General features: G+C 54.2%; 47 protein-coding genes, 1 tRNA gene and 1 pseudogene (1 of these 49 running past the window's edge). 18 read left to right on the top strand and 31 right to left on the bottom strand.

The features are described from left to right. Positions 1-909 carry the 5' portion of a DUF2333 family protein gene (locus RBR41_RS02950; protein ID WP_320350914.1) on the bottom strand. It extends 12 nt beyond the left edge of the window, so only the first 909 of its 921 coding nucleotides appear in the window; it begins with the start codon at positions 907-909; its stop codon lies beyond the left edge, outside the window. Positions 910-1655: 746 nt separating this feature from the next. Between RBR41_RS02950 and RBR41_RS02945 the strand changes: the two genes are divergently transcribed. Next, the gene (locus RBR41_RS02945; RefSeq protein WP_320350913.1) at positions 1656-2579 is read left to right on the top strand and encodes a diaminopimelate dehydrogenase; all 924 of its coding nucleotides are present in this window, start codon (positions 1656-1658) and stop codon (positions 2577-2579) included. Between the two features lie 190 nt (positions 2580-2769). On the opposite strand, the gene RBR41_RS02940 is transcribed toward RBR41_RS02945, so the two are convergent. Beyond that, positions 2770-4347, bottom strand: a complete 1578-nt coding sequence (locus RBR41_RS02940) for a LuxR C-terminal-related transcriptional regulator (RefSeq protein ID WP_320350911.1) — start codon at positions 4345-4347, stop codon at positions 2770-2772. A 251-nt stretch (positions 4348-4598) separates the two neighbouring features. Between RBR41_RS02940 and RBR41_RS02935 the strand changes: the two genes are divergently transcribed. The 3 genes from RBR41_RS02935 (at position 4599) to RBR41_RS02925 (ending at position 6901) form a co-directional block, all read left to right on the top strand. Further along, on the top strand, positions 4599-5075 hold the full coding sequence (locus tag RBR41_RS02935; RefSeq protein WP_320350910.1) for a hypothetical protein: 477 nt from the start codon (positions 4599-4601) through the stop codon (positions 5073-5075). Between the two features lie 142 nt (positions 5076-5217). Continuing rightward, complete coding sequence (locus tag RBR41_RS02930; RefSeq protein ID WP_320350908.1) at positions 5218-6069, top strand: acetoacetate decarboxylase family protein; 852 nt, start codon at positions 5218-5220, stop codon at positions 6067-6069. A gap of 19 nt (positions 6070-6088) precedes the next feature. Next, positions 6089-6901 (top strand): SDR family oxidoreductase, encoded by an 813-nt coding sequence (locus RBR41_RS02925; RefSeq protein WP_320350906.1) that lies wholly within the window; start codon positions 6089-6091, stop codon positions 6899-6901. A gap of 184 nt (positions 6902-7085) precedes the next feature. Here the strand turns inward: RBR41_RS02925 and RBR41_RS02920 are convergent, their stop codons facing one another. The 11 genes from RBR41_RS02920 to RBR41_RS02870 form a co-directional block, all read right to left on the bottom strand. Then, entirely contained in the window at positions 7086-8393 is a 1308-nt protein-coding gene (locus RBR41_RS02920) for an amidase (protein ID WP_320350905.1), read from the bottom strand. A gap of 125 nt (positions 8394-8518) precedes the next feature. Beyond that, positions 8519-9643: a M20 family metallopeptidase gene (locus tag RBR41_RS02915; protein WP_320350904.1), complete on the bottom strand. Its 1125-nt coding sequence runs from the start codon at positions 9641-9643 to the stop codon at positions 8519-8521. 49 nt (positions 9644-9692) lie between these two features. Further along, positions 9693-10409, bottom strand: coding sequence for an ABC transporter ATP-binding protein (locus RBR41_RS02910; protein ID WP_320350903.1), 717 nt, complete (start codon positions 10407-10409; stop codon positions 9693-9695). Continuing rightward, the gene (locus tag RBR41_RS02905) at positions 10396-11193 is read right to left on the bottom strand and encodes an ABC transporter ATP-binding protein (protein WP_320350901.1); all 798 of its coding nucleotides are present in this window, start codon (positions 11191-11193) and stop codon (positions 10396-10398) included. Before RBR41_RS02905 ends, RBR41_RS02910 begins: the two co-directional genes overlap by 14 nt. Continuing rightward, positions 11193-12350, bottom strand: coding sequence for a branched-chain amino acid ABC transporter permease (locus RBR41_RS02900; RefSeq protein WP_320350899.1), 1158 nt, complete (start codon positions 12348-12350; stop codon positions 11193-11195). Before RBR41_RS02900 ends, RBR41_RS02905 begins: the two co-directional genes overlap by 1 nt. A gap of 2 nt (positions 12351-12352) precedes the next feature. Further along, entirely contained in the window at positions 12353-13276 is a 924-nt protein-coding gene (locus RBR41_RS02895) for a branched-chain amino acid ABC transporter permease (protein ID WP_320350897.1), read from the bottom strand. An 80-nt stretch (positions 13277-13356) separates the two neighbouring features. After that, the gene (locus RBR41_RS02890; protein ID WP_320350895.1) at positions 13357-14535 is read right to left on the bottom strand and encodes a branched-chain amino acid ABC transporter substrate-binding protein; all 1179 of its coding nucleotides are present in this window, start codon (positions 14533-14535) and stop codon (positions 13357-13359) included. Positions 14536-15025: 490 nt separating this feature from the next. Continuing rightward, positions 15026-15874, bottom strand: a complete 849-nt coding sequence (locus RBR41_RS02885) for a nitroreductase family protein (RefSeq protein WP_320350893.1) — start codon at positions 15872-15874, stop codon at positions 15026-15028. 206 nt (positions 15875-16080) lie between these two features. After that, entirely contained in the window at positions 16081-17475 is a 1395-nt protein-coding gene (locus RBR41_RS02880; RefSeq protein ID WP_320350891.1) for an NAD-dependent succinate-semialdehyde dehydrogenase, read from the bottom strand. A gap of 61 nt (positions 17476-17536) precedes the next feature. Further along, positions 17537-18694 carry an iron-containing alcohol dehydrogenase gene (locus RBR41_RS02875; protein ID WP_320350890.1) on the bottom strand — a complete coding sequence of 386 codons (1158 nt, stop codon included), beginning with the start codon at positions 18692-18694 and terminating at the stop codon, positions 17537-17539. Positions 18695-18805: 111 nt separating this feature from the next. After that, complete coding sequence (locus tag RBR41_RS02870) at positions 18806-19411, bottom strand: TetR/AcrR family transcriptional regulator (protein WP_320350888.1); 606 nt, start codon at positions 19409-19411, stop codon at positions 18806-18808. A gap of 526 nt (positions 19412-19937) precedes the next feature. Between RBR41_RS02870 and RBR41_RS02865 the strand changes: the two genes are divergently transcribed. Both RBR41_RS02865 and RBR41_RS02860 read left to right on the top strand, forming a co-directional pair. After that, positions 19938-20723, top strand: a complete 786-nt coding sequence (locus tag RBR41_RS02865) for a hypothetical protein (protein WP_320350887.1) — start codon at positions 19938-19940, stop codon at positions 20721-20723. Then, positions 20720-22588, top strand: coding sequence for a hypothetical protein (locus RBR41_RS02860; protein WP_320350885.1), 1869 nt, complete (start codon positions 20720-20722; stop codon positions 22586-22588). The genes RBR41_RS02865 and RBR41_RS02860 overlap by 4 nt, the downstream gene beginning before the upstream one ends. A gap of 71 nt (positions 22589-22659) precedes the next feature. Here RBR41_RS02860 and RBR41_RS02855 read toward each other — a convergent pair whose 3' ends face one another. Next, complete coding sequence (locus RBR41_RS02855) at positions 22660-23019, bottom strand: hypothetical protein (RefSeq protein ID WP_320350884.1); 360 nt, start codon at positions 23017-23019, stop codon at positions 22660-22662. 69 nt (positions 23020-23088) lie between these two features. On the opposite strand from RBR41_RS02855, the pseudogene RBR41_RS02850 reads away from it, so the two are divergent. Further along, a pseudogene (locus tag RBR41_RS02850) lies at positions 23089-24220 on the top strand (IS3 family transposase). Between the two features lie 11 nt (positions 24221-24231). Here the strand turns inward: RBR41_RS02850 and RBR41_RS02845 are convergent. From RBR41_RS02845 to RBR41_RS02835, 3 genes are all read right to left on the bottom strand, one after another. Next, complete coding sequence (locus tag RBR41_RS02845; protein WP_320350883.1) at positions 24232-24813, bottom strand: HD domain-containing protein; 582 nt, start codon at positions 24811-24813, stop codon at positions 24232-24234. Between the two features lie 89 nt (positions 24814-24902). Beyond that, positions 24903-25904, bottom strand: coding sequence for a hypothetical protein (locus tag RBR41_RS02840; protein WP_320350881.1), 1002 nt, complete (start codon positions 25902-25904; stop codon positions 24903-24905). A gap of 175 nt (positions 25905-26079) precedes the next feature. After that, positions 26080-26574: a VOC family protein gene (locus RBR41_RS02835; RefSeq protein WP_320350879.1), complete on the bottom strand. Its 495-nt coding sequence runs from the start codon at positions 26572-26574 to the stop codon at positions 26080-26082. A 325-nt stretch (positions 26575-26899) separates the two neighbouring features. On the opposite strand from RBR41_RS02835, the gene RBR41_RS02830 reads away from it, so the two are divergent. The 11 genes from RBR41_RS02830 (at position 26900) to proC (ending at position 38536) form a co-directional block, all read left to right on the top strand. Next, positions 26900-28255 carry an MFS transporter gene (locus RBR41_RS02830; RefSeq protein WP_320350877.1) on the top strand — a complete coding sequence of 452 codons (1356 nt, stop codon included), beginning with the start codon at positions 26900-26902 and terminating at the stop codon, positions 28253-28255. Between the two features lie 99 nt (positions 28256-28354). Then, a complete protein-coding gene (locus RBR41_RS02825) occupies positions 28355-29677 on the top strand; it encodes an FAD-binding oxidoreductase (RefSeq protein ID WP_320350875.1) in 1323 nt (440 codons plus the stop codon). 183 nt (positions 29678-29860) lie between these two features. Next, positions 29861-30931, top strand: coding sequence for a 3-methyl-2-oxobutanoate dehydrogenase subunit VorB (vorB, locus tag RBR41_RS02820; RefSeq protein WP_320350873.1), 1071 nt, complete (start codon positions 29861-29863; stop codon positions 30929-30931). Between the two features lies 1 nt (position 30932). Beyond that, on the top strand, positions 30933-31694 hold the full coding sequence (locus tag RBR41_RS02815; protein WP_320350871.1) for a thiamine pyrophosphate-dependent enzyme: 762 nt from the start codon (positions 30933-30935) through the stop codon (positions 31692-31694). Next, positions 31684-32238, top strand: coding sequence for a 2-oxoacid:acceptor oxidoreductase family protein (locus RBR41_RS02810; protein ID WP_320350869.1), 555 nt, complete (start codon positions 31684-31686; stop codon positions 32236-32238). The genes RBR41_RS02815 and RBR41_RS02810 overlap by 11 nt, the downstream gene beginning before the upstream one ends. Then, complete coding sequence (locus RBR41_RS02805) at positions 32235-32459, top strand: 4Fe-4S dicluster domain-containing protein (RefSeq protein WP_320350868.1); 225 nt, start codon at positions 32235-32237, stop codon at positions 32457-32459. Before RBR41_RS02810 ends, RBR41_RS02805 begins: the two co-directional genes overlap by 4 nt. A 20-nt stretch (positions 32460-32479) precedes the next feature. Beyond that, positions 32480-34645 carry an acetate--CoA ligase family protein gene (locus RBR41_RS02800; RefSeq protein WP_320350867.1) on the top strand — a complete coding sequence of 722 codons (2166 nt, stop codon included), beginning with the start codon at positions 32480-32482 and terminating at the stop codon, positions 34643-34645. Positions 34646-34696: 51 nt separating this feature from the next. Beyond that, entirely contained in the window at positions 34697-35071 is a 375-nt protein-coding gene (locus RBR41_RS02795) for a Rid family detoxifying hydrolase (RefSeq protein WP_320350866.1), read from the top strand. A 462-nt stretch (positions 35072-35533) separates the two neighbouring features. Then, on the top strand, positions 35534-36766 hold the full coding sequence (locus RBR41_RS02790; protein WP_320350864.1) for an MFS transporter: 1233 nt from the start codon (positions 35534-35536) through the stop codon (positions 36764-36766). Between the two features lie 119 nt (positions 36767-36885). Beyond that, positions 36886-37683 (top strand): IclR family transcriptional regulator, encoded by a 798-nt coding sequence (locus RBR41_RS02785; RefSeq protein WP_320350862.1) that lies wholly within the window; start codon positions 36886-36888, stop codon positions 37681-37683. A gap of 1 nt (position 37684) precedes the next feature. Then, on the top strand, positions 37685-38536 hold the full coding sequence (proC, locus tag RBR41_RS02780; protein WP_320350861.1) for a pyrroline-5-carboxylate reductase: 852 nt from the start codon (positions 37685-37687) through the stop codon (positions 38534-38536). A gap of 470 nt (positions 38537-39006) precedes the next feature. Here proC and RBR41_RS02775 read toward each other — a convergent pair whose 3' ends face one another. The 14 genes from RBR41_RS02775 to ispD form a co-directional block, all read right to left on the bottom strand. Further along, positions 39007-40059 (bottom strand): proline racemase family protein, encoded by a 1053-nt coding sequence (locus RBR41_RS02775; protein ID WP_320350859.1) that lies wholly within the window; start codon positions 40057-40059, stop codon positions 39007-39009. A gap of 193 nt (positions 40060-40252) precedes the next feature. Continuing rightward, entirely contained in the window at positions 40253-41557 is a 1305-nt protein-coding gene (locus RBR41_RS02770; RefSeq protein WP_320350857.1) for an MFS transporter, read from the bottom strand. Between the two features lie 755 nt (positions 41558-42312). Then, positions 42313-43200 (bottom strand): LysR family transcriptional regulator, encoded by an 888-nt coding sequence (locus RBR41_RS02765; RefSeq protein WP_320350856.1) that lies wholly within the window; start codon positions 43198-43200, stop codon positions 42313-42315. A gap of 620 nt (positions 43201-43820) precedes the next feature. Continuing rightward, a tRNA-Glu gene (locus RBR41_RS02760) sits at positions 43821-43897 on the bottom strand. Positions 43898-44359: 462 nt separating this feature from the next. Beyond that, complete coding sequence (locus tag RBR41_RS02755; protein ID WP_320350854.1) at positions 44360-46186, bottom strand: flagellar hook-basal body complex protein; 1827 nt, start codon at positions 46184-46186, stop codon at positions 44360-44362. A gap of 95 nt (positions 46187-46281) precedes the next feature. Further along, positions 46282-47232, bottom strand: coding sequence for a flagellar hook assembly protein FlgD (locus tag RBR41_RS02750; protein WP_320350852.1), 951 nt, complete (start codon positions 47230-47232; stop codon positions 46282-46284). A gap of 26 nt (positions 47233-47258) precedes the next feature. Further along, positions 47259-49124, bottom strand: a complete 1866-nt coding sequence (locus tag RBR41_RS02745; RefSeq protein ID WP_320350850.1) for a flagellar hook-length control protein FliK — start codon at positions 49122-49124, stop codon at positions 47259-47261. A gap of 171 nt (positions 49125-49295) precedes the next feature. Beyond that, a complete protein-coding gene (locus tag RBR41_RS02740) occupies positions 49296-50720 on the bottom strand; it encodes a glycosyltransferase family 9 protein (protein WP_320350848.1) in 1425 nt (474 codons plus the stop codon). Then, a complete protein-coding gene (locus RBR41_RS02735) occupies positions 50717-52498 on the bottom strand; it encodes a glycosyltransferase (protein ID WP_320350847.1) in 1782 nt (593 codons plus the stop codon). The genes RBR41_RS02740 and RBR41_RS02735 overlap by 4 nt, the downstream gene beginning before the upstream one ends. After that, on the bottom strand, positions 52495-53631 hold the full coding sequence (locus tag RBR41_RS02730) for a FapA family protein (RefSeq protein ID WP_320350845.1): 1137 nt from the start codon (positions 53629-53631) through the stop codon (positions 52495-52497). Before RBR41_RS02730 ends, RBR41_RS02735 begins: the two co-directional genes overlap by 4 nt. Before the next feature lie 38 nt (positions 53632-53669). Continuing rightward, on the bottom strand, positions 53670-54023 hold the full coding sequence (locus RBR41_RS02725) for an STAS domain-containing protein (RefSeq protein ID WP_179981489.1): 354 nt from the start codon (positions 54021-54023) through the stop codon (positions 53670-53672). A 26-nt stretch (positions 54024-54049) separates the two neighbouring features. Further along, a complete protein-coding gene (gene dtd, locus RBR41_RS02720; protein ID WP_320350843.1) occupies positions 54050-54532 on the bottom strand; it encodes a D-aminoacyl-tRNA deacylase in 483 nt (160 codons plus the stop codon). Further along, positions 54532-56295 (bottom strand): long-chain fatty acid--CoA ligase, encoded by a 1764-nt coding sequence (locus tag RBR41_RS02715; RefSeq protein ID WP_320350841.1) that lies wholly within the window; start codon positions 56293-56295, stop codon positions 54532-54534. Before RBR41_RS02715 ends, dtd begins: the two co-directional genes overlap by 1 nt. Positions 56296-56311: 16 nt before the next feature. Then, the gene (ispD, locus tag RBR41_RS02710; protein ID WP_320351454.1) at positions 56312-57535 is read right to left on the bottom strand and encodes a 2-C-methyl-D-erythritol 4-phosphate cytidylyltransferase; all 1224 of its coding nucleotides are present in this window, start codon (positions 57533-57535) and stop codon (positions 56312-56314) included. Positions 57536-57671 lie beyond the last annotated feature (136 nt).

Below are 57671 nucleotides of genomic sequence, written 5' to 3'. Positions count from 1 at the left end.
GCTGTTGCGGATGTCCTCCAGGCGGGCTTTGGCAAACAGCAGGTACGACAAAACCAGCTCCCCGGAGTTGAAAGACGACGTAATGTACAGAGGGTCGTAGTCACAGATGCGGGTCAGGTACGACATGGCGGAAGCCATGTTTTCTTCGTTGTTTTTGGCCCGTATTTCCGGGTACAGCACATACAGGGTGTGGATGAAATCACGCAGAACCAGCACAATGCCCTGTACTTCATAAATACGGTTATCCAACGTGTAGAAGGGCATGCCCTGTGCGTTTTGCAACAATCCCAACGCATATCCCAACATGTTTTCGCCAGTTACGGCCACAAAGGACGCATAGAGGTCATCCGAGCGGCAGTTGAACACGCCTGTGCCGTTGTCCAACGACTTTTTGTAATCTTCCAGTAATTTGAAGCCCTTTTTGTAGGAGCCTTCAGCGGAAGGGAGCATAAAGCTGCGCGGATCAATGGCAAAGCTGTTGATGCGCGCCTTGTATAAAAACTCGCTCTCGCGGTCGCTGCTGCCCAGTTTGGCAATCTGGCTGGAATAGAGGTCAAGAAGAAACCGTGTGGCGTGATATACGCCATACTGACGGTAGGCGCGATTGTCCATTATGAATCGGTTAAAAATGATGTCGTTGAGGCTCCAGCCAAAGGTGGAATTCAACTCGCGGCGCATCTGAAAGGTAATGGAATCCAGCAGGATTTTACCTTTTTCGGTTTCCGGCAGCTTGTCCGCCTCGGCGGGTATGGGCATCGGATCCGGAAATGTCGTGGCGTCAATGGCTGAATACGCGCGCTGCAAACCCCATAGCAGAAACAAGATGCCCAATAAGATAGCCGCTTGAATGGCCAGGGTTTTTACTACGACCTGGAATTTTACTATCGGCGGCAATGACGGCAGTTTCATAATGCTAATCTCCCAAAAACGATCTTTGTATACCTTAAATTTAACCAGCTAATCATCTTGTCAATATACAGGTGAATCAGCAAATGGGGAAGTACAGATTTTCCATTTTTATATATTGTTGTGATATTGTATATATAATAACTAATAACCATTGTATGCTATAAAACAACTTTAATAATTATATATTATTGTTCATGTTGTAGTCATCCGTGGATATTAAATCCGGAATAATTTTGACGTGAAATAATTATCGGTCTTTAAGGCAGCATATTATGGGTGTATGTTGTGCTATAATCAATCCGAACGGCACTGCCCCATGAGGCTGATCTTCTTGGGTTTGCCAGGGGCTGTCCATCGACGCCGCATCCAGTAAACAGGCAAGGTCTCGCTAATGTGAAAAAGCAATGGACACGCACCAGGTTTTAGCCGACAATTCTTCAAGTCTGTTGCTACCCTGGTGATACGTTTTTTTAAACTTTTCCGCGCGGTTCACGTTTCAAAAAGCATGTTCACCGGCTCGGCTGACAGGTATGAAAAGATTGCCCATAAGGGAACTTACGCCAGTAGGTTCCCTTTCTCGTCTGAACGTCTGTGGCCATGACTGAATGTGCCCTGCAGCCGGTGCGACAGGGCAGTCTGTTTCGGTTCTGCGTCTGTTTTGATTCTGCGCATGAACATGAATTTTTTTGGGTGTGCATCATACGCCACAAGAACGTAACTATCAGAAATATTATGGGAGGAAACACATGAATCCAATTAAAGTTGCCGTGCATGGCCTGGGCAATATCGGCAAGGGCGTCATAGACTGCCTGCTCAGCGCCAATGATTTTGACTGTCTGGGCGTGGTGCGGCGTGCCCCCTCGGTGGGCACGCAGGCATTTTCGCTGCGGGGGCTGCCAGACTATGCCTCCATTGACGCCCTTATGGCGGCCAGGGGCAAACCTGATGTTGCAGTAATATGTGGCCCTTCACGCAATGTTCCGGCCGATGTCCGTCATTACCTGGAAAAGGGCATCAATACGGTGGACAGTTTTGATATCCATTCGGAAATCCCCCAACTGGTCGCAGATCTGGATCAGGCGGCCAAGGCATCTGGCCGGACGAGCATAACAGCGGCCGGGTGGGATCCAGGGACGGATTCAGTCCTGCGCGCGCTTTTTGAAGCCATGACCCCGGTGGGAACCACCTTTACCAACTTTGGGCGCGGTCGCTCCATGGGGCACTCCGTTGCGGCGCGGTCCATCGCCGGAGTGGCAAACGCCTGCTCCATCACAATTCCTGTTGGCGGCGGCAAACATTCACGGCTGGTGTACGTCCTTCCCGCTGCCGGAGCTTCTTTTGCAGACATCAAGCAGAGAATCGCCGCTGACCCCTATTTCAGCAGTGACCCCCTGGATGTCCGCGAAGTGGGCAGCCAGCAAGAACTGGATTCTGTGGCTGACAACTCTCACGGCGTGCTTATGGAGCGCATTGGCGCTTCCGGGAGCACCTCCAACCAGCGCCTGAGCTTTGACATGCGCATAGACAACCCTGCCCTGACGGCGCAAGTGCTGGTGTCCTGCGCCAGGGCCACCACGCGCCTTGCTCCCGGTTGCCATACGCTGATTGATGTGCCGCCGGTGGCCTTGCTTGCTGGTGACCGGATGAAGCATATTGCCAGACTGGTTTAGGGCATTTTACCTTTGAAAAAGGGAGATGCGCCAACGCTGCACAAAAGTGCTGCGCGCCGCACCATAAGTGGTATTCTGCCGAAAAATATGTTTTTCGGCAGAATACCACATTGAAATGTAAGGCATTATAAAAGTAGTCCGGAACTGGTTTCTGCTTGCCGCCCGTAGCCTCAAGCGGTGTCAGGCATGCTTATTTGAGTTTTGCGCGGCGGTCGATATCCAGTTTGTGGAAGATCGTGCGCAGGTGCGCGCGCACCGTGTTTTCCGTAACCAAAAGCCGTTCCGCAATTTCACCATTGCGCAGGCCCTCGGCAGCCAGCAGCGCGACCTCGCATTCCCGCGCGGTCAAATCGGCGGGCAACACCCCCCTGGCAACGGCGTGGCGCAAGGCCTCCCAGCCGGTGCCGTATCGCGCCCTGGCCGTGATGAAAGCCTCAAGATGCGTGGGGTACCTTTTCTTGATCAGTTCTTCTGTCAGGCCCTGGAGAGTCTGTATGGAGCATACGGCCAGGGACAGCACAAAACCGTCAGGCAGGGCCTTTTCGGCGGCGCGCTCCAGAAAGTCCGCAGCCTGACCGCGCTTGCCCAGCAGGGAATACCCCAGAGCCATGAAGAGCAGGAACAGAAATTCCGAAAAAGCGGTTTTCCTGGCTACCTCCTCCGGGATGGCCTCCAGCGTCCCGATGAAGCGCGTGATTTCCCCCTGGTTGAGCAGATAGACCACATGCGCGTACAGCGCGTTGTTGCGCATGGGAGGAAAAAGCGGCAGGGAAGAAAAATCGCCGTCCTTCAGCCAGCCGGCGATGCGGATCTGCTGTTGCAACTCGGCCAAAATAGCGCCGCGAACCGTATCCAGTGCCATCCGCACCACCCAGGCCGTTTGTCCGGGGCTGGATGCGGCGCGATCCATGGCCTTGACGGCGCGCCGCCAACCTTCCGCGTCGGCTTTGAGCAGCGCGATGTCGGCCAGCACCTTGGCTGTTCCGAGCAGAATAACGCTCTGCCGACTGCTTTCGGCCAGAAATGCCGCCTTGTAGGCGTAGATCTCCGCCGTGGCCATATCCCCTCTGTGGTAGGCGACCTCGGCGCGAAAGAGCGCATCCGCGCCGCTGCCATGGCCGCCGGTCAGCCGGGAATAGAGGGGAATGAATTCCTCAAGGGCTTCGGCCTCACGATCAGCTTCACCCGGCCGGAGGTGGAACTCCGCAAGCTGGCAGTAGTCGCCGGAGCACCAGGGAGCTTCAGGCAGGATCACTTGTGAGCATGCGCCGTTAAACAGGGCCGAGGCTTCGCGAATGTTCGGGAGCATTTCGGCCGCGCGGGGAAAATGGCGGTAGGCCGACACAAGCAGCCACTCCGCCCTCAAGGGCCCGCTTTCTTCAAGCCGCTCGTCCAGGTCATCCAGCACCTTGCCAAAAGCGGCGTCCAGGCCCGCAACCTTGAGTGTCCAGGCGACGCACAGCATGGCCAGAGGATGCTCGCGCCTGATTTCTTCCGGGCAATGCTCCGCGATATCCAGGGCAATCCTGAAAAAGGGCGTGCCGCCGGTCTTTTCAAAAAGGACAGGGGAAAGATCCAGGGCGAGTATGCGGTCATACGCGCGTACTTCGGCATACAGCCCCAAAGCTTCGGCGAGCCTGCCCCGGTCGCGGCAGAGGTCGCCCGCGCGCAGAGAATCCTCGCCGCCCCTGGGGCGACCGGAAGAACGGCGTACACGGGGCGACGTCTTGCTGGGGGATGAACCCTCTGCCTTGGAGCTATCAGCCATTCCCCTTGCTCCTTTTCTCTGTCGTGGAGGATTTACTGCATGTAGCATTCATTATTTTGCAGCAAAAATCCATAGAGCAGCCGTTTTGAAGCCTGGACTCGTTGGCCCGGCACGGCCGAGATACCTGTTCGCATGCGCTATAGTCCATTCGGACGATGCGCACGGATTGATATTTTTCTATTATTATAAAAAATCAGTATTTCACGGTTAAGCAGAAGCTTCTGCACTCTCTGTCCATATGGGGGCGAAACATGGCGCAACCGGTGGAAAACTTCATTCGCAAGGCTGGCCTCATGGCGGGCAGTTGCAACATTGTGCTGAATTCCCTCTTTTCCTGGCTGGGGAACATGTCCAGGGCGGACGTACAGCAGGGTTCGGCCGCTGTGGATACGGTTATTACCAGCATAATCATGTCGCTGCTGATGACTCTCTTCATTTCCGCCGACACACGGCGCGCCCTCAAGGCCGGGACCATTGCACTGCCCATAACGGATCTCAGCGCCGGACGTCTGCTGCGCCGTCTGCCCGCACGGCCCTGGAAGCTCGGTCTTCTGCTGGGACTGGGCGTTGCGCTTGTTCTTACGTCCTGTATGATGGGGATTTTTTTCCTGTTTGGCGTGACGGCGCTTTCATTTTTCGCCTTCCTTTCCATTAAGGTCGTGTACTCAATGCTTCTCGGCTATGCCGTGGCCCGTTGGGTGATTTTGCGGCAGTTGCTCGCCGTCTGAGAATACCGGCCGCATGCACACGGAACCTGAGCCGGTGACGCCGTCAGGGCGGCATTCCGGGCCGCACTCGCTCCGGGGTCGCACAGGACGCCAGCGCCAGCACATTTGTGTTTCGGAACCTGTAAAACCAGGAGAATCATCCATGCACAGCAGCTATTTTATCCCACTGGAAAAAGTGATGAAATTTATGGCGGATGCCGCGATGAACAGTATGGAAGGAGTGTATGTCTATGGTCTCACCGACCCCAGCGTGAAACGGCTGCTGCCGCCGCCTCTCGAACCTGCCGATCCTGCCTATCCCATGTTTATGCTGTATGCCGTCAATATCCGCGAACCAACCTTCGCCCCCTGGTATATGGAGGCTGGCGTCGGCGTAATGGCGAAATGCGAGAATACCACCGGCCTCTACTTCTTCAACCTCCAGTTGAGTGGGCCTGGAGCCTTGATGGGAGCCTTTACCGGGCGCGAATTTTCGGGATTGCCAAAGAAAATCTGTGATCGGATACGGGTCGAGCGAACCGATGCGTATGCGCACTGCTTTGTGGAACGCGGCGGCGTCAAACTGGTCGAGGTGGAAATGGAAATGGGGCGCTATAACCATCCCGCGTTCCAGCTGGAGCAGGAAAACTGCCAGACGACGCCGGGCGGCAAGCTGATCGAAGGGGGAGGATGTCTTTTGCACAGATATGGAATCAGCGAGGAGGGCGGGTTCCGGAATATGGAAATCCTCTACTACGACAGCCCCATGCTATTTCACTTCTGGGAACCGGCGGCGGCGACGGTAAAGCTCGCATCCGCCATGGACGACCCGTGGGGTGATATTCCCCTGACAACCGTCCTGGGCGCAGGCTGGGCCAGGGTCGACAACAGAGTTCGGAGCCAAACCGTCATACATCGTTATAAGCCTGAAGCGGGACCCGAGGTGATGCAGTACCTCTACTCCGGCAGATATGACCGAAGCCTCCTGTGCCGCGAGCACCAGCGCTACGAGTAAACAAAAAGGAGCCTGAAGCATGGAATATAATCGCGACTATTTCGCCGGAAAAACCGCTGTTGTGACAGGGGCAGCGTCCGGCATCGGGCTGGCGCTCGTGGGGGAGCTGCTTCAGAGCAATGCGGCCGCCGTGGTGATGGCGGACATAAACTCGAACAATCTGGAACAACATGAAAAAAGACTGCAAGAACAGTACGGCAACCGGGTGAAAGGATTTTTGTGCGATGTCACCAGGGAAGAGGCGGTACAAAGCCTGATTTCCGATGCCGTGTCTTTTTTTGGAGGTCGGCTCGATCTTCTGATGAACAACGCTGGAGCCGGTTTTCCGGGGTACTTCGCCGACATGACAAATACGGACTGGAAGGCCGCGTTCGACCTGAATTTTTTCAGTGCCCTGTATGGCATGCGGGCCGCATTGCCCATCATGGTCAAACAGGGGGGCGGCCAGATCATCAACATCATCTCCGGAATAGCCTTTACGCCCATGGCGCAGCAGTCGCGCTACGCCGCCACCAAGGCGGCGCTCAATGCGCTCTCCATCGCCTTGCGTACCGAATATTGGGACGACAACATCAAGATATCCTCCGCCACGCCGGGCACGACCGTGACCGCCATATGGGGCGATCTTGAACCGCCCAAAAGCGCGCAGACGTCACAGCAGTCCGCAAGCCGAATCCTGAACGGCGTTACGAATAACGACAGGGTAATTTTTGGCGACGACAACGACGCTCTGGGTGGCGCTGCGTGCTATGACACTCGAAAGCAGGAGGAAATAGACGCGTATCTGCTGCACGTGGCGCGCGAACGCCGCAAAGGCATTACCGCCATCTGAAGGCAAATGTCCCAGCTATGGGCATGCAGTCTGTACCACGCGCATGGAGGGCCGCTGAACTATGGCAAATGGGATCGTCTATCAACAGATCGGCATGACGTGCACGTGGGGTCGCTTGCTCTGAATCTGTACGGGCCTGTGATCGGCAACCATGACCGCTGCCGATATCCATTGCCGGTATCCATTATAAGCGCATGGGAGCTGCGGCGGTTTCGAGCAGCGGCGCAAGCGCCATAAGCTCCGCATCAAGGCCAAAACGGCCAGCCGCCTGCACGCCCAGCGGCAAGCCGCTGCGCACTTTATCCATGGGCAGGCATACTACGGGCAGGCCTGCATGCGTCCACGGCACGTTCATGACCGGGTTGCCTGTGGAGGCGAATCCCTTGGGGGCCTCACCAGGCGCGGCAGGGGCCAGAAAGGCGTCTGCCTTCATGTCGGCCAGCAGATCATCCAGCTTTTTACGCTGATTGGCGCACGATGCGCGCCCTGTCTCAATGACGCCCGCGCCAAGGATTTGCCCAAATTCGATAAATTCACGCGTCTTTGGCCGGTATAGCGGGCCAAAATCCGCAAACCATTCACGGTGCATTTGCGCCAGTTCCGCTGCGGCAAGCTGCTGGTGGCGGTCGCGTATGCCCTGCCAGTCGTCAAAAACCGGCATGGTTTTGATGCGCACTCCCGACAGGCGGGCCAGGCGGTTGCAGTATTGGTCAAAGGCTCTGCGCATGCCCGGCTCGACCTCGTCCATATACGCGCCTTCAGGCACGATAAACAGGGCAGAAGCCTTGCGCCCCTCGGCTGGCGCATCACAAAAAAGCGACAGGGTGGTTGCCGCATCCTGTGATGTTGCACAGAAAAATCCCGCCTGATCCAGGCTGGGCGAAAAGTTGATGATACCCTGGCCCGGCAAAAGCCCCTGCGAAGGTTTGAACCCCGTCACGCCGCAAAAGGCTGCGGGGCGTATGACTGATCCCATGGTCTGCGTGCCGAGCGCCAGCGCAAAATACCCGGCCCGCACGCCTGCGGCAGAACCGCTGCTGGAGCCGCCCGGCGTATGCCGCCTGTTGCAGGGGTTGCGCGTGGCCGCCGGTTCGGCGTGGGTGAACTCCGTGGTGGCGGTAATGCCCATAATAATGGCCCCTGCCTCACGCAACCGCGTCACCAGAGGGGCTTCGTCTCCGGCAAAGAGGATTGACGGCAACAGCGAACCGCAGCGGATGGCATACCCGCTGGTGCGAAAAACATCCTTGATGCCCACAGGCACGCCAAACAGCGGCGGTCTGCCTGCAACTTCGGGCCAGCGCCGCAGGGCTTCCTCCAGTTCGTCCAGCACCATCTGGGGGCGAAAACCGTTCTCTGCAAAGATGAACAACTTTCCCTCGCTGGCTGCAATACGCAAAAAAAGCCCCCTGTATATGCGCAGCAGCGTGTCGGCATCGGCTTTACGAAAGAGGTCGAATCCAAGGACAGGGGGCAGTGCGAAGCGGGGCATGGTTCCTCCTCAGATGCTGGTTGAGGGAATACGCCTGCGGTGGAGCGCTGTTATGGGCACGGCGCAGATTGCAAGTCCCTGGCGTGACAATCCATGTACTTTGTCCCTGCGCCGCGCCTGGCTGTTTATGCGCACCAGTCCGCCAGCAGGGCAGAGTACATTTTTGTACCAAGCTCTATCTGCTCCACGGCGCAGTATTCGTCCACCTGGTGGGCCATGGAGGGATCTCCCGGGCCAAGTATCATCATGGGCACGTCTGGCAGCCGGGGCCGCAGTGCGGCCGCATCGGTGAAAAACTGCACCGTGGCCACATCGGGCCTGTGCCCCAGCAGAGGGGTGAGCACGTCAAAGGCGCGATTCATCCAGGGATGGGCGGGATCTGTCCATACGGCGGGCACGTCAAGGGTGGTTGTCATGCTGATGTCAGGCCCGGCCATGGCGGCCACAGCCGTGCGGATTTCGTCATGATTATGTTGGGGAGTGGTGCGGATATCGATGGTCATGGCGGCGCTGTCCGGTACGGAGTTGCTGTTGCACCCCGCGTGCAGCGTAGAGACGACGCATGTGCCGCCGCCAAGCTGCGGGTGGTCGCCCTCAAGACGGAATGCGCACATGGCGTTGGCAAAGGGCAGCAGCTTTGCCAGCGCGTTGTCGCCCTTGTGCGGCATGGATGCGTGCGCCGTAACTCCCGTGGTTTTGCAGGTAAGCCACAGAGCGCCCTTGTGCCCGCACAGTGGACGGCATGAGGTAGGCTCCGCCACCACAACCGCCGCTATATTGCGCAGAAATTGCGGCTGCGCCGCCATATGGAAGGATCCCTCGCAGCCGGTTTCTTCGCCGCCGTAGACCTGCACGACCAGATCTCCGCGTATGTGCCGGGCCATTTGCGCGGCAGCGCAAACCATGGCCGCAATGCCGCTCTTCATATCGCTGCTGCCGCGACCGTAAAGCAGGCCGTTTTGTATACGGCCCTCAAAAGGAGGCATGCGCCATTGTGCAGCGCCCAGGGGGACAGTGTCGATATGGCCGCACAGGCACAGGGCAGGCATATCGCTCTCGGGGCGCAGGCGTGCAAAAAGACTGCAACGCTGTGGGTTGGAGGGGTCGTAGGCGTCAAAAGCAACGCTAAAGCCAGCATCGGACAGTATCCGTGCAAGGGGTTCCAGAGCCTGACGCTCGTTGCCGCCAGAAATGGTGTTGTAGCCTATGAGGCTTTGGGCCAGTTCAACTGATGATGGTGCGTATGTCATATGGGTTTCGTCTGCCGGGCACTGCCCAGGCGACGCCTCCTTACCGGGTTCAGCCAAAGTAGGCTTTTTGCACTTCGGCGTTTTCTTTGAGTTCTTTGGCGGTGCCGCCAGCCACAATGCGCCCCTGCGAAAGCACGTAGCCCTGATGGGCTATGGCCAGGGTTTGTCGTACGTTTTGCTCTACCAGAAAAACGGCAATGCCGCTCTCGCAGATTGAGCGTATTACCCTGAAGTTTTCACTGACCAGCGCGGGCGAGAGGCCCAGCGACGGTTCGTCGATGATCAGCAGGCGAGGCTCGTTCATCAGTCCACGTCCAATGGAGACCATGGCCTGCTCGCCGCCCGACATGGTGCCCGCAAACTGCGCGCGTCTTTCGCGCAGACGGGGAAAGATTTCGTAAACTCGCGCCAAGCGTTTTTGTATTTTGGCGGTGGATGGCTCCTGATATGCCCCCATGAGCAGGTTTTCTTCCACATTCATCTTGGGGAACACGCGCCGCCCTTCTGGTATGCACGATATGCCCATCCGCACTATTTTGTACGGGGCCATGCCGGTAATGTCCACACCTGCAAACTGAATATTGCCCGACCTTGGGGGCGTCAGCCCCACTAAAGCGCGGATGAGGGTTGTCTTGCCCGCGCCGTTGGAGCCGAGCAGGCAGGTTGTTTTGCCGGGCTGGATGTCCAGCGATACGCCGCAGAGCACATCGGCCTTTCCGTAAGCCACATGCAGATTTTCGACCATCAGAGGTTTAAACTTGTTCATCTTCGCACACCTCCGTGCCGAGATAGGCTTCCTGCACCATGGGGTCGGCGGTTACTTTCTCGTAACTGCCTTCGCACAGTTTTTCACCAAAGTTCAACACAACACAGCGGCTGGTTATGCGGCGTATCACGTTCATTTCATGCTCGATAAGCACAATGGCGGGTTTGGCTTCGCCTGTTTCCATGCGCACAATTTCGTCCATGAGCTGCTGGGTTTCCTCGTGGGTCATGCCTGCCGAGGGTTCGTCCAAAAACAGCAGCTTGGGTTTGCCAATCAGCGCGCGGCACAATTCCACCCGCCGCCGGTCGATCATGTTCAGCTCGCTGACAGCGTGGTGCAGCTTGCCTGGCAGGTCTGGGTTCAGCGCCCGCAGCAGGGCGGCTGCGGTTTCTTCATATTCGTGATATTTCTTTATAAAGGCCTTGCGCTGCAGTATATTGTGCATAAACGACAGGTCGAGGGTCTTGTGGCTACCGATCATGATGTTGTCGAACACCGTAAGATCGAGGCACAGGCGCGAGCGCTGAAACGTGCGCGCTATGCCCGCCCGGTAAACCTCCTGCGGCGAAAGACCTGTGATGTCTTGCCCGTTGAACATGACCTTGCCCGCGCATGGGTGGTAGATGCCCGTCACAACGTTGAAAAACGTTGTTTTGCCCGAGCCGTTGGGGCCTACAAGACCCACAACCTCGTGGCTGTCCACGTGGATATCCAGGGACTGGAGCGCCATAAGCCCGCCAAAGCGCATGGACAGCCCCGTACATTCAAGAAGATGGGCGCACATTATGCCATGCCTCCCGTGTAGCTGCGGACGCGGCGGGGCAGTAGCCCGGCCGGGCGAAAGATGATCATCAAAAGTACGATGCTGGAGTAGATGAGGTACCGGTATTCCTGAATAACCTGGAATTTTTCCGGCAGGGCAACCACAAAGGCGGTGGCCACCAGCACCCCCCAGCTGTTGCCGATGCCGCCCAGCAGCAGGATGGAAAGAAAGAGCAGCGAATCGGCAAACGAAAAGTTGGCCGGGCTGATGTAGGCCAGCATCATGGCGTAAAACGCGCCCGCCATGCCCGAAATAAAGTTGCCCATGGTGAAGGCCGTTATTTTCCAGCGCGCGATGCTTACGCCAAAGCAGGCCGAGGCTACCTCGTCACCTCGCACCGCGTCCATGGAAAGCCCGAACCACGAGCGCTCCAGGCGACGGATAAAGCCAAAGGTCAGGCAGAGCATCAGCAGGGCAAAAAGGTCGTATTTGGCGTAAAACGAAAAATCCAACCCGCCTATACGCATATCATTCATAAAGCTTAGGCCGAGCACGTTCAGCCCTTCAACCGGTATGCCCTGAGGGCCGCCAAACCATGGGCAGACCTCAAGAAAGACCCTGAACAGCAGGGCAAAGGCCATGGTCACAAGAGCCGCATAGTGGCCCGACGTGCGCAGTACCGGCAGCAGTAGTATGCAGCCCGTGAGTGCCGAGGCCACGCCGCCCAGCGGCAGGGCCAGCAGCGAGGGCACGCCCGCGTTGGCCATGAGCAGGGCCGCCGTGTAGCCGCCCACACCAAAAAACGAGGCCGCGCTAAAGTTGATGACCCCCGCGTAGCCCAATTGCACGTTGAGTCCCAGCACCGCAACGGAGTAAGTCATGATGGTGCCCAGCAAAAACAGGTTGTAATGGTCGTCGTGGAAGATCAATATCAGCGCAAGGCTCATGCCGAGCATGAGGCGCGTCCAGAGGGTTTCGTTCTGGCGGGCGGCCTGCAACAGCACGTCCAGCAGGCCGCAAACCTTGAGGTCCAGCAGCAAAAACAGCCCCACGCCGAGATAAAGCAGAATGGTAGTCTGTTCTTCAGCCATCAAAAACAGGGCAAGAAAAGCCGTTATGCCCACTGCGGTCAGCACGCAGGTGAGGGGCCCGGCAGGCGTATTACGTAAGGAAAACATGGCTAGACCCTTTGGCTGGATTTTTCGGCAAGAAGGCCCGTGGGCTTCCAGGCCATAAGCACGATAACGACGCTGAACGCAAAAACATCTTTGTACGCGCTTGAAAATGGCAGGGCCACAGCGCCGATGGTCTGCAAAAACGCAAAGATGAATCCGCCCAGGATGGCCCCGTAAATATTGCCCAGACCGCCGATGACGGCCGCGCTAAAGCCGATGGCCCCCAGCAGCAGCCCCATGCTGAAGTTGATCTCATTGTAGTAGATGCCGTTCATGATGCCTGCCAGCGCGGCAACGCCACAGCCAAGAGCAAAAGCGGTCAGCACCACCAGCGAAAAATTTACGCCCATAAGCTGCGCGGCTTCGCTGTCCTGCGCCACGGCGCGGATGGCCATGCCCAGCCGTGTGCGCGAGATGAGCAGGTGTATCAGCACCACCGCCGCCGCACCGGCGCTGAACAGCACCAGATTGTCAAACCGCAGAGAAAGCTGCCCGTAATTCAGTGACCAGTCGGGCAAAAGATGCGGAAAAGGCTGGGGGTTTGAGCCGTTGGGAAAAAATAAACGTATGGATTCGCGCAGCACTGTGCCCAGCATCATGGTAGCCAGCAGCGTGTTGAGCGCGGGGGCCGCGCGTAGACGCATGATCATGGTGCTGGCCAGCAACATGCCCAGCAGGGCCATACTGGTCAGCGCCGTAAGCGCCACCCAGAGCAGCGACCAGCCCGGAGCAAGCCCCGGAAACATGTGCTGCAGATACATATACACGGCGAGGCCGGAAAAACCGCCCAGCATCACCGTGTCGCCGTGGGAAAAAATAATGACATCAAGTACGCCGAAAAAAATGGTGAATCCCACGGCGACCAATGCGTACATCATACCCAGCATAAGGCCATTGATGACGAATTGAATGAGAAGTGACATGTCCATGCGGGAAATCCTTGCCTTGCTGGTCTTTGTCTCCGTCCGGCGAGAGGATCTCGCCGGACGGTATGCCCGAAACGTGTGGTTTACTTGTTGGGGTACCTGAGCTGGCGCTTGCCGGAGGCATAATCGCTATCGCTCCAGAAAACCCACTGGCCGTCCTGAACCACAAATGTACTGACAGCGGGCTCAATGTTCTGGCCGTGGTCGTCAAAGGTCACCTTGCCCACCAGGGTATCCGCGCCTTTAACTGCGCTCAGCGCTTCGGTGATTTTTTCACGGTCGGGGCCAGTGCTTTCAATGGAATCCAGAACAAGCTTCATGCTGGCGTAGGCAAAGGGGCCGTAGGCTTCGGGCGATTCGGCGTAGCCGTGGTCCTTGTAGCTCTGCAAAAAGGCTTCGCCACCGGGCAGCTTTTCAAGCGGGGTACCTTCAATAAAGCTCAGGCTGCCCTCGGCCACCTCGCTGCCCACGCCGGTCACAAAGGCGTCAGACTTGATGCCCGAGACGCCCTCAAACTGGGCGTCAAGGCCGAGTTTTTCCATCTGCGAGCGCACGCGCACACCCACGGGCACAAGGCCGCCAAAGTAGATCACGTCGGGGTGCAGAGACTTGATCTTGGTCAGCTCTGCTGTGAAATCCTGCTGATCAGGGGTAACCCCAAAGGTTTCTATAACCTTGCCACCCTGTTCGGTGATGAACTGGGTAAAGTAGTCTTTGTGGGATTTGCCGTAATCGGTGATGTCGTGGATGATTGCAAAGGTTTTATAACCCTGGTCGGTCATGAACTTGGCTGCCACCTGGTTCTGGTTGATCATGGTGCCGGGCGTGCGGAAAATTTCCTTGTAGTCGTTGCCGTAGGTAATGCCGGGGTGTACCGCGCCCCAAACCACCGCAGGCATATGGAAGCGGTGGTAGATATCCACCGTGCCCAGAGCCACGGCAGAGCAGTAGTGGGTTACGGCAGCCGCAACCTTGCGATCCGAGGCCAGCTTTGTAGCCACCTGAATGCCGATGTTGGGCTTGCATTCATCGTCGTAGGATACAAAGAGGTAGTCGAATTTGCGGTCGGGGTCTTCGTTGCGTTGCTTGACGGCCAATTCTGCGGAATTGCGCCCGCCAACGCCAATGGCGCTCACGCCGCCGGTAAGGGGACCCACAAAACCAACCTTGACGGTCTCGCGGGCCTGTACGGAAGTGGCGAGGCATAAAATTGCGGCGCAGCAGCCAAGTGCTTTGCGCCAATTGATCGAAATACGGGACATGGCAATCCTCCACATGTTTGTTTGAACTTATAAACAGCAAAAACAATGCCATGCTGGATTTAAACTTAACACTGCTAAATATATTATTTTTTTAAAGTTGATGGTTTTCAGGTGATACAAATTTGTTGTTTTAACGGGCTAATGAGATGTTTTTGTATCAACCTGGGAGTTACTCCCACTAACGCGCCCCTGAAATCCTTCAGGCATACTGCGAGCTGTACTTTCACTGTCTCAGGTTGGGCATTGCATTTTTATTTCTTGCTGAGAGCAAACTACCTTAACGAAACTGGCGTGTTACTGGAAATCAGTTAAGTGGTTCATCGCAATCAAGGACGAACACACCACGCATCCCGACTGCCCAACTGGCACAGCATGGAGAACATGCTTCGGACTCCATTTTTGAAAACGAAAAAGGCTGCACGTTCATGCAGCCTTTTTTCAAAATCGACCTCCAGGGCTAAGCCCTGTGATCATCGGGTAAGGTCTTATTTCACCGTATGGTGAGGTTTATTTCTTTTCTGGGGGGCAGGGCATGTGGCCGCAGCTTGGAGATGCCGAAAAACTGCCCTCCCACAATCACCTCATGCTCTTCCACACCGAGAAAATTTTGGAGGGGGGCGTATTTCGCGCCTATAGAGGTAAAATAACCCGCCCAGCAGCAGCCAACCCCATGGGCCAGGGCATGCAATTCAAAATAGGTGAGGGCCACAGCGCCATCTTCCCTTCCCCATGACCATTCCTTCGGGGCCACGGCAATCATCATCTGGGGAGCGCCCCGAAAATAGACATCCGTACCAGAGCGCCATGCTGTGACTGTGGAGCGAAGATGGGCATCATCAGGGGCCAGGGTTTCCATACCCTGGGCTACAAGATCGCCGACTTTTTTGAGGTTTTCACGGGAGTTAATCAATATCCATCGTAATGGCTGCGTATTTGCCGCACTGGGCGCATAACGCACTCCATCCATAATCGCGTCAATTGTGGATTGGGGGACGGGCTCTTTACGGTATTGACGTATGGAGCGTCGGCTCAGCAAAAAAGCCGTAAGTTGATCTTCGGGCGGCCTTTTGGCGAAATTTGGCGCAGGCGTATCTGCAGCGGCGACACCCTCCAGCGAACAGGCCCCATGAGGGCAAAAGGCAATGCACTGACCACAGGAAATGCATCGCGCCGCCCCTTCCGGAGTGTTTTCAGGGAGTTTGTCATCGTTCAGGCGCAACGCAGCGGCAGGGCAAACACTGACGCAAATGCCGTCTTTTTTACAGTGGTGGGTGTCTACAAGAAAAGCTGGCATAGTATTTTCCTTTGAATATTGTGGTGTTAAATTTTTTGGCGTCATGCAAGAGATCTTGCACGCTGTTCCAATCATACTGCTGATGCTCGAGGGGCGAAAGATGTACGCATGTGGAAAATCCAAATATAAAAGGCCCGCTCTGTGTCCCTTTCAGGCGGGAATAGAGCTCCCTGGTTTTTGGTTTCGCCCCATTGGCAGATGGGGCTGTCTCCAGGAAGTTTTTGGAGACAGCCCTTAATGTCCGCTAGTGCCTAGATAAATGGTGCATCTATATCAACGATGCAAATCAGCTTGTGGTTGACGAACTCCTTTATGCCAAGGTCCGTCAGTTCACGCCCATAGCCGGAGCGGCGGATGCCTCCGAAAGGAAGGTCCGCTTTGGGGGATGTGGGATGGTTGACAAACACCATGCCTGTGGAAATGCGCTTGGCGACTGCAGCGCCGTGCAGGGGGTCGGCCGTAAATACCGAACCGCCCAGCCCGTACGGCGAGTCATTGGCGATTTGAATAGCTTCCTCTTCGTTTTTTGCCCGAAAAATCATGGTAACCGGGCCGAAAAATTCCCAATAATAGGCCGGATTGTCCGGAGTCAAATTACTGAGGATGGTCGGCTGCACAAAAGCGCCCTGCGACGGAACCCTTGGCCCCACTTCGGTGGCAGTTGCACCGTGGGACACGGCCTCACGGATCTTGGCCCGGATTTCATCGGCCGCCGCTTGTGAGGACAATGGTGCCAGCGTCGTGGATGGATCAAAAGGATCGCCCGCTTTCAGCTGGGCCACGCCTTCGATGTAACGGCTTAGAAAGGCATCATACACCTCATCCACCACAATCATCCGCTTGGAAGAGACGCACACCTGGCCGGCGTTCCAGTGACGCCCGAATACGGCCCAGTTTACAGTTTTGTCGAGTTCTGCGTCAGCAAGCACCACAAAGGCGTCAGAGCCGCCAAGCTCCATTGTGGATTTTTTCAAGGCCTTGCTGGCCTGAGCCGCGATTATAGCCCCGGCCCCTTCGGAACCGGTCAGAGCCACACCATGGACTCGCGGGTCGTTGATGATCTTTTCAACTTGCTGCCGTGTGGCGAAAAGATTCCGGAAAGCCCCGTCAGGCAGGCCAGCGTCGTGCATCAACTGGTCAAAGGCGGCGGCGCTTTGCGGCACATTAGAGGCGTGCTTCAGCAGCATGGTGTTTCCTGCGGCCAGTTGCGGAGCCAGAATGCGGGCGACCTGGTAGATGGGGAAGTTCCAGGGTTCGATGGCCAGAATGATGCCAAGCGGTTCGTACACCAGGGTCGGCTTGCCCTCGTAAGGGTGCGCGACGCTCAACGCTACCGGGGCCAGCAACTCTTCCATATTGTTCGCGTAATATTCAAAAATACCGGCGGATATTTCCACTTCGGCCAGCCCTTCAGCTGTAATTTTTCCCATTTCCAACGTCAGCAGGCGGGCATAGTCGCTAGCCCGCTCGCGCAACAGGTCAGCCGCACGCTGTAAAATGGCCTTGCGCTTGGAAGAGGGGGTGTCTTTCCATAAAAGAAAGGCATTGTGGGCGTCATCAAGCGCCTGATCCACCTGGCTGTCAGTCTCGTCAGGAAAAGTTTTCAGCACTTCGCCGGTGTAGGGATTGGTTGTTGCGTAAGCCATGACTTTCTCCAGCATTGTTGGATAGTGTGTTGCTGTTAATGAATGCTTCAGCCATGCAGGATTAAAGGCTGGCTTCCAGTATGCGCCGACTGATCTCGGGGGTGATGTCGCTCTTTTCGCCAAGCGCCGTCATGCCGTGCGCTGCAAGCTGCCCGACAATGGCGTCAATATCCTGCTGGCCAAGGCCGTATGCGGACAGAGTGGTCGGCAAGCCGAGGCTTTCAAAAAACGTCCGCGTCTTTGCGATGGCGGCGTCAATCCGTTCTTCTTCGTTTCCATTGGTGATGTTCCAGACACGGGCGGCGTATTGCAGCAGTTTTTCGCGTTTCGCGGCTCTTCGGACCTGCAGGTTGGCCGGCAGCACAATGGCCAGGGTACGCGCGTGATCGATGCCGTAACGAGCGGTCAGTTCATGGCCGATCATGTGGGTTGACCAGTCCTGGGGAACACCCGCCCCGATCAGTCCGTTGAGCGCCAGGGTCGCCGTCCACATCAAGTTGGCGCAAAGGTCGTAGTCTTGCTTGTCTGTCATGAGCTTCGGGCCGATCTCGGTCAGGGTTTGCAGCAGCCCTTCGGAAAATCTGTCCTGAACGCGGGCATCGACCGGATAGGTCAGATACTGTTCAACAACGTGGACAAAGGCATCAACAACGCCGTTGGCAAGTTGTTTTTCAGGCAAGGTAAAGGTCTTGGTAGGATCAAGTATGGAAAATTGCGGAAAGACATGAGGACTCATGAAGGGCAGTTTGGTCTGCGTTGCGCTACGGGTTATCACTGCTCCGTTGTTCATTTCCGAACCGGTAGCCGGCAAGGTCAGCACGCTGGCGAAGGGTAGGGCCTGGGTAACGTTGGAGCCATGCGCTTCCATAATAGACCAGGGGTCGCCCTCAAAGCAGGCGGCTGCGGCAATGAATTTTGTGCCGTCAATAACCGATCCACCCCCAACGGCAATCAGGAAGTCATTTTTTTCGCGCTTGATCTGCTCAACGGCTCGCATCAGGGTTTCAAAGGACGGGTTGGGCTCTATGCCGCCAAACTCCTGAACATTACGGTCGCCAAGGGCCGCTCGCACCTCATCCAACGTGCCGTTTTTGCGTGCGCTTTCCCCACCGTACAGAACGAGCACACGGGCTTTAGCGGGGACAAGTGCATCCAGTTGCGCGGTGGTGTTTTTACCGAACACGATACGGGTGGGGTTGTAAAAGGTGAAATCGTTCATAATGGGCTCCCTTTTTTATTGGCTGATGTGACGTACTTTATATTAGACCGGTCGACTATAAAATAGAACCAGATTTACCCATTGGCAACGCCATGCTGTGCAATAACCACCTTATTTTTGGGGGGGAATATTGAGAATACGGTGCGTTGCAGCCATGGCGGTTTTCAGGGATTCACCATTTCTGGTAATTTTTTCAAGAAGACTCGCCCCCAGCCACAGCTGGTACAGAACCTCGGACAAGAAAAGGGCATCGCCCTCAACAGCCAGAGAGCCATCAGCGCGCGCGTCTTCTATTGCTTTGGCCAGGCGCTGCATAATTTGCGCGGTGCCAATCCGCAGCGCACTACGCATGGCTTCGGACAAATCCGCAACTTCGGCTCCAAGCTTGACCGCCAGGCATTTGCCCTGGGAGTCGCAGCCCGCCTGAGTCTTGAGCCATTTTTCCCAGTAGGCCATCAGGCGCTGCGCGCCGTTTTGTCCTGGTTCTTCCAGCAGTTCTGTGAGTTCTGCCATGTAGTCAGCAAAATACTGCTCAAGCAGGGCTTCCCCAAAGGCATCCTTGGATTTGAAATAATAGTAGAAGGAGCCCTTGGGCACACCAGCTGCGGTCAGAATTTCGGTCAAGCCAACGGCCGAAAACCCCTTGCCGCTCATGATGGCCTGCCCGGTTTCGAGAATATGGCGCCGAACTTCGGCAGCTGGTGTTATCGTTTTCATGGGGCACAAATAGGTCATAGTAGACCGGTTGTCTAGTGGGCAGGCAAGTTTTATTTTGCCCCGCACCGTATTCCTTCCAAACTCGGGCAAAACTTAATCATGAATTTTACGGTGAAACCTTATGGTTATGTATGAAAACCCCAGTTTGGCTTTGGCCACAAAAAAAGGGTATACTACAAAGCCTGGGGCAGATTTATCCCACAACGAAAAAGCTCTTACGATTCCTCATAAGAGCATGATTTTCATTGGCGTCCCCAAGGGGATGTGTAGGTGTAAGTAAGTATCTAGAATGCAATATTATCTGATGGAATGAATTTGTCAATGCCTACATAAATACCTATAAATTAAAAGAGTTGGAGTAGGTTTCGCTGGACTGTATTGGCCGGTTATGGGGCATTGTGTGGAGAGCCGAGAACGCCTATATAGGTATTGTAATCGCAAAGAAAACCTGCAAATATAGAAATATATTTATGATTATGGAAAAAGTAGCAGTTTCACTTTGCACCAGTAATACAGCAGAGTACGCATGGGACACACTAGAATTGGCCGCATACCCAAGTCTAAATCTTGGGAAAAAATCATAGAGCTTTTGAACTCTTCTGGCGATGAAGCTCAACGCTTGTCGAAAGAGGACATTGCCTCTATTGCCAACGACTCCATACTTGCGACAGAAAAGGGACTGATTGAAGCCTCAAATGATACGGGCGTTTATAATGCGATATTTATTGTAGCAAAAATTCTTGAAGCTATTGCCACCAAAGTAGAGTCAGGTGAATATTATATCGACATAAATAAGATGGCTGATTCGCGAGAATTTGCTTTTGAAGTACACTCTAGAGTGCGTTCATTTTTTGTCGAAAATTGTATTAGCTCCGATAAGTCAGAAATAGCACTAAGGTCTATCTCTAAGTCAATCTTGGAGGCAACGGCCCAAAAGCAATTATCTCTTGACGGTAGCGGCTCTGGTAATGAACTTAAAAAGCTCGCCAGCAAGAATGGATTCGCCGAGTTTGGTCAAAGATTCATCGCCAACTACACATACTCTTATGTCAACTTTTTTCTGAGCAGGGTCTCAAACTATAGCGTTGGTAGAGAATGTATACAAAACATTAATCAGCTATCTCATTTTAACGCTGAAAATCAAAAACACTGGAATGAAAGTTCATATATCGTAAGAGATTTGAGCGGAACTTGGTTTGCGAAAAAGGTTTTTTATGAGAAAGACCTCACTCCTCAAAGCGTAAAATCTTATCTATCCTTAGCATTTAGGAAAATGAGTTCCGAAGCAAAGACACAGCGAGGCAAACAATGAGCCGGGCTGTAAGTTTTCTTTGCAACGGAGCGCAAGAGACTCCTTTATGCGCAGGGCGTGTTACAAAAGAAATAGTCTCTGATCCGGGTGCCGCCAACCGCAATGTCAATATCGTCATTGAAAATTTAGACTCTAGATTAAGGCAGCATATCTCAAGTCGTCAGTACGATTTAATTGAAATTGCATCTTTTATCTATACTGCTGATGCTCTTGTGCTGCGTACGGATAAAAAATGGACGGGAGAGGATACTGACGATGGATGGGAACGCGACTTCCATTTTGTAATTCCCGTTTATGACTTTGAGTTCTGGAATACAGAAGCTGTAAAAACGGCTCTTCAAAAATTGCTTACCTTTTTGGTTAATGGAAAGTTTTTATTTGAATTTTTCCCTAAAACGGCATCTTCAAGACAGTATCAATATTTTCTTGGTGAAAGTATCACGGCATTACCCAAAGTAGAAAAGGTAATTCTATTTTCTGGGGGATTGGATTCGCTTGCTGGGGCAATTGAAAATATTTCTGCTGGAATTCCTGTTGCTCTAGTGAGCCATCGCTCTGTCTCTACCATGAATGCGCGCCAAAAAAAGTTAATTGATGAACTTGGAAAGATATATTCTGGAACATTCATGCATGTGCCTGTTTGGATCAATAAAAAATCAGCGCGCTACCATGAATATACTCAACGGAGTCGTTCATTTCTATATTCTTCCCTTGCCGTAGTTGTCGCGGAGATACTCGGGGTTCGAGAAGTTAATTTTTATGAGAATGGGATTGTAAGCCTAAACTTGCCTCTTACCGATGAAGTGCTGCGCTCTCGTGCAACTCGCACAACACATCCGCTTGCGCTCAAACTTTTTCAGGAATTTTTCAATTTATGCTGCCAAGAACCGATAAGCTTTCAAAATCCCTATATATTCTTTACAAAAAAAGAAGTTGTCGGGATAACTTTGGAAAGTAAGGCCAAAGACCTTATTCACCTATCTTCTTCATGCACAAGAACTATCATGGCATCTTCCGTACAGAAACATTGTGGCGTGTGTAGTCAGTGTATAGACAGAAGAATTGCTGTTCTTTCACATAAATCTATAGACACGAGCTTTGACTATGTAACTGACGTATTTTTGGGTGAACGCAAGGTCGATCAGGTAAAAAATACTTACGACAAGGGTGTCGCTGTATCTTATATGCGCTTCGCAAATGAAATAAATAAGATGTCAGAAGAAGAATTTGACTTAATATATGGTTCGTTTATTAACGATGCGGCAGACGCACTTGACGGTTATAACTCTATACGTCCTTTGATAGATATGCATAAGCGCCATGCTGCAACAGTTGTTGATGTGCTTGAACAACAAATAATTCAAAACAAATCAGTCATTGCTTCTGGAGACTTGCAGCCCAATTCATTGATGAGTTTTGTCCTCTCTGGCGCGCACACACAAGAAAGTTCGAAACTATTTACTGAGAATATAGGCAACATACTATCCAAGGCGATTCCACTAGCCTGTAGAAGTGAAAAACCAAAAAACGAAACCCATCTTCAGGACATATGCAGCGCAATTCTTGCCAGCGCCGAGGAGGATATTCAACGGGAATTTCCTTATGTTGCTTGGTCTTTTTCCCTATCCAAGCCTGACTTCAGCGATGAACGCACCGGAACATTTATTGAGTTAAAATATGTAAAAAAAGGACAGACTCCTTCAAAGATTACTGAGCAAATTGCTGCCGACCTTACAAAATATGATGTAAATAACAGAGCTGTGCTATTTGTGATTTATGACCCGGAACGAGTAATTCCAGACGATGATGTTTTTCAAAGTGGCATCAGTCATCATCCTACTGCTTACATGAGAATTATTCGTTAAAAGTGAATGGGCATCGTCTCTCCAAAGCCAATGGGTTATTCTTGGTCAAAGTCAGGTTCAACATCTATAAATTAAATGACTTCTCTATCCAGATTGACGCTAAATTCATCCATCGTCCATGTGTCATCATCATAAAAAAACTCGGCGAACACTTCACATTCTAAATCAATATCCTGTGACTCACTGCTGTCGCCTATAGGATAATATTGGTTATCTTCTTTGTCATATATACTGAATGAAAATGGCCCTTCAATCCATCCGCTCACTGTGAAAACAAGTTTTATTTTTATTGTTTTTTCATCATTATCATAATTTATTGGTTTTATATCAATTACTTCTATTCTATTTGTTCCTGCGGATACGACTTCTGCATCAACATAATACGCTCCTGATGGATATGGATTAAGTTCAAATGGAGCATCTTTCATCATGCTGGATTGACCCTCCCCCCGAGAAGTATGCCATTGAAAAGTTGGTGTTCCTGACATAGGAGCACAAGAATGAAACGTAGCAGATTCACCGAAGAACAAATTATAGCGATCTTGCGGCGAGCCGAGGCTGGAGTGCGCGTTGTCGATCTGTGCCGTCAGAATGGCATTTCGGATGCGACTTTTTACAAATGGCGTAGCAAGTTCGGTGGGATGAACATCTCTGATGCAAAGCGGTTGCGCCAGTTGGAAGATGAGAACGCCCGACTGAAAAGACTCGTAGGCGAGCAGGCTCTTGATGTTGTCGTCCTGAAGGATGTGATCTCAAAAAACTTTTGAAGCCCGCAGCTAATAGGGCAACCGTGCAGCACATTCAGACTGCGCATGGCTACTCAGAGCGGCGGGCTTGCCGAGTGATTCAGTTTAACCGCTGTGCAGCCAGGCGATCACCATCTGAAGACCGTGATCTTCTTTTACGGACGCGGATGCTGGAACTGGCGGAAGATCGGCGGCGTTTCGGTTCTCCACGCCTACATGAGTTGTTGCGCCGGGACGGGTTGGTGCAGAACCACAAGCGGACAGAAAGGATTTACCAGGAAGAAAACCTTTCGTTGCGTACCCGCAAACGCGTGAAGCGTCCAAGCCATGCCCGTATTGTCCAGGCTGGCCCTGATGGCCCAGATGAACAATGGGCGATGGATTTTGTAAGCGACTCCCTTATGGGAGGGCGACGCATCCGGATTTTGACAATTGCTGATCTGTGGGATCGTTCAAGCCCGGTGCTCGAAGTGGATATGTCGTTGCCTGGAGCTCGAGTTGTGCGCGTCCTTGAAAAACTACGCCTCCAAGGAAGGTTACCGCAACGTATCAAGGTTGATAACGGTCCAGAATTTAGCGGTAAGGCCTTGGACGCTTGGGCTTTTGAGCATGGAGTACAGATAGAGTTCACTCGTCCGGGGAAGCCCACGGACAATGGGCACATTGAAAGCTTTAACGGAAAATTTCGGGATGAGTGTTTAAATCAGAACGTGTTTCTGTCCCTGTATGATGCCCGAAGAACGGTTGAGACCTGGCGACAGGATTACAACCAGCGGCGACCGCAAGCACATTGGGCTGGCTAACGCCGGAAGAATTCCGTGAAAAGAGTACAACCTGCAACCCATTGGGAATCGCTAACTTACAACTGGTATACACAGTGGGGTAAGGTCAGGCAGATCAATAGTCAGATGTTTTATTATTAATCTTTTCCTTCGTTTCTTCGTCAATATTTTTTCTAAAGAGAGTCAATGTATCATCCGCATCTGTTAGCTCCTTCCCATAGGCGAGATTGAATTTATAATCAAAATTTATCGGATTGCGTCCCTGATTGTGTTGTATGAGCGTTTCCAGTTTATCCAACCCCTTCACCAGCTTCGCTTCGTCTGTACTGGCACTCTCATATTCTTCCCAGGTTGAGAGCATCTCTTTTTGCAATCCTTCGGGCAATGTGCTGCAAATTTCAGCCAAGGCCGCCCGCTCACGGACGGCCTTAAGTTCTTTGTTTTCTCTGCAAATGGCTGGAGTGTCGCCACAAACCGCCTCAGCAAGATCATGAACAACTGCAAGGCGGAGCAGCTTTTCGCAATCCAGGTTTCTGAACCACGGGGCGCAGGCCATGACAAAGAGGCACAGACGCCAACTGTGCTCCGCGGCACTTTCCTGCCTGCTGTTTGATGTGAAGGAGTGGCGGAGCGTGTTTTTCAGGCCCTCCGCTTTTTTTATAAAGGCCAGAACTCCACTGACTTCTTCGCTGTTCATGTTTTTTCCCGCCAGAGCGTTTCATTGCGGACGCTTACGCAAAAATTTCAGCATGCTGCTGCGTCAATTACGGATAATGCCCTGTAGTATTATCGGGCAAGGATATGGTCATCGGTATTGATGTCCGGCATGGTGCCGCCCAAAAGGCCACAGGCGGTATTTTCCTGCCTGCCGAACGAGGCAAAGAGCTTAACCTCAAACCCCTTGTCTTCAAGCATGGTGGTCAGTTCAGCTGCTTCTTCCGGGCTGATTTCGCCGTTGGTTCCCACCGAATCACAGGGATTGAATTCGCACAGACTGATGCGGCATATGGTAGGATCAAGCTCCGAGGCAATGGTTTCTATTTCCTTCATGTCCGTGCAATGGCTTTTAGTTGAACTGCCGTTGCAGTAGTTTTTGAACAGTAAAACGCCCACGCAGGATTTTTCTCCCGTAAGCTCGTAAAGGCGGGGAAATCTTTGTATAACTTCACGGTAACTATAGATATTTTCTATTGGCATCACGGAGCCCCGATCGCTAGCGGCATGCAGAGAATAGTGAAAAGTCACCCTTGTGCCGTTGAAGTAGTCATTTTCCAGGTCTGACATAAAGGCGTCAATCATTTCCGTAACACCGCAGGTAGCCAGAAGGTGACGGTGCACTTTCTGCCCCAGGGCAGACATGGCCTTGTTGGTGATGCGTATGGCTTCGCGCAGTTGAGGGTATGAATAGCCCGGTTCTCCCTGCCCCATATAGGCGAATTCGCGGGGATTGTCCGCTGCCGCCTGCCCGATCTGCTCCATGTCGGACAGGACCATGAAGACGTTTTGCAGGGCTATTTCTTTTGCGCTCAAGTGGCCGGAAAAGCGCAATGTATTGCCAGTACGACAAAACCTGCACGGCACTTTGGCTGCGGTAAGGGCGCAACCCCCGCTCACCGATGTGGTATAGGCCGAGATATGGCTGTCCGCATCAGAAGTGGGAATCTTGGCCCTGGCCCTGAACGCGGCGCTCTCAATATAGGGAGCATTGTCGCGAAGTTGCCAGACGTAGCGGATGCCGTCGGCATTGACCTGTCCAAGGTGGCTGAATCCTACCGGATGAAGTCGCATATTGTCTCCTTGATATGTTTTGCCAGTGGCTTTTAAGCAAAATCGATTGGATGCCGAAATCTGTATCCCACTTTAATTTTTGCATATTGTAGTGGCTCGTCAGGGGGGTGAAGCCGTAAGCGCGCACAAGCGACAGGCAACGGTGCTGCGCCGACATTGCAAAGAAAGCGGCCTTCTAGAGCGCGCCGGTCTCATTGCCCATCTTTTCCAGACAGCTACGAACATAACTTTCGGGAAATTCGGACCGCCTGGCCGTTTCTTCCACGGATAGCCCCTGGCGCAAAAAACGCTTGATAACAACCTTCATGCTTTCCCCCACCTCGATGACATGGCCGTCAGGATCATAAAACCGTACCGCCCACCGGCCCCAAGGATGTTCGCGCACCTTGTGCAGCATGCGCACCTCCGGAAAGGCGCCCAGCCTGCGTAGAAAAGCCCGGATGTCGTCCACTTCAAAAACCAGTTGTCCCGATAGATGCCGATAGGCCAGATCTGCCGTGGCAACGCCGGCAAATCGACTCCAGTCGGCCTCGAGCAGAAGTGAAAAACCTTCGCTGAACACGACATGGTTGCCCATATCCATCAGCACTTCTGCCTGCATGACCCTGCAATAGAAGTCCCTTGAAACATCAATGTCCCTGGTGATCAGCATGTAGCCCTCAAGCCGCATATGCCCTCCTGAAACGGGTAGCGCTGCCAGCGCGCCCGGAACCGGCAACCGAGGCGCACGTCTGAAAGCGTGACGGCGGACCGTAAAAAATTTGCAAACATTCTTGACAGCATTTTTGATTAGCGATAGTTTTCATAAAACGGAACAGCATACCGCAATTCGGTATAAAGAAGTGTAGCTGAAGATGGCCTTGCTTGCAAGCCATTCCAAGCCTCAGGTCGGTTTCTGCAATTGTGTATGCGCCGCCGCATTATCCAGGTCAGCTTGTTGACTGTCGTAAAGTTTCGGCAGTTGCCCTTTTAAACGAGTTATTCAGGAGAGGGGTATGGCAGAGAATCACCAGGGCCTTACAAGTTTTGAAGACGCTCCCTTTTCGCCGCTGCACCGAAAAATTGCGGCAGGAGCCTTTCTGGGGCAGATATGTGATGGCTACATCTTGGGCATCGTGGGCATAGCATTAAGCTACGCGGCAAAACCACTGGGGCTGACCAGCTTCTGGATGGGACTCATCGGAGCAGGCTCACTGCTGGGCATTCTTTTCGGCAGTTTGCTTATGGGTTCCCTGGCCGACCGCATAGGCCGCAAGTTCCTGTTCTGCGTGCTTATGCTGATATCCGTAATCATTTCTCTGGCCCAACTTTTGATTAATGAACCGTTGACTCTGGCTATCGTGCGTTTTCTGCTGGGCATGGCCGTTGGGGCGGACTATGCGGTGGGCATAGCCCTGCTCAGTGAATGGACGCCCCGAAAAAGTCGCGGCAACATCCTGGCATGGCTCCTTGTCGCATGGACCGTTGGCTATGTTCTGGCCTATTGCGTCGGCGTCGGGCTGCAAAGCTTGGGAAATGTGAGTTGGAACTGGATTCTTGCTTCGTCGGCGGTGCTTGGCACAATTACCATGCTGGTGCGCCTTGGTACGCCTGAATCGCCGGGTTGGCTGGCTGGCAAAGGCAGAACCCAGGAGGCATTGGTCATTATCAGGCAGCATCTGGGCGAAGGCTACGGCTTGCCATCAGCAGTAGGAAAAAAAGCTTCTACTTCCTGGGTACGCCTGTTCCGCAAACCTCTTCTTTTCAATACCATAGTATCCGGGGTGTTTTTTGCCTGTCAGGTATTGCCATTCTTCGCCATCAGCATCTTCTTGCCGATGGTATTGACAGAATTGAAGATTGAAAATCCCTATGCCACTGGCGTACTGTATAATGCTTTCACCATGATAGGCGTGCTTGTTGGTACATGGCTTATCAGCAGGATTTCCCGCCGCGCCTTTCTGTTGGGAACCTTTTACGGCGGGGCTGCGCTGCTGTTGGTTCTCACTGTCTGGCAGGGCATGCCGCCCCATATAGCCCTGGTTTTCGTAGCGGCTTTTGCTCTGGTGCTGGCAATTTCCATCACATTGGAATTTGCCTATCCCCCCGAGCTGTTCCCCACGGAACTGCGCGGCTCGGGCGTGGGCCTCACCATAGCCATCAGTCGTATAGGAGCAGCCGGCGGAACGTTTCTGCTGCCGATTATTTCCGAACAGTTTGGTATAGCGGCCTCCCTCGGCGGCTGTATTGCCACCTTGTTTTTGGGCGGCGTGGTCTGCCATATGTGGGCGCCTGAAACTTCTGAAAAGTTTATGGGGGACACTCCCACAGTGGATGGCGTACCCGTGCCTATGGTCGCCCTGAGAAGCTGACCTGCACGTATGACGCATCCCTTGTGGCGAACATCGATTTGGTATTGTGGAACAGAGCATCTCAAAAATTTTGAAGAAATAGAGGCGAGGAGAGTACCAATGAGCGACGTAAAAATTTTTCCGGCAGAGACTGGAGTTTCTGGCTGGTTTGAAACGTCATCCTACAAAAAACACCAGTTTAACTCTCCGGAGGAAATACTGGACAGCTACGATTTTGTTATTGTTGGCTGCGGTTACGGTGGATTTGGCGCGGCCTGGCGGTTTGCCGAGCTTAACCCCGGCGCAAAGATAGCCATTTTCGAAGCTATCCGGGTGGGTACCAACGACAGTGGCAAGAATGCGGGCTTTCTTATTGATGTGCCGCACGCCTTTGGCGGCGACGAATCCACCCTTGAGGATAAAAAGTGGTGCGTTCGTCTGAATGTGGCCTCTCAGAACAAAATGCGCAAAATCATCAAGGATCACGGCCTGAAGGTTGATTGGGACGACTGCGGCAAATACCTGGCCGCCAACGAGCGCAGCGCCTTCAAGTTTCTCGATCATGAGGCCAAGGATCTGGATGACGTGGGCGTTCCCTACCAGTATGTCGAGCATGAGGAGCTTTCACGGAGGCTGGGCACCAGATATTACAAAAAGGCGCTGTTCAATCCCGGCTCGGCGCTGGTCAACCCTGCTGATGTGCTGCGCGGCATGTGTACCGTGCTGCCGCCCAACGTGCATCTTTTTGAAGAAACTCCTGTCCTGCGCGTCGAAGACGAGAGAGAACCCAAGGTGGTGCTGCTCAACGGCAGAAAGATACGCTGCAAGGCCGTGGTGGTTCCTGTCAGTTCCTTCCTTGAGCAATTCGGCCTGTCCAAAAACGAGTTTTGCCCCATCATTTCCTTTGGTGCGCTTTCACGGCAACTGGACGAGGCGGAACTGGAGGCTCTCGGCAAGGATGTGAAACCCTGGGGCGTAACAGCGGCCCACTCCGCAGGCACTACGGTGCGGTTTACCCACGACAACAGGCTGCTTGTGCGCAACGGACTCATGTATGCCACCTGGCTCACCAGCTCCCCCGAGCGTATCCGCCGGTCGCGCCGCATGCTGCGCAAGGCATTTAATAACCGTTTTCCCAATCACAAGCATGTAAACTTTGAGTACGTCTGGGGCGGCATGATCCACTTGACCATGAATGCCAAACCCGTCTTTGGCCGCAAGGGCAACATTTTTTACTCGGGCGTGGGTGAAGGCGCGGGCATCATCAAGGCTTTCACCATGGGTACCTATCACGCAGAGTGGGCCAATAACATGCAAAGCGATGTGCTCGAATACCTCAAGAACGACAAGAAGCCCAATCGGCTGCCGCCCGAACCGTTCCGCACGGTAGGCGCAGAATGCCGCCTGTTGTGGGAAACGGCTACGGCTCGGGGTGAAATTTAAGGAAACGCGGATCTACTCCGCTTGGCGGACTTGCTTCCTTAATCCTCCGCAACCTCTTGCCGACAGAGACTTTTTGTCGGCAAGAGGAAAAAAATAACAAGTATTCGGAACGACATACCGTAATTCGGTACTAAGTGGTCGCATCATTTATCTCAAAGCCATTAATCCCTGTGAGGACTCAGGATGAAAGAAACACTGTTCCTGAAAAATACGGAAACCTTCGCCGAAAGCATGATTCGGTGCGGTGTTCGTTGCCACTTCGCCTACCCCATCACGCCAGCTACAGACGTTATGCGGTATTCTTCCACCAAGTTGCCGGAATACGGCGGGCGCATGGTGCAGATGGAAAGCGAATTGGCCGTGGTCAACGCCCTGGCTGGCTATGCCTGTACCGGCAAGATTGGGGCCACATCAACGTCTGGTCCAGGCATGACCCTCATGCAGGAAACCATATCCTTCATGGCCGGAGGAGAGCTGCCCTGCATACTGCTGGACGCCATGCGCGTAGGCCCTGGCGACGGTGATATCGTCGGCGCGCAAAGCAACTATTATCAAGCCACGCGCGGCGGCGGCCACGGCGATTACCGGGTCATCGTTCTTGCCCCTTCCTGCGGACAGGAAATCTACGACCTTATGCCCCACGGCATCAAGCTGGCCTACACCTACCGTACCCCCGTGCTGTTCGTGGTGGACGGTGTAACCTGCCAGATGACCGAATCCACCACCTTTGATGAACCGCATGACTACAGCGCCGATTTTGACACCTCCGAGTGGCGGTTTACTGGTACCGGCGAGCACTCCAAGCGTTTCCTGCTCACGGGCAGCTATTCCCATGCTCAAGGGTATGAAATGAACGAGCGCCTGCGCAAAAAATACGCGCTCATCAAGGAAAAGGAACAGATGTGGGAGCAGGAGCAGGTGGAAGACGCCGAAGTGCTGGTTGTGGCCTTCGGTATCCACGGCCGCATGTGCAAGGATCTGGTGGAAAGCTGCCGCGCCAAGGGAAAGCGTGTGGGCTACATCCGCCCCATAACGCTCTGGCCTTTCCCGGACAAAGCTTTTGAAAAACTTCCCGCTTCGGTCAAGTCCATTCTGGTGGTGGAAATGAACCACGGCCAGATGATCGACGATGTGCGTCTGGCCGTGAACGGGCAGGTTCCTGTGCATTTTCTGGGCAAGACCGGCGGCGACATCCCCATGTGCACACTGGCGGACATGAACCGCGAAGTCGGCAAACTGCTTGAGGGAGAATAACATGCAGACACTGGCAGACTACTACGGCAAGACGCTGAAATTCGACAAACTCTTCAGCTACTGCCCCGGCTGCGGGCATGGCATTGTCACCCGGCTGGTGGCGGAAACCATCGAAGCAATGGGCATCAGGGAAAAGACCGTTTCCGTGGTGGGTATCGGCTGCGGCGGTTTTTCCCACCACTACATGGAGATAGACGCCATCGAGGCCATGCACGGGCGCTCTCCGGCCGTTGCCGTCGGCTACAAGACGGGCATGCCGGACAATATTGTCTATACCTATCAGGGCGACGGCGACATGAGCGCCATTGGCCTGGCGGAACTGCTGCATGCCGCCAATCGCGGCGTCCCCATTACCTGCATCATGGTCAACAATTCCCTCTTTGGCATGACTGGCGGCCAGATGTCGCCCACGACCATTGCCGGGCAGGTCACTTCCACCACCGCCAAGGGACGCGACGTACATACGCAGGGGTATCCTCTGTTGGTGCCGGAACTTATGCGGGCCATGAAGGGCGTGGCGTATCTTGCCAGAGAAAGTGTTGTTGACGCCAAAAGCATCAACAAGGCCGCAAAGAGCATACGCAACGCCTTTGAGTGTCAGGCCAAGGGGCTGGGCTTCTCCTTTGTTGAAGTCATCGTGCCTTGTCCCACCGGCCTCAAGATGAAGGTTCTGGACTCGTATGCATGGTCCGCCAAAGAGGCCCTCGGCTACTTCCAACCTCAGGTTTTTAAAAACGAACTGGAGCAAAACCGTGAAGTATAAGTGCGCATTTTCCGGCTCCGGCGGGCAGGGCGCCGCTCTGATGGCCAAGCTGACCTGTCTTGCCGGCATCAAGGATAAAAAGCAGGTGGTCATGACGCAGACCTATGGCATTGAACAGCGTGGTGGCGACTCCACCGGCTATGTCATCGTCTCTGACGAACCCATCGGCAATCCCATTGTGGAAGCGGACGCCGACGTCGCCGTGGCCATGAGCGAAAGCATCTACCAGTCGGCCCTGGAAACCGCCAAGGAAGGGGGCACGCTGTTTGTGAACAGTTCTTTGATCAAAAAACAGCTTGTGCGCCCGGAAGTGAAACAGGTTCCCCTGCCCGTGTCAGAAATGGCGCAGGAAATGGGCAACGTGCGCGTGGCCAACATTATCATGCTGGGTGCGATTGTGGCCAAAACCGGCATGTTGAGCGCCGATGCCGTCAGCGCCGCCCTGACGGATCTTCTTGGCAAGAAAAAGGCAGCCCTGCTGGAGGTAAACCTGCAGGCCCTGAATTTGGGCATTACGGCAGTGGAGAAGGAGGCGTGCAAATGAACAAGAATTCGAAGCTGCACCTGATTGAAGGCGCTCGTTGCAAATCCTGCGGCTTGTGCGTTGCCGCCTGCCCCAAGGAGACTCTTGGCATAGGCTCCGAACTCAACCAGCAAGGCTACGCCTTTGTAGTTCAGGTCGCGCCCGAAAAGTGCGTAAAGTGCAATATTTGCCGCATTGTCTGCCCTGATGTCGCCATCGGCGTCATTGAGGCGAACCAGTAGCATATCCGAGGTATCTGTTTATGTCAGACCTGACTCCTCTTTTTAGGCCCAAGAGCGTAGCCCTTATCGGGGCTTCGTCAGACACCAGAAAGTATGGTTATTGGACAGCCAAGAGCCTCATAGACAACAAGTTTACCGGCCAACTGTACCTCATATCAAGAACAGCGGCTGATGATATTTTGGGGTATAAACCCTATGCCAGCATTTCGGACGTTCCCGGCCCTGTGGACCTGGCCATTGTGGGCATAGCCCCCAAGCATATTCTGCCTGTACTTCAGGAATGTGCGGACAAGGGCGTGAAGGCCGTCATTGTCGTGTCCACCGGCTTTGGCGAAACCGGCCCTGAAGGCAAGGCGCTGGAGCAGCAGATGCTCGCCATTGCAGCCAAAAGCGGCATGCGCATCATGGGGCCCAACTGCATGGGCATGTTCAGCGCGCCTGTAAGCCTCAATGCCAGCATCATTGATCTGGAAAAAGGGCATATGGGCCTTGTGCTGCAAAGCGGCAACTTCGGCATTGACATCAACTTCAATGCCAAGTCGCGCGGCCTCGGCTATAGCGGATGGGCGACCATCGGCAACCAGATCGACCTGCGCTTTGCGGACTTTGTGGAGTATCTGGGGCAGGACGAAGCCACGCGCGTTGTGCTCATGTATATGGAAGGGCTGCGTGTTTCATCCGTGGACGATGGACGGCGGTTTGTTGAAAAGGCTCGTCAGACGGCCCTGAAAAAGCCTGTAGCCGCCATCAAGATCGGCCGTAGCGAAGCGGGGGCCAGAGCAGCCGCTTCCCATACAGGCTCACTGGCCGGCAGCGAGAAAATTTTTGACGCTGCCCTGAATCAGGCCGGCATCATCCGGCTGAACACCCCCAATGAGCTGCTTGATGTGGGGGAAGCGTTTTCACGCTGCAAAACGCCAAAAGGCAACCGCATAGCCATTCTCACCGACGGTGGGGGGCATGGCGTCATGGCGACGGATACTGCGGAACAGTTCGGCCTGGACGCATTTGTGCTGTCCGAAGCGACCCAGAGCAAGCTGCGCGCCATTCTCAAGCCCCATTGCCCCATCAGGAACCCTGTGGATCTTGCGGGTACGCCTGAAGGCGACATGTGGGTTTTCGACCGCTGCGCCGAGGTGCTGCTGGACGATCCCGAGGTAGACGGGCTGGTTATCGTGGGACTTTACGGCGGCTACTGTGACCTGTCGGAGGAATTCCGCCAACTGGAAATGGATGTGGCCAAAAGCCTGGCGCAGCGCGCGATAGCGTCCGACAAGCCGGTGGTCATGCATTCCATCTACCAGGCGCAGCGGCCCGAAAGCCTGACCTATCTCATGGAACACGGCTTTCCTGTCTATGCTTCAATTGATGCGGCCATGCGGGCCATGGGCGCGCTTGTGGGCTTCAACGCCCGGCAGGAAAAGATACGCGAGGAACTGGCCGCAGCGCCCCCGCGCCTGCCCGAAGACCGTCATGCGGCCGTGAAAGCCATTTTCGACAAGGTGCGCGCGCAGCACAGGATAAACCTTGTGGAGACCGAAGCCCGTGAAGTGCTGCGCGCTTATGGCTTTGACCTGCCGCCCCACCTGCTGGCGGCCAGTGCGGACGAGGCGGCAAGCATGTTCACACGGCTTGGTGCGGACAAAGTTGTCATGAAGATAGTCTCGCCCGACATTCTGCACAAAACCGACGCAGGAGGAGTCATCCTGCATGTGGACTCCGAGGACGCGGCCCGCAAGGCATATGAACAGCTCGTGGCCAACGGGCTCAACTATAATAATTGCGCCGATATTTTTGGCGTCATGCTTACGCCCATGCTCCCGGCGGGCGTAGAGTGCATCATCGGCAGCAGCTACGATACCACTTTCGGCCCGACGGTCATGTTCGGACTTGGCGGCATCTTTGTGGAAGTGCTCAAGGACGTGTCTTTCCGCGTAGCGCCGGTGAACGCTCCTGAAGCTGAAAGAATGATTAGAGAAATAAAAGGATTCCCGCTTCTTACCGGCGTTCGCGGTAAGGCTGGCACGGATATTCCAGCTCTGGTGGAAGCTGTGAGCAAGCTGTCCCACATGGTTGCGGAACTGAAGGACGTGGCGGAGGTGGATTTGAATCCCGTATTTGCCACGGAAAATGGTATTGCCTTGGTTGACGCCAGAATCGTGCTGCACCCCCAGAACCAGAAATAGCGGGCAGGCAAAAGGCCATAAATATTACAGCCTAAAAAAGGAAGAAGTAGTATGGAATTCGTGAACGACAAAAAGGGGCCGGTACCCTGCGGGCCCTATTCCCACGCGGTCAGAAGCGGCAACATGCTGTACGTGTCCGGCCAGGTACCCTTTGATCCCATTTCCGGAGCTCTGGTGGGGGCCAACATTGAGGAGCAGACGGCACAGACCATGAAGAACCTGGTTTCACTTCTGGACACTGTGGACCTAGGTCTGAAGAACGTGGTCAAAACCACTGTCTATCTCGCCAACTGGGATGATTTTGCCAGCTTCAACCGTGCGTACGCGAAGTATATGGGCGATCACAAGCCGGCCCGCGCCACAGTGGAAGTGAGCCGCATCGCCGAGGGAGCCCTGCTGGAACTTGACGCCATTGTTGAGTTCTAGAGCAATTTCATTTTGAAATTGCTCTGGCGGCTTCGTGAGCAGACGGCGCAGCTTCAGCCGTTGCCTGCAGGGCTGTCCTGCCCCGTAAGGCGGTTCCCGCCAACGGTTCAGGCAAGCCCGCAGGAGCGGGCAACGGCTAGCGCGAGAATGGGTATTCTCAATGTGAAAATGCTCTAATAACCTTTGGGGCAGTGGCCTTCTTTGGGGGCTAATGCGACTCTCTGGCCTAAAAGCTTGGGCCACTGCCCCAATATTGTCAGATGTACTGCAAGATGCAGAAATGAATTTTTATATAGGGGTACTTAATTGATAATTAACTTGTACTAAGTAACACTGTTGCGTATCTGGGGGGATACAATGAGTTGTACATCATTGGTAGAAATGTTCGATAATGCGCCGCTAAACAATTTTCATAAGCGTTTGGCCATATATTCTTCGGGTGGGCCTCTTCTTGATGGTTATGTGCTGAGCATCATTGGCATAGCCCTTGTGCAGGCTACTCCATATCTGGGGCTCTCCTTATTCTGGGAGGGCATGATAGGGGCATCAGCTCTTATCGGTATTTTTCTTGGCGGATTTGTGGGCGGGTGGTTTACAGACAAGTTCGGCAGACAGGTATTGTACACTCTCGATCTTGTGGCCATAGGCGTTTTTTCTCTGGCCCAATTTTGGGTGGAAAGCGCGGAAAGCCTGTTTTTTTGCCGTCTTTTTCTGGGCATCGCCGTGGGGGCGGACTATCCCATTGCCACAGCACTGCTTGCGGAGTTCGCGCCTAAAAAATATCGTGGGCCTCTCACCGGCATGCTGAACGTCATGTGGTTTGTTGGGGCAGCAATAGGTTACATTGTTGGAGGCATATTATTGCACATGGGACCTGACGCCTGGCGCTGGATGCTGGCCAGTGCAGCCCTGCCCACAGCAATCTTTATTTTTCTGCGGCGTAATACGCCGGAATCCCCACGCTGGCTGCGCCGTAAAGGGCGCTATCTGGAAGCCAAGGCTGTTCTCAAGCAGGTATACGGACAGGATGTCAGCATGCAAGAGCTTGAGTCCATTACCACAGAGCCCAAGCCGGTAGGTATAACCGCTTTGTTCCGGGCCGGTTACGGAACCCGCATGATCTTTGTCTCTGTATTCTGGACCTGTACCATCGTACCCCTGTTCGCCGTATACGCCTTCAGTCCCAAGATATTGACGGCGCTGGGCCTTACCGGCGACCTCAGCAATATGGGTTCTGTGGCCATTACCATTCTTTTTATGCTGGGTACCGTCTTTGCCTTGTCTCTTGTCAATAAAATTGGACGGCGCGCCCTGTTGCTGCAAAGTTTTTTCTGGACCAGCCTGGCCCTTCTCCTGCTCGGCCTATTCGCCAATAGCACACAGTATGTCATTCTTCTGCTTTTCGCAGCTTATGCCCTGACGACCGGCGGATCGCAGATTTTGCAGTTCATTTATCCCAACGAGCTTTTCCCCACTGAAATTCGTGCCTCCGCAGTGGGGCTGGCCTCGTCGCTCAGCAGAATTGGAGCCGCCGTAGGCACCTACCTCGTACCGCTGGCTCTTGTGCGCATCGGTATAGGCGCAACTATGCTGGTTGCCGCCGCAATAACACTTGTAGGCTTTGTGGTCAGTTATAAAATGGCTCCCGAAACCATGCACTGCAGCCTTGAGGACGCGGCAAGCCTTGCCCAGTAAGTCTCTGTGGGGCCTGTCCCGCAGCCTGGCGTAGCATCATTGCCAGTCCGGTGCATTTGGTCTAGCATTATGGGATAAGCCATAGCGACCATATTTAATTTTGACAGGAATATCCAATAGTGACGCAAACGAAAAAATATTACGAAATCGGCTCGGTCTCAAAAGCCTGCCTGCTTATCGAAACGCTCTCCACACAAAAATGCTGGGAGCTGGCCGAACTGAGCCGAGCCGTGGGTCTGCCCAAAACGACAGTGCACCGTATGCTTCTGACCCTTGAGGACAACGGCTACGTTTTTCAGGAAAAACAGAGAGGTGAATACTGCCTTTCATTCAAGCTGTTTTCCATAGGCAGCAGAGTGCTGCAGCACTCCAGTCTGGTGGACATGGCAAGGCCCTATTGCAGAGAACTTCTTGAAGCTGTGGACGAAACTGTGAACCTCTGTGTGGTTTCAGGTACAGAAATGCTCGTGGTGGACAAGCAGGTCACCTCGCAGATGCTGCGCCAGGACTCCATCATCGGAAGTTCATTCCCCCTGTTTCAGTCAGCTTCAGGAAAGATTTTTCTGGCCTTTGCTGAAGAGGCAGAGGCAGAAAAAGTGCTCAAGCTTATTGGTGAACAATCGCCAGCCCTGCATATTGAACAGACCATGGAAGCCCTGCGCGCCGAACTGGAAAAGGTCAGCCAGACGGGTCTGGGCTATGACTATGAAGAGGTTTTCAAGGGCGTGCGGTGTATTGCGGTGCCTATTTTCGACTACCAGAACAAGCTGGTTGCCACGCTCAGCGTTTCCGCGCCCACAGTGCGGCTTAATGCGTCTTCTCTGGTGAACATTGAAAAAAATATCATCCAGGCTTCAATAAACATTTCTCTGCGCCTTGGCTCTTCACCGGCCAGGCTACCTTTTGGAGAGAAATAGTATGAGTGCAGGAATTTCTTCTGTCCCCATTGGCTTGATCGGCTTTGGAAGCATGGGGAGCGCTCTGGCCGGTGCCATGACCCGTGCAGCAGAGTTTCGCAATGCATTTTCACTGTATTTATATGCAAAAAACGAACAAATCCGGGCCGCCGCGCCGCGAGGAATCCTATTTGCAGAAACAGTGCATGAGCTCGTTTCAACCTGTGAGATTATTATTATCGCAGTCAGGCCGGAGCAGATGGAGGCCGTTGTGTGCGAGATTGCTGGTTTGCTGCCCGGGGGCAGCACCGGCAGAAAAATTCTGATATCTGTGGCGGCCGGGGTTACACTGAAAAGTCTTCGCAAATGGGCTGGGAGTGAATTTGCGGTTATTCGGATTATGCCCAATACCCTGGTCGAAGTTGGCAAAGGGCTGTTTGGTTTTTGCGCCGGGCCAGAAGTTTCTCACAAAGAGAAAGAAATGGCCCGCGCACTGCTCAATGGCCTGGGAACCGTGATTGATATTGATGAAGGTGACATGAATGCTTTCACGGCTCTTGCCGGATGCGGTCCGGGCTTTCTTTTTCATATTATGGACAGCTTGTGTGAAGCTGGCGTGAGTGTGGGGCTAGCCAGAAAAACGTCGCAAACCATCGCTGCCGCGCTGATGGATGGATGCGCGAGCTTGGCGATACAGACAGGTAGACATCCTGTGATCCTTCGAGAACAGGGAACATCTCCCTCGGGCATGACGATCGCGGGGCTGAATCACCTGGATCGCACGGGAATCCGCGGACATATCATTGATGCTGCCCGTGCCGCTCTGGACCAGGGGAAAGCTATGGATTCTGAAATGTCCTGCCTGAAAAAATGATTTGATAAAGGGAAAAGAAACAAATTAATTCACTGGCCCCTCCGGATTTAAAATGCCCATCAGGATTTGAAATGCCCATCAGAATTTGAAAATTTCAGCCTGGGGGCTTTTTTACTTTGTCCTCCTTGATGGGGCATATCCCTTTGCGTTTTTGGAAATACAATTTCCATGTCCTCGGGAAAGCCCGAGCCCATCGACGCTCGCGATGAAAATGGCCTGCATGTTATGCACCCTCCAAATCAGCACCACCCGCATTTACGCTATGATCCCCTTCAGGTAGACAAAGCAAAAAGCCCCACCAGGCTTAGCCTTTGAAAACATGCTGGGGATCATAGCATAGGCGGGTGGTTTTCTGTTTCGTGCTAACGCGCTCAACTGGTTGAAGCCATAAAAGAGAGTACGGCATGCAAGCATGCCGTACTCCGTATTCTTATGAAGGAAGCACTGCGCAATCAGCGTTCCCTATGGTGTTATGCCCATATGTCGCCAATGGTGTATCCATTGACAAAAGGATCTGTCGGGTCAAGCACATATGTGTTGTAGCCGTAAATCCAGACCTGACCGCCGAGGGTTGGGATGACGCCCTTGTATTTGCCAATCTGGACTTCTTCCACCAAATGCCCGGTAAACACGTTGCCAAGGATGCCTTCATGGCGAAAGGCCTGGTTGAGGCCCAGTTTGCCCTTGGCGTACAGGGTTGCCATTTTTGCGCATGTGCCTGTACCGCATGGGCAACGGTCCAGGGCTCCTGTCCAGGTGGCCGGGTTGTTAAAGTCCACTTCACCGCTAGCCACAGTGACAGCATTTTTCCAGTCGGCCTGGGGGTTATCCGTGGGGCCTGAAAGCTGGGAAATAGTGATGCCCACATCTGGGTAATCCGGGTGCTCAACCGGCAACTGATCTTGTGCCGCTTTCATTATGAGTGAGGAAACACGGGCAATTTCGCCGCCCTGTTCGGGTACCAGTTTTATCCAGTCAAACTGACGCACATCGGCGATGACATAGAACATGCCACCCCAGGCTACGTCCACTGTTACTTTACCGAGATTCGGCACATCAATCACAGCGTCAAGGTGGACGGCAAAGGCAGGCACGTTTTTAAAGGTCACGTTTGTAACCTTGCCGTTGTGGCATTCTGCCTTGATGCCGATGAGCCCGGCAGGAGCTTCCAGTGTGAATTCGGTAACAGGTTCCTGCATGGGGATCATGCCTGTTTCCAGCAATACCGTTGCCACGGACAAGGTGTTGCCGCCACTCATAAGAGGGTATTCAACCTGCTCCATAATGATGTATCCGGCAACAGCATCAGGGTGCTTGGGTGGAACAATAAGATTGCAACAAAGAGGGGGATAGCCACGCGGTTCACGCAACATCAGCAGTCTGACCTGGTCATCATTTTTTTTGAGCCACTGCATTTGCTCGTATACGGTATTTCCGGGAATATGCGGCACCCCCCCGGTAATAACGCGCATGGGTTCGCCAGCATGCGTTTCAACAGCATGAAATGTTCTTTTAAAACTCATGGTTGCCTCCATTAAAAGATGGTCGAGGTTGTTCACAACACGAACGAAAACGCTATGGCACAATACCTGGAGATGTATTTCTTACGCCTTGATGCAAAGGGGCAGGTTGTATGTGAGAATGTAAAAATGCCTGTTGTGGTTGTTTTTCACTCTTTCCGCTGTTTTTTCTGCTTATCTCAGCCAATACACGCTGCTATTTGAACTTTTGCGATGTTTCAGGCGCCCATGCCTGGCAAACAATACCGCCAAGCCAGAGGGACACGGCACAGCCGCCAAGCGTCACATAAATACCGCACTGCTCATTAATGACGGGAAGCAAGAAGGTTCCGGCAGCAGCCCCGATACGGCTTACCGCAGTGGCAAATCCAACGCCCGAAGCGCGAAGATGGGTGGGGAACAGTTCGGCAGGATAGGGGTTTTCCAATACAATGCCGATATTGAGAATAAAGGAGAAGAGAGTCAGCATGACAATAAGAAGATTGGTAGGCATGCCTTGCCATAAGGCGATGATGCTCATCAACAGGGCTGAAGCATAAAAGGTGGTGAGGAGGAATGTTCTTCTGGAAATTTTTTCAATGAGCCACACACCGACAAGAACACCAATGATCATGAAGAGGTTGTATATGATTCCGGGAGCAAGTTGCCCGGCCATGTTCATGTCAGCCAGAACCATCGGCAAAAAGATACCAATCCCGAAGAAGGGGAAGACCTGGGTTGCATAGAAAATGCCCGCGGTCAGAGAGGCGCGCCATTGATCTTTGCTGAAGAGTTGAAACCATGAGGTGGAGACTGCTCCGGTCTCAAGGTTTGCCGTCATATAATATTCTGGTCCAAGGTGTTTGCGGATAAGCTCTTGCCCTTCCTCAGTGCGGCCCTTGCTTGCAAGCCACCTGGGGGATTCCGGGATGCCCGAGCAAAGACGCCATAAAAATGCAAGAGAGGAGGGCAGCAGCGGCGAGACCAGAATCCAGCGCCAGGTGTTTTCGCCAAAATCAGGCATGGCAATGCCGATAAAGTAGGCAAATACAAAACCTGTCATCCAAAGGATCAGGAAAGAACCAAGAAGACGGGGGCTTAAACGCCTCGGAACCCATTCTGTCAACAGAGAAGGGCTGCTCGTATAGTCCATGCCGATGCAAGCGCCAATCAGAAAACGTGTAGCAACCAGCGCCAGTGGATCGGAAATAAAAAATTGGATGGCGGTAACAATGGAGAATAAAAGCATGGACAGTATGAAGAGTGGCTTTCGCCCAAACTTGTCAGATAAAGGACCAAGACAAAGACTGCCAAATAGAATGCCCAGTAATGCTCCTGCCCCGATCGCCCCCATCCAGAAACTGGTCAAACCCAGATGTGTCGTTGCCAGGGTAAGTGCCGTGCCCACAACACAAAGTGTATAACCATCAGAAATCTGTCCCAGATAGACTCCCAAGGTTATTTTTTTGTGTACTGGTAAAAATGGTGCGTCTTCATAGTTTATGTGTGCCAGTTGTGCCATAACAAAACTCCAGATGTAAGTGTTGCGTGATGGTACTCTTACTCGTTTACGCACAGTGTGATGCTCTTCAAGCAATGGGAGCAGAATCGGACAAACTACTTTTCTTGAGAAAGGATTACTACTTTCTCAAACACAAAGACAAATCGAATGTGTGATTGAAGCAATCTAATACTTTAATATTGGAACGTTCGAGCGGTGTTATGGCTTTTGTACGGGTGCACAGTGCTTTTATCCGGCAAAAAATATGCCCTGCATCCATGCTCATTGGTGGTATTGGAGGGGGACTGGTGGAGATGTATTTAGGGCAGATCAACCTTGAAATGCTTTACATTTCAAGGTTGAACTGCCCGAGAGCTGCTGAACAGGTCTGCGGGGCATTATAAAAAAAGCTGACAAAGCGCGCGCTTTGCCAGCTATAAAATGCCTGGAGCAGTTTACCCTTGAGACTATGTTATGTTTGGAAGGCGCGACCTCTGCCACCGCCTCTGAAAAGCAATTCAAGTGTACTTTGTTCCGAAAGAATGATGTGGAGACTGGCAGTGCCAGAAAAACTCTATGTCAGGATCCAGTTTTTGCAGAAAACTGGTAAAGCAAGAGGCATTCTGTTCACTCACAGCGCCTGAATTCAATAACGCTACGTAGGCACTTTCTGAATAACTCAGCCCGCAATAAAAATTGATGGAGGCTCTTATTTGCTCGCTTTTCAAGTAGGGTATTGTTCTATGTATACAATACCAGGTGAAATATGTAAAAAATTACGCATCATTCATTACTGATACAATATCTTCAGCATATTCAATAAAAATTTTTGCTGCCGGAGAGGCCTGTTCTTTTGATGCTATTGCAATTCCCAATTGCCGGGATATGGGGGGGGAAATCGGCTTTACCACCAGCTTGTGCAGTCCGCCGGCCTCTATGATTCTTGTGAAAAGAAGGCTGGAACCCAGACCTTTTCTGACCATAGCCATAATGGAAAACGCTTCTGTGGAATGGCAAAGGATGTTTTCTGGTTGAACGTCATGCATTTTTAAAAAATAGTTTACATCGTGCTCATAAAAACCTGGGGATGTTATAAAAAGTTCGTCTTTGAAAAGGGTAAGCGGGATACATTCTTTGGAAGCACACCGATGCCCTTCGGGAAAAATGGCTTGCAACTGATCCGTTGCGAGTTGGATCCACTCGAAATTTGGCCTCTCGCGCAGACTTGTGAAAGCCAAATCAACTTCATTATTGAAAAGAGCGTGTTCGACATCATCATCGCCGCCTTCCCATATGTTGATATGGATATGCGGGAAATCATGCAAAAATTGCTCTAATATTTCGGGGAGCCATGTTATTCCAATACTTTGGTAGCTTGCTATCCGAATTACGCCGCGCGTCATACCGTTTATCTGAGCAATGGTCTGATCAACTTTTTCCTTTTCATTCAAAAAATTGTGAATGACAGGCAAAAGCTCCTGGGCTGAAGCCGTAAGCGTAACTCCCTGCGGATGGCGAATAAAAAGAGGAAACCCCGTTTCTTGTTCCAGGCATTTTAAGGTGTAACTGACTCCGGATTGGCTCATATCAAGTTGGTCAGCCGCAGCCGTAACATTCAAAACTTCAGCTACTTTCGTAAATACCCGCCATTTTGAAATATCCATAGAGCTTTCCCCCGATAATCACCCCATTTTTAGATCCATTGCCAGTAGCTCTCATACCACATTGTTCTCTAGAGCAGACTAACTTTGAAATGTTAAGCATTTCAAAGTGTTCATTCAGCAGAAAAATGTGATTTGCGGCCGAATCCGCGCCACGTTGTGGCGCGCTGCACTTCGTGCAGCGTTAGAGCATTTACACTTTTTCAAGGGTAAAATGCTCTAAAGCCCTGCCAGTGCCTTTTCCCTGTGCGTTCTGGTCAACGGCTATCTTCCTAATCTATCCTCTGGCTGTCCATAGGAAAAGAATGACAACATATTGGTGTCCACAGCCAGGCCTCATTTTTGAAACGCGACCAGATATTATTTTGAATATTGCCAAAAGAAAACTACCTTAACAGGACTGCCTTGTTAATGGGGGCCGTATATAACCCCCTCCTAACCCTGTTGGGGATTGGGAGCGTCCGTAAATGCTTGTCATGGAGGCTTTTGCGGATAGGTAAAAGCGGGAGAGTGTTTGAGGCCGGAAATGGCAGTTCAGAAATAGCAGTTTTTTCAAACCGTTTTTGTAACCGTTTCCGCATGAAAAAAGGGTTACACCTTTCGATGTAACCCATTATTTTCATTGGCGTCCCCAAGGGGATTTGAACCCCTGTCGACGGCGTGAAAGGCCGTTGTCCTGGGCCGGCTAGACGATGGGGACGCGCTGTGAGGTGTTCTTTTAAGGGAAAAAACAGCAAAGTGTCAAGCAGAATTTTATAATTTTTTTCGTCATGTTACACAAAGCGCTGGCAGGGGCTGGCATGCTGGGCCGTGTTGCCCCAACCATGCTTCACAGTCAGGGCAATTTTACTTTGAAGCTGGCCTGTAAAAGCCTGGCAGGCGTTTGGTTCAAAGCGTATACGCGGGATATTTGCGCGGTGTCCGCGCGGTTCATGACGGAGCTGGCGCGTCAAGACCTCTAAAGCGCGTCTTCGCAAAAATGACCTGCTGGGAAAACCCAGCCGTTTTGCGCCAGCCAGAGGGGCCACACGAAAAGGCGTCGGCCATAATGGCCGACGCCTGCACGGAAGGAAAGGGTACAGCGCTATCCCCAACGCTGCGGAGGGTTCGGCTTTCGACTGCGCTTGAGCCGAACCCTCCATCCTTTCAAACAGATTTCTTACTATCTCTTCATGCCGATAACGGTTTCCAGCATGGTGTCCACGGTTGTGATGCCCTTGGAGTTCGCCTGGAAGCCACGTTGAGTAGAAATCATCTGCACGAACTCTGTGGTCATATCCACGTTGGACTGTTCAATATTGTAAGCTCGTGTCGTGCCAAAGCCATTGTCGCCCGCCACGCCCAGTCGCGGTTCGCCGGAATCATTTGTCGCAGAGAAGAGGTTGCCGCCTTCGCGATACAGACCCTGATGATTCTGAAAATCATACAGAGCTATCTGATACAAGGGCAAGGTTTTGCCGTTGGAGTAGACCCCATGAACGACGCCGGAGTTATCTATGCTCACGTTGCTCAATGTACCCGAAGCATAGCCATCCTGAGTGCGGTTTTGTACAGTATAGGATGTCGTGTTGGCCACGCTGGCGTATTCCTGGCGTTGCCCGGTGGTCATGGTGGGAACATTGGAGTAGTCTACGTACGGGGTAGGCGTCGTGGCAGGTGGAGTAGGACTGTGCACCGCCAGGTCGGCGAGTGTTGTCGTATTATTCGTCCACGTAGGCGTGCCCATGCTTTTGAGGCCGAAATCCAGTTCTGTAATGTAATTCTGCACCTGGCTTACAGGCGTTCCCGCGCCACTGGACATGGTTTCGCTCACACTGTTGGCCAAGGGTTGTCCCGTGAAGTTGGCGGAAAAAACCGGCAGCCCGTTGCTGGACACCTTGGTTGGCTGCCAGGAAGTTTTGAGCGAAGGATCCACGGCCACCTGGTTGTTGGCGGCAGGCGTTTCCGTAGCGCCATAGGTGTAGGCGGTCTGGTTGACCAGCTGACCACTGGCGTTAAAGATCATGACGCCGCTCATGAGCACACCCGCATTCTTGTTGGTGCCAGCCGTGGGGTCGTTGTAAAACTTGGTCGGCTCAGTAGTCCAGGTGTTGGTGGCCTCATTGTACCCTGTGCCGCCAAAGCTGCGGTTGTCCTGCGAAGGGGGAATGGTGACCAGATATTCATACACCGTGTATCCGGCGGGCAATCCTTTGATATTGTAGATGGAATCACCGTTGGAATCTGTTTTGCTGGCGTCAACCTGGTCATAGTAGACCGTCATTGTATGGGTGCCGCCGCCTTCATCGTAGACATCAATGCTGGACTGCGTGGCATAGGCGGTATCGGCTATTGGCGGGGTGCTTTTCCCATCCCACAGATCAAAGAGGGCGGTCATGGGGCTGGTGCTGCTTGTGGTGCGATCACCATTGCCATCATTGGTAAGCCCCATGGTGAAAGTGACGTTGGTGGTCTGCTGGGGAACGATATTCCAGCTGTCCAGCACGATGTCCGTGGGGGTTCCTGAACCAACATACGCCGACTTGCTCAGATTGGCATTGCCAAGGTTGGTAGCGCCGTTGTTGAACGTCAGCTTCTTTTCGTTGTTAACCTTCCAGCCTTGCAGCAAATAGCCCTCAGGGTTCTGGAGTTCACGGCTTTTGTTGAAATAAAAGTCGCCAGCGCGTGAGTAATACATCTGCTCGCTGTTGGGCTTGCGCACCTGGAAGAACCCATTGCCGTCAATAGCAAGGTCAGTGGCTGAGTTGGTGGTCTCAAGCGACCCCTGCGAAAAATCGCCCAGGATGGCGTACACGCCGGCTCCCGCGCCGATCTGGCTGGTGCCGCTGGTTGTGCCGATGCCCCTGTACAGATAATCGTTGAAGTCCATACGCTGGCTCTTGAATCCAAGAGTACTCACGTTGGCTATATTGTTGCCGACCACGTTCATTTTTTGGCCGTGGGTGAGCAGGCCTGAAACGCTTGTCCACATGCTGGCTGAAAGACCCATAACTTCCTCCGTGTCTTGGGATAGGGGGATATCTTTATTATTGAGCGGGCGCGTTATTATGCGCTGCCTTGGCCCATTTTGCCGATTTACAGTTGTTAAAGCACGTCGCTCAGACTGATGTTGCTGTTGGCTGCCGCGTCGCTGGCTGCCGCCTTGATGGCCGCTGCGCTGCTGGCTGCCGCGTCACTGGCTGCCGTCTTGATGGCCGCAGCGCTGCTGGCTGCCGCATTGCTGACTGCCGTACTTATGGCTGCTGCACTGGATGCTACTGCACTGCTCGCGGTGGCCGTGCTGCTGTCGGTGGTTGTACCCGTGCTTGTGCCACTGCTGTCAGTTGCAGTTGTTGTCGCGGGCAGCATGACCTGGCGTACATTGGCAAGGGGCATGAGCTGGCCGCCCTCAAGGCCGAGGTAAACCACGCCGCTATCAGTCACAACGCCTGTTACCTTGGCGTCCACCACCTGGTCAGAAAGAACAGCGTCCCCCTTGCTGTCGCGCAGTACAAGGTTGACCGTGTATACGCCGTCGCCTGCCACAGTGCCGTCAGTGTTCTTGCCGTTCCATAAGAATTCGTAAGTCGTACCCTTGTTCTTGGCGCTGAGCTCTTCGACGTAGACGGCATTGTTATCGGCATCGCGAACCGTGATGGTTCCGCCAGCGGTATTGTCCGCAGGAGAGTAACGGAAACGCGTGATGGTGGTTTCCTTGGTCGTCTCGTCAGTAGTCTTGCCTATGGAGTTGCCCGAAATCGTCACCTGCTTGCCTATGTAGGAAGTGGCGTTGATCATCTGCTGATTGTTGGTGGCAGTTGTAAGGCTTTCCATGCTCGTATTGAGGTTCATGAGCTGCTCAAGACTGGAGAACTGCGCCATCTGGGCAATAAATTCCTTATCATCCATCGGATTCAAGGGGTCCTGATACTTGAACTGCGTCACCAGCAAAAGCATGAAGGAGTCCTTGTCCAGACTACTGCCCTTCTGCTTGCTCAGGGCGGTATTGAACTCATTGTTGGTCTGGTTCAGTGAATTGGTAATGGTGCTGGCCATGGCTTGTTCCTTACGCTCGGCTGGTTTTACGCCACCACATTTAATGAACGGGTGGCATATCTTGCCGCATGGGCAGAAGAATGCACAGGCTGTTCCAAAATGGTTCCATCAGAATTATCTGTAGGATTTCGCATTGTTGAAAGTTGCTTTAACCGCGCAAGTTCTTCACGCCGGGCATCTTCTTCCTGCCATGAGTTGTGCTGATCCAGATTTTGCCAGGCATTTTCGTCCTGCTGGTGCGAACTCAGTTGCACTTCCACCTTGTCAACTTTAAGGCCTTGCTGTTCAAGGTTGGCGCGGATGGCATCAAGCTGGCGGGTGACAATTTCGGCGGTCTCTGTTTTTTCGGAGCGTATGGTCGCGCTCACCTCGCCATTGCGCAGGCTGAGGCTGAGGGTGATGGCCCCCAGTTCCTGCGGGTGCAGCTGCAGGTCAAGACGCGTCGTGCCATTGCGGGAACTTGAAAGCAGGCCCTGCTCAACTTGCTGCCCAACATACCTCGCCAGGGGGGCGGGCTGCGCAACGGCTTCGGTCTGCTCAAGGACAACATTGGGATTATGCATTATGGAAGGCGCGACCTGAGTGTCCTGCCGCATGGTAAGGATGGGGCTTGTTTCAACTTTGCGGGTGAGCTCATTCCAGGATGAATCACGCTCAGTCCCGCCGTTGGCGTCCTGGCGGTTCTCGCTCGAGTGGCGGCGGCCTGTATCGTTTTGGCGCTCGTCAGTTGCGCGCGTCAGAGGCGTATCTTCGGAGCGCCTGTTGGTGGCGCTCTGGGTGTTGGATGCCTGATCCCTGTTGGAAGAAACCTTGGAAAACCCTGTGTCGGCAGAAGCTTTTGCTTCCTGACTTCCTGCATGGCCAATACCGGCGCTCTGGCTGCCGTCAAGCTTTCTGCTTATGGCGTCGCTCTGGCGCAGTGCGCTTTCGGCGTCAACGGGGCTTGTGCCTTCATTGCCCGCAGCATTCAACGTCTCGTCCAGCATCTGACGGCTGTTTTTGGATACCGTTTTGCTGATGAGAACCTTGCTTTGCTGGGCTTCTTTTATGCGCAGGGCGGCTGCCTGACGTTCTTTTTCCGTACGGGCGCGGGCCTTGCTCACAAGGGGCTGCAAGGTCGTTTGCAGGGCAGTGTCCAGTTGCTTTTGGGCTGTCTTTTGCTCATTGAAAAAACCGCTTGCAGGAGCCATGAGTGTGGAAAACTGTCCAACAAGAAGATTGGCGCTGCTGTTGCCGCCAAAAGTGTTGACCAGTGTTTGCAGGCTTGAGGTATCAAGTCCCAGACCGCGCCCGAAGGCAAGGGCTTCTGTCGCGCCCACCTCAAGAGTCGTGGTGGCGTCCATCTGTGAAATAAAAGCATAGACAGTGCCGAGCGCCGCTTCTCCTTTGCCTTCGGCCATGAGCTGCTGCACCCGTGCGTCCAGAACGCCCGAAGGGTCTATTTTTTTGAGCAGCGAGGTGATCTGGGCCTTATCGTCATCACTGAGTTGGGGCGCGCCGTCCAAGGTCTGTAAGCTGGCCATAACCTGAGCAAGGGTTGCGCCGTCGGGCTGTCCTGCCAGAGCATCAAGCTTTTTCAGGGCGGTTTCTGGCGCTCCGGCCTTCACAAGGTCGTAGCGCAGCTGCGTCAGTTCCTGCTTGGTGAAGCACACCTCATCAAGAGTATATGTTACGCCATTGGTAGTGGCGCGGCTGTAGGGACTCTGTACCTTGGGCGCAGCGGCTGCGGGCTGCTCTTCCTCAAGCGCTGAACTAACCGAGACGTTTTCACCTTCTTGCATGCTGTTGATAGCGTCATGCACAGAAGCGAAAAAGTCAGCAAAGGAAGAGTCTTCCTTGGTGCTGCTGATGAAGGAATCAAATGATCCGGCGCTTGTGGGAATAATCTGCATCGTGCACTCCTTGATGTCCTTCCCATTCAAAGAGTGTTCCAAAATATAAAAATAATAATATTGGTATGTTATGTTTTATGGCGTTTGAAGGAAAAGGCAAGTATTGCCGGAATTGGGGGGGAGAGGACAGGGCCGCAAGCACGGCGCATGTTGGCGGAAAAGGAACAATTTTCAGGGCAAGCGGGTGAAAAAGGAGCTGATTTCATCCAGAGTTTTCAGCGCGTTGTTCCAGGCTTGGGAAGAATAGCCATCATTCTGCAAGCGCATATGAATGTAGCCGGTAAAAAGACGTATGGCAGGCGGCTGAGAACGCCAGAAGCCGCCCGGCAAGACAGATCCGGACATCCTGAGATGTTGCGCGCACTGGCCGCACAGCGCGGCAAGGCCCATGGCAATGCTTTTGGTCACAAGAGGAAAGGCGGTATGCAGCGTTTCGAACCTCTGCACCAGTAACCCGCGCTGGTCGGGGTCATAGAGGAAAAGAAAGACGGCCTGCCAGAAATCTTCCAGCAGCGGGCGGCAACTTTTTTCTGCCGGAGCCTCCAGCCGTTCAAGGCTGTGCAGCCCCCTGGCATCGCGGCCCGTACGGGACAGGGCCAGACCCGGCGGCACAGCCGGGCGCCCGGAAGAGTGCAGCAGGCTCATAATCAGGGCCGCCACACCGGGGGGCGTGAAAGCCTGCTTGCAAAAAAGCTGGCTGCGGTGGCACTGCCAGCAGCCGACGCAGCTCATGGCGGCGCGCAGTACATACTGCCCCGGAGACAATGGGCCCGTTTCACGGGCATGTACCGGCCCCATTGAAAGGTTAAGCACCGGTACGCCTGTCATATCCGCCAGATGCATGGGCCCAGTATCAGGGGTGACGCACAGATCCAGTGTGCGCATGAGCGCCGCAAGGTCTTTGAGAGACAGGCGTCCGCACAGGTCAGCGCCGCGCAGTCCGGCTTTACGGGCCACTTCGCGTCCCATTTCCTGTTCTGCGGGGCCGCCAAGAAGCAGCGGCAGGACGCCTTCCGCAGCCAGACGCCGCACCAGCCGTGCCCAAAAATCGACGTCTGGCCGTTTGGCCGCTTCACTCGCGCCAAGCACCAGCCCCACGCGCCGCGTACCGGCAGCCTTTGCCCGTGGGTGTGCTACCCCCGACAGGTTGGGGTGTGTGAAAAGATCCAGCAGGTGCAGGTCTGCCCAGTGGAATGCATTGTTCCAGTTGTTTTGCGTCAGGGCGGCCCGGTACAACTGCCAGTAGCCGCGAACATGCTGATTGCTGAACCCGCCGGGCACGCTGTTTTTTGCCAGCAGTTCCGGGCCAAGTTTGCGGGCCGCCTTGAGCCGCGCCTGGCAGTCCAGAGCCTGCGGCCGGCTGCTCAGATTAATGGCCAGCTCATAATGGCGCTGGGCCAGGGCGTCGCAATGACTTGGCGGAAAAAAAACCACATTGGGCAAAAGAGGCATGAGCCCCTGAAAAAACTGCGGTTCGGCTGTGACCCACAGTTCATGTTCCGGGCGATGACGCAGCAGGTGCAAGAGCAGGGGGAGAGTGAGGATCAGGTCCCCCATACGGTGCATCTGGAGGACAAGTATGGGGTCTGCACTCATGCGCGCTCCCTGTGCCCCGGGGGAGTATTGGCGGCAGGGGTTCCGTATACCTGGCGCATGTGCTGCAGCAGCGTTTGCAGGCGGTGCGCCCAGGTATGGCAGGCCAGAACACGCTTGCGGGCCCGCTGGGCGACGGCCTGGCGTTCGGTGTGGTTGGCCAGATAGTGCCGCGCCAGATGCGGCGCTTCATCGGGGTCACGGTAGCAGACCATTTCATGCGGCTCAAAGAGCTGCTCCATCTGGGGTCGCCAGTCAGTAAGAACAAAGGAACCGGCGGCGGGCACGTCAAAAATTCTCTGGTTCACCGCCCCTTTCATCTGCTTGCTGGTACAGTTGAAATTCACCAGCGAGCGGCAGTAGAAGCGCGGCAGGTCAGTGTAGTAGCTCAGCGCGTCCAGATAACGCGGCTGGACTGGCTCGTGCCTGAATTCGGCCTTCCAGCCGTCATCACCCACAATAAGCGGTTTCAGGGGCAAAAGGCGGCGCACGCAGCCATTGCGGTACAGGCGCGTGGCTTGCCAGGTGACGGCAGTTTCATAAGCGAGCCTTGCCTCATTATCAGGCAGGGCTTCATACAGGGCAAATACCTGAGGAAAGGCCTCGCGCAGAAAGTCGGCCACAGAGCGCTGCTCGCTCTCCATAAAAGCCTGTGAAACCTCATTGAAGGGGATCAGCAGGGCACGGGGAAAGCGCCCGTGTTTCAGGCGGCCGGCCACTTTGTAGACCATTGAATTTCCCACAAAGGAGATATCCGCCTGCCACGCAGCAGGGGTGTCTGCGCCCTTGTCGGGATGAAAGCGATCAGGATCCGTGCCCAGGGGCAGATAGAAAACATGCTCAAAGCCTGACGCACGCAAACTTTCGATATTGTCCGCATCCCAGGTGAACAGGGTTGTCCAGGGGCTGACGCAACGGGAATACAGGTGGATGATGAGATGGGGATTGTCCACAAACCATGAGGCCAGGGGCAGCTGCAAACGGGCCAGCAGATCCATGAGCACGCCTTCAACGTCCACGCCCATGTGATTCAGCGTGATGCAGCAGTCCGGGCGGAACGACACCACGGCTTCCAGCAATTGCTGTACAAAATCAGTGCAGGCCAGAGTGTCGTCCTTGATATGCACAAGCTTGTACTCAAGGCCAAGCCTGCGGCACGCCCCCTCTACCTCACCCATGAGAAAATATTTGCTGGTGAGCAGAAGTACACGCGGCTGCGCGTCCGCAAATCGCGGCCCTGTGGCCCGGCTCCAGAAGTCGAACTGGGCGCTGGCCGCAAGCTCTTTTTGCAGGCGGCCGTAGTAGGCGCGGTCAAGGCGCAGGTAGAAGGGCAGGGGCAGGGGCAACAGGCGCAAGTCCTTGTGTTGTGCCTGCCAGTGGGTCAGCTGGCGCAAGGCTTCATCCGCGTTACAGGCGGAGACAAGCTGCACTCTTTGGCGTTCTTGTGGAGGCAGAGCGGTAATGGTACCGCTAAGTTTCTGGATTTCAACTTCTTTTTCCACAACGGCCACAGGGCCTGCACAGCGCTCAAGCAAGAGCTTCAGGGCATGCCCCATGCCACAGCCGAGGAGCACAGGCAGGGCGTCGCGCAACTGTTCGTCCGGCAGTGCCTGGACGACGGCTGTTTCTCTTTCCGGGCCGCCAGGTGAAAGCATGGCGAAGCTGCGTACGCCGCTGACGGCTTCCAGGTCAACAGGAGCAGCATCGGGGGCGATGTTCTCGCCACAAGGGTAGATTGCGCGAAACGAGTATTGGTCTGGCAGGGAACCTGGCTGGCTCATTGAGGCGCGCCCAGATGAGAGTGCTGCAAATGCTCGATGATAATTTCATTATCAACCAGACGACACACCACCTTGTCGTGGATGCTGTCAATGGTGAGGAAGGCACGCCCGATGGAAAGCTCCACGCCAGGATATATGCGCCCCGGCACCAGCAGGCGACAGTTGTGCATATAGTTTTCGTCCAGGGAAAGGCGAGTCCAGAGATCGTTGCGCCGCTTGATGAGCTGCTGGCGCTGCGCCCGCAGAGCCTCCAGTTTGCGGCTCGTTTCATTGGTTTCGGGCGGCAGGTGTCCTGCAACGGCATTGAGGTGGGTGATGGTCTGTGACTGCTGGGCAATGATGCTGTCGATTTTTTCCAACTGGCGAATGCTCAGCGGGTCATAGCCCAAGTAGACCTTGGTGGGAATGCCGGCCTTGTTGCCAAGCTGCTTGCCAATATAAACGCTGCCGTAGGCGTTGATGATGCCCCCGTACGCAAGTTCACGGACGACGATGCTGGCTCCGGCATACACAGTGGAATACAGGCAACTTTTTTCAATAACGATATTGTCGCGGGCGCGGGCCTCCACTTTTTCCAGAAAGGGGGAGAGCAGTTTGCCCCCGGCATCCACCAGGCTGTGCTGTCCTGCGCCGCCCCGCACGCCGCCGTCAATCATGAGATTGCGTCTGGCGCGCACAACGCCGCCTTCCACCATGCCCATTATGCGCACATTGTTGGCCTGGACGGAAAAGCCCGCCCGCACGGAGCCGTGAATGGCCATGTCGCCCACAAAGAAAATATTGCCTGTCTGAAAGCTGATGTCCTGACGGACATTGAGCAGACATTTTACCGTGATTTTGCCGTCGAGGTAGAACACGTAGCCGTTGGCGGCAGCGAGCAGATAATTGGGATATTGGGGGTCTACGCGGGTGTTGGGGCCAGCCGGAAACTTGTGCTGGTCAAGCATAAAGCGGGGGTCAGGATCCGGCCCGGCGTCTTCAAGGGGGATGATTTCAGCGAGCACCTGCCCGTCAATAGCGTTCTGGACATACCCCAGGCTATAGACGTCAGAAGAGCCGTTCTCTCCGCCCGGTTTGAGGTGGAGGTGGTCGAAATCGGGATTGAAGTAATGCCGCAGATAGTATTGCACCATGCACCATCCGTAAAGCCTGTAAGCATGCGCCCGGGCGGTCAGTCCGCAGCGTCGGGGATATAGCCCTTCAATTCCTCTTCGCTGTCAAAAGTGGGAAAAAAACCCTCAATTTCCACTTTTTTCAAAAGCTCCGCCACATGAGGCGCCGGTGTCAGGAGAACCAGTCTTCTGCCGTGCCCCCGGCTCTTGGTGCTGGCGCTCACAAGCACTCCCAGCCCGGAGGAGTCCACCTTGTCAACGTGGCTCAGATCCAGAATAACCTGTTTGATGCCAGGGGCCAGAAGGTGTGCTTCCAGTTGGCGGCTGAACTGGGGAACATCAGGCAAGAGCATATCGCCCAGATAACGCAGAACCGTGACGTTTTTATGAGACTCCGCTTGCAGGGTAAACACAGGCTGCCCTCCAGGCTACGCGGGCGTCAACTGGCAAAAAGATTTGCCGAATCAAGCCATATGGTGACAGGTCCCCAGTTGCACAGGCGTACCGCCATATCGGCACCGAAGATGCCTGAAGATACGCTGACGGCACAAGATTCGTCAACCATCTTCACAAAATAGTCAAACATGGGTCTTGCCCAGTCGGGGTTTCCCGCATCGGTAAAGGATGGGCGTCGCCCTTTGCGGCAGTCTGCGTACAGGGTGAACTGGGGGACAAGAAGAAGCTGGCCGCCAAACTCTTCAAGCGAAGTATGAAACTTGTGGGCAAGTTCGCCCTGGCCGGGAAAGATGCGCAAACCAAGCAGCTTATGCGCCATGCCCTGAAATGCCGGGCTTGTATTGAAATCAGGCCCGTCTTCCTGCCCAAAGCCCACCAGAGCCATAATGCCAGGGCCGATGGCCGCCACCTGGCGGCCATCAACGCTGACGGAAGCTTCCGTGACCCTTTGGGCCAGAATACGCATCAGGAATGCCCCATGGGTTCTTCGCCATTCCCTGCCGCGCTGGCTGGTGTGCCATTTTGCGCCTTGCGCTGCTTGCGTTTGGCCATCTTTGCTTCTTCCTCTTCGCGCAGAGCGCGCCTGAGTACTTTGCCCACAATGGTCTTGGGCAGTTCCTTGCGGAACTCCACAAGGCGCGGCACTTTGTATCCGGCAAGCTTCTGGCGGCACCAGGCGATGATGTCGGCCTTGGTGAGTTCTTCCCCTTCCTGGGGCACAACATATGCCTTGAGCACTTCACCGCGAACATCGTCGCGTATGCCCACGCTCACCGCTTCCTGAACCTTGGGGTGTTCCAGCAGTACTTCATCCACCTCTCGGGGGTACACGTTGTAACCGCTGACAATGACCATGTCCTTCTTTCTGTCCACAATGTAAAAATAGCCGTCTTCATCCATGGTGGCCAGGTCGCCGGTATAGAGCCAGCCGTTGCGCAGGGCGCTGGCCGACTCATCGGGCCGCCGCCAGTAACCGCTCATGATCTGCGGCCCCGAGACGATAAGTTCACCCATCTTGCCGGGGGGCAGGGTCAGGGAGCCGCCTTCCATATCCACGATGCGGGCGTCGGTGCCGGGCAGGGGCATGCCAATGGAGTTGGGCTTCTGCCCCTGTCTGCCCAGGGGGTTGCAGTGGGTGATGGGCGATGCCTCGGTAAGCCCGTAGCCCTCAAGAATGGATGCTCCGGTAGTTTCCTGAAACTGGCGGAAGATTTCTCTTGGCAGCGGCGCCGAGCCGGACACGCATATCTTGATGCTGTGCAGGTTGAATTGGGCCAGATTTTTTTGCTGCAAAAGAGAAATGTACACCGAAGGCGCGCCAGGGAAAATGCTGGGTTTGTGCTTGGCTATGAGGCGCAGCACGTCTTGTGGCACGTACCGGGGCAGCGGCAGGGTGGTGGCGGCCAGGGCAATGGGGATGATAAGCCCGGTCGTAAGACCATACACATGAAAAAAGGGCAGAAGCGATATGAAGGTGTGGTGGTCTTCTGCCTTGACGTTGATGATGTCCAGCACCTGACTGCAGTTGGTGCCCAGGTTGGAATGCGTCAGGGTGACGCCCTTGGGCAGGCCCGTGGTGCCGCCCGTGTACTGGAGCATGATGGGGTCATGCATGGGGTCGGCAATGGGGGCGGAATAGCGCTCCGCGCCCTTGAACAGTTTTTTCCACTCAAAAACGTTTTTGCCGTCGTAGGGGATGGGGGCCTTTTTGCTACGGCCCTTTTTAAGACGGTACAGCCAGTTAAGGGGAAAAGACAGGGCGTCGGCCGCACCGGTTATGATAAAATTGCGCAGGGGCAGGCGGTCACGCAGAGCGGAAACGCGCGGCCAGAGCATGTCGAGCATGACAATATGTTCCGCCCCGGAGTCCTGCATATTGGCCATGATTTCTTTTTCCATATACAATGGATTGGTCATGACCACCACTGCCCCGGCCTTGATGATGCCCCAAAAGGCGATGACCGTCTGCGGCATGTTGGGCATCATGAGGGCGACGCGCTGGCCGGTCTTTACGCCAAGGCGCTTGAGCGCCCCTGCGAAAAGTTCGGCAGATTCGTGCAGTTTTTTGTAGGAAATGCGCGTATTATGAAAAATGATCGCCGGGCGGTTGGGATATTTGTCCGCGGCTTCGTCCAGCATGGCGTATAGAGGCTTGTCCCACGGCTCGGTAATGCGGGGGACAAAGGCGTCATAGTGGGCAAACCAGGGACGGTGCAGTTCTGTGTTCATGGCGATCCTTATGGAATCAGATGTCGCGTTGCAATGGAGAAGGCGGCACAAGAGCGGGGCAGTCTTCTGCCCACGCTGTAACAGCGGCGTATGCCTTGATGCCCTCGGCGCGGCCCGTAAAGCCCAGTCCCTCCTCGGTGCTGGCCTTAAGATTGACGCAGGCGGGCGGCAGAGCCAGCAGGCGAGCGATATTTTTTTTGATCTCTTCGCGGTAGGGCGCAAGGCGTGGCGTCTGGGCAACAACTGTCATATCTGCGTGGCACAGGCGCACGCCTGCCTGCCGCGCCATGTCCAGAGCCTGATCCAGCAGAAGCGCCGAAGAAATGTTGTCAAAGCGGGGGTCTTTGTCGGGAAAGTGCTGGCCGATATCGCCCAGGCCCGCGCAGCCGAGCACGGCATCGGTTAGGGCATGAAGGAGGACATCGCCGTCGGAGTGGGCCACAACCTCGGGGCCTGCGGGAATGAGAATTCCCCCCAGTCGCATGGGGCGGCCAGGGCCGTAACGGTGCACATCATAGCCCATGCCGGTGCAGGGACGCGGCAGGGCAGGGGCCTCATGCAAAAGGGCCAGGTCGTCGGGATTGGTAATTTTCACGTTGGCAGCCTCGCCTTCAACCACATGAACGCGGTGTCCCATGGCTTCCAGGAGGGAGGCGTCATCCGTGACGTTCAATCCCGTTTCCCTGGCATGGGCATGCGCCTGGCGCAAAAGGTCTGAAGAAAAGCCCTGTGGCGTCTGAACAGCCATGAGGGCCTGACGCGGCAAGGTTCCTGTGACAAGGCCGTCAGTAACGGTCTTGATGGTGTCCGTCACGGGCACGGCCGGAATAACCCCGCACGCGCCGCGCTGCAAAGCTTCGCAGACGCTGCGCACCAGAGCGGGCGTCAGGAAAGGACGCGCCGCGTCGTGGATAAGTACATGACGGGCATCCGCGGGCAACACGCACAGGGCGTTACGTACGGAATCCTGCCGCATTTCGCCACCGACAGCCGTGAGCCAGGGAATGCCCAGATCTTCGGCCGCATGAAGCTCACGCAGGCTCTCCTCGTGTTCCGCATGTCCGTTTTGGGGAAAAACAAAAACAATGCCCGCCACTACCGCGCTGCGGCTCATGGCCCTGGCGGAGTGCCAGTACAGGGGCGCGCCCCGCCAGTGCAGAAACTGCTTGGCACGGCCGTCAGCGGCGGCGGCAAGGCGGCTGCCCTGCCCGGCCGCCAGAAGTATGGCCCAGGGTTTGATCTGCCCTGAGAGGGGGATGGAACTTTCAGGCATGATTGAGCCTTTGGCTGACAGTATGCGGGAGTCGGACTGTAAGCCGGGTTCTGTCACAACGGTTGCCCGTGTGTGACCGTCATTCCTCTAGGAGTACGGTTGC

It is taken from the genome of Desulfovibrio sp. (assembly GCF_034006445.1).
Classification (GTDB): Bacteria; Desulfobacterota; Desulfovibrionia; order Desulfovibrionales; family Desulfovibrionaceae; genus Desulfovibrio.
This window is presented reverse-complemented; position numbering and strand designations above follow the sequence as displayed.

Excerpts from the sequence above, each read along its gene's own strand:
- RBR41_RS02920 (WP_320350905.1), bottom strand. The coding sequence starts at position 8,393 with ATGCCCCGCTTCGCACTGCCCCCTGTCCTTGGATTCGACCTCTTTCGT.
- RBR41_RS02730 (WP_320350845.1), bottom strand. The coding sequence starts at position 53,631 with ATGGTGCAATACTATCTGCGGCATTACTTCAATCCCGATTTCGACCAC.
- RBR41_RS02935 (WP_320350910.1), top strand. The coding sequence starts at position 4,599 with ATGGCGCAACCGGTGGAAAACTTCATTCGCAAGGCTGGCCTCATGGCG.
- RBR41_RS02925 (WP_320350906.1), top strand. The coding sequence starts at position 6,089 with ATGGAATATAATCGCGACTATTTCGCCGGAAAAACCGCTGTTGTGACA.
- RBR41_RS02815 (WP_320350871.1), top strand. The coding sequence starts at position 30,933 with ATGCAGACACTGGCAGACTACTACGGCAAGACGCTGAAATTCGACAAA.
- RBR41_RS02900 (WP_320350899.1), bottom strand. The coding sequence starts at position 12,350 with ATGTTTTCCTTACGTAATACGCCTGCCGGGCCCCTCACCTGCGTGCTG.
- RBR41_RS02880 (WP_320350891.1), bottom strand. The coding sequence starts at position 17,475 with ATGGCTTACGCAACAACCAATCCCTACACCGGCGAAGTGCTGAAAACT.
- dtd (WP_320350843.1), bottom strand. The coding sequence starts at position 54,532 with ATGCGTATTCTGGCCCAAAGGGTCACGGAAGCTTCCGTCAGCGTTGAT.
- RBR41_RS02890 (WP_320350895.1), bottom strand. The coding sequence starts at position 14,535 with ATGTCCCGTATTTCGATCAATTGGCGCAAAGCACTTGGCTGCTGCGCC.
- RBR41_RS02905 (WP_320350901.1), bottom strand. The coding sequence starts at position 11,193 with ATGTGCGCCCATCTTCTTGAATGTACGGGGCTGTCCATGCGCTTTGGC.
- RBR41_RS02755 (WP_320350854.1), bottom strand. The coding sequence starts at position 46,186 with ATGGGTCTTTCAGCCAGCATGTGGACAAGCGTTTCAGGCCTGCTCACC.
- RBR41_RS02885 (WP_320350893.1), bottom strand. The coding sequence starts at position 15,874 with ATGACGCCAAAAAATTTAACACCACAATATTCAAAGGAAAATACTATG.
- RBR41_RS02870 (WP_320350888.1), bottom strand. The coding sequence starts at position 19,411 with ATGAAAACGATAACACCAGCTGCCGAAGTTCGGCGCCATATTCTCGAA.
- RBR41_RS02795 (WP_320350866.1), top strand. The coding sequence starts at position 34,697 with ATGGAATTCGTGAACGACAAAAAGGGGCCGGTACCCTGCGGGCCCTAT.
- RBR41_RS02805 (WP_320350868.1), top strand. The coding sequence starts at position 32,235 with ATGAACAAGAATTCGAAGCTGCACCTGATTGAAGGCGCTCGTTGCAAA.
- RBR41_RS02775 (WP_320350859.1), bottom strand. The coding sequence starts at position 40,059 with ATGAGTTTTAAAAGAACATTTCATGCTGTTGAAACGCATGCTGGCGAA.
- RBR41_RS02945 (WP_320350913.1), top strand. The coding sequence starts at position 1,656 with ATGAATCCAATTAAAGTTGCCGTGCATGGCCTGGGCAATATCGGCAAG.
- RBR41_RS02860 (WP_320350885.1), top strand. The coding sequence starts at position 20,720 with ATGAGCCGGGCTGTAAGTTTTCTTTGCAACGGAGCGCAAGAGACTCCT.
- RBR41_RS02740 (WP_320350848.1), bottom strand. The coding sequence starts at position 50,720 with ATGAGTGCAGACCCCATACTTGTCCTCCAGATGCACCGTATGGGGGAC.
- RBR41_RS02915 (WP_320350904.1), bottom strand. The coding sequence starts at position 9,643 with ATGACATACGCACCATCATCAGTTGAACTGGCCCAAAGCCTCATAGGC.
- RBR41_RS02800 (WP_320350867.1), top strand. The coding sequence starts at position 32,480 with ATGTCAGACCTGACTCCTCTTTTTAGGCCCAAGAGCGTAGCCCTTATC.
- proC (WP_320350861.1), top strand. The coding sequence starts at position 37,685 with ATGAGTGCAGGAATTTCTTCTGTCCCCATTGGCTTGATCGGCTTTGGA.
- RBR41_RS02765 (WP_320350856.1), bottom strand. The coding sequence starts at position 43,200 with ATGGATATTTCAAAATGGCGGGTATTTACGAAAGTAGCTGAAGTTTTG.
- RBR41_RS02910 (WP_320350903.1), bottom strand. The coding sequence starts at position 10,409 with ATGAACAAGTTTAAACCTCTGATGGTCGAAAATCTGCATGTGGCTTAC.
- RBR41_RS02770 (WP_320350857.1), bottom strand. The coding sequence starts at position 41,557 with ATGGCACAACTGGCACACATAAACTATGAAGACGCACCATTTTTACCA.
- RBR41_RS02855 (WP_320350884.1), bottom strand. The coding sequence starts at position 23,019 with ATGATGAAAGATGCTCCATTTGAACTTAATCCATATCCATCAGGAGCG.
- RBR41_RS02930 (WP_320350908.1), top strand. The coding sequence starts at position 5,218 with ATGCACAGCAGCTATTTTATCCCACTGGAAAAAGTGATGAAATTTATG.
- RBR41_RS02875 (WP_320350890.1), bottom strand. The coding sequence starts at position 18,694 with ATGAACGATTTCACCTTTTACAACCCCACCCGTATCGTGTTCGGTAAA.
- RBR41_RS02895 (WP_320350897.1), bottom strand. The coding sequence starts at position 13,276 with ATGGACATGTCACTTCTCATTCAATTCGTCATCAATGGCCTTATGCTG.
- RBR41_RS02840 (WP_320350881.1), bottom strand. The coding sequence starts at position 25,904 with ATGCGACTTCATCCGGTAGGATTCAGCCACCTTGGACAGGTCAATGCC.
- RBR41_RS02825 (WP_320350875.1), top strand. The coding sequence starts at position 28,355 with ATGAGCGACGTAAAAATTTTTCCGGCAGAGACTGGAGTTTCTGGCTGG.
- vorB (WP_320350873.1), top strand. The coding sequence starts at position 29,861 with ATGAAAGAAACACTGTTCCTGAAAAATACGGAAACCTTCGCCGAAAGC.
- RBR41_RS02750 (WP_320350852.1), bottom strand. The coding sequence starts at position 47,232 with ATGGCCAGCACCATTACCAATTCACTGAACCAGACCAACAATGAGTTC.
- RBR41_RS02745 (WP_320350850.1), bottom strand. The coding sequence starts at position 49,124 with ATGCAGATTATTCCCACAAGCGCCGGATCATTTGATTCCTTCATCAGC.
- RBR41_RS02735 (WP_320350847.1), bottom strand. The coding sequence starts at position 52,498 with ATGAGCCAGCCAGGTTCCCTGCCAGACCAATACTCGTTTCGCGCAATC.
- RBR41_RS02940 (WP_320350911.1), bottom strand. The coding sequence starts at position 4,347 with ATGGCTGATAGCTCCAAGGCAGAGGGTTCATCCCCCAGCAAGACGTCG.
- RBR41_RS02715 (WP_320350841.1), bottom strand. The coding sequence starts at position 56,295 with ATGAACACAGAACTGCACCGTCCCTGGTTTGCCCACTATGACGCCTTT.
- RBR41_RS02845 (WP_320350883.1), bottom strand. The coding sequence starts at position 24,813 with ATGAACAGCGAAGAAGTCAGTGGAGTTCTGGCCTTTATAAAAAAAGCG.
- RBR41_RS02835 (WP_320350879.1), bottom strand. The coding sequence starts at position 26,574 with ATGCGGCTTGAGGGCTACATGCTGATCACCAGGGACATTGATGTTTCA.
- RBR41_RS02830 (WP_320350877.1), top strand. The coding sequence starts at position 26,900 with ATGGCAGAGAATCACCAGGGCCTTACAAGTTTTGAAGACGCTCCCTTT.
- RBR41_RS02865 (WP_320350887.1), top strand. The coding sequence starts at position 19,938 with ATGGGACACACTAGAATTGGCCGCATACCCAAGTCTAAATCTTGGGAA.